Source organism: Serratia sp. NFX21, from assembly GCF_048517035.1.
GTDB classification, from domain to species: Bacteria; Pseudomonadota; Gammaproteobacteria; order Enterobacterales; family Enterobacteriaceae; genus Serratia; species Serratia quinivorans.
This window is the reverse complement of record NZ_CP183196.1, coordinates 4,464,040-4,519,086: the sequence shown is the minus strand read 5'-3', so window position 1 is coordinate 4,519,086 and position 55,047 is coordinate 4,464,040. Positions and strand designations below refer to the sequence as shown.

The window sequence follows — 55,047 nt, the reverse complement described above, 5'->3', positions numbered from 1 at the left end:
ACCACATCAGTGTTCATCGATGGCCTCCGTTGCGGTGGGTTGGAACAGGGTGGCAATACAGCCGGCGCTGATGCCGGCTAAAATGGCGACGGGAATGGAAAACAGCACCACGCCAAGCAGCGCGCCAGCCAGTGCGGCGACGATGGTCAGGCTTTGTGGACGCCTGAAGGCGGCCAGCAGGAAGCTGAGGAACAGCGCCGGCAGCATAAAGGACAACGAGGCCTCAATCACCGGGTATTGCTCCAGCGGCCCGTTACCGAACAGCGCTCCGATGGCGGTGCCCGCTACCCACGACAGCCAGGAGCACAGTGAAATGCCGAGCATCCAGTTCTCGCTCCAGCTGCGGTTATTGCGCATCAGTTTGGCGGTAGCGGCGGCGAACACTTCGTCGGTCAGGCCGAAGGCCCAGAGTGCGGTTTTACCGGCCGACATGCGTGAGACGATGCGGTGGCGCAGAGCGGGGCCATACAGCAGATGCCGTATATCCATGGCCATCACGGTCAGCGCGGAAACCCACAGCGACATGCCGGCGCTCAGCAGGGCGGTGATCACGAACTGGCTGGCGCCTGCATAGATAATGCAGGAAAAGAAGATGCTCTCCAGTGGGGAGAACCCCAGCTTAACGGCGCTCAGGCCAAAGGCAAAGGCCACCGGCACATAGCCGATGACGATCGGTAAACTGTCGACGATGCCGTGGGTGAAGGTAGAACTGACGGCTGGGGGATTGAGGTTTTCTGCAGCTTGGCTTTGCATTTTTATTAGTGTCGCAGGATATAGAGATCAATAGTTCATCTGCAGAACATTACCAGAGAGTGAGTAATGTTTATACCCTGCGGCGCTAATAAATTCCCGATATGACTATTCGCTTGCTAATCAGATTGTCGCCGGTCCTTGCGGATCGTGGTGCTTGCCGCGCCACCAGGTCAGCAGGTTGAGCAGGCACAAAACGCCCCCGGCCACGGCAACGCCGGTCCAACCCGCATGTTGATAGGCCGAGGCAGACAGCAGTGAGCCGAGTGCACCCCCGATGAAATAGCTGGTCATGTAGCCGGCGGTCAGGCGGTTGCGCGCTTCCGGCATAATGCGGTAAATCACGCTCTGGTTAGTGACGTGTACGGCCTGCACGGCCAGGTCGAGGATCAGGATACCGGCGATCAACGCCCACAGGGATTGTTTAGCGAAAGCGATGGGTATCCAGGACAGCAGCAGCAGGACCAGGCCCACGCTGGTGGTTAAACCGGCCTTACCCTGATCCGCCAAATGCCCGGCGCGTGAAGCCGCCAATGCGCCGGCAGCGCCGACCAGGCCAAACAGACCAATCACCCCTTCGGAATAACCAAACGGTGGAGCCGCCAGTAAAAAGGCCATCGAAGTCCACAGCACGCTGAAGTTGGCGAACGACAGCGCCCCGAGTATCGCGCGGGTACGCAGCAGCGGGGTCCCGCAAAACAGGGTGAAGATCGATTTCAGCAACTGCGGGTAATTCAGCCCCGAATGCTGCTTGTAACGCGGCAGTGCGCGCCACAGGATCAATGCCATCAGGATCATCAGCACGCTGGCGACCCAGTAGATGGTGCGCCAGCCGCCGAGTGACGCCAGCGCTCCGGCTACGGTGCGCGCCAACAGAATGCCGAGCAGCAGGCCGCTCATGATAATGCCGACGGTTTTGCCGCGTTTTTCCGGATGGGCCAGGGTGGCCGCCAGTGGCACCAGAATTTGCGCCACCACCGAGAACAGCCCGGTGAGCGCGGTCCCGAGGATCATCATCGGCAAGGTCGTGGAACTGGCGGTGATCAGCATGCCGCCCGCCGCCAGCAGCGTCATAAAGACGATCAGGCCGCGGCGTTCAAACATATCGCCGAGTGGCACCAGCAACAGCAGGCCAACGGCGTAGCCCAACTGGGCGGCAGTGACGATAAAGCCGGCCTGATTGACCGATAAATCGAAGTTCTGGGCGATGGTTTCCAGCAGCGGCTGGGCATAATAGTTACTGGCGACCGCCAGACCGGTGGCGATGGCGATCAGCACGATCAGCGCCGGGCTGAGACCCGGCTGTGAATGTTGTTGGCTCATAAGATATTAATCACAGGGAAAAGTTAGCCGAAGTATCGGGCACGACAGCCGGCGAATCCAATGTATAATTTTCATTTGATCAATCTCATTTTGCGATAGATGCCATGAACCTGAAACAGATACGCTTTGCGTTGGCGGTAGCCGAAGAGCAGAGCTTTACCCGGGCGGCGCAGCGCTGCCATACGGTGCAGTCTGCCCTTAGCCACCAGATCGCCAAACTGGAAGAGGAGCTGGGCTGTACATTGTTCGAACGCACCTCGCGGCGGGTCAGGCTGACCACCGCCGGGCAGGCGTTTATTCAACCGGCGCAACGGCTGCTGGCGGCGAAACAGGCGCTGGTGGAAGAGGTGGTTGCCGCCAGCGGCACGGTATCCGGCACCCTGACCATCGGCACTATTTCAACCATAAACGCGATTGATCTGACCGAAAAACTGGGCAACTTTCATCGCCATTATCCGGCGGTGAATATCCGGCTGTACGTGGGCATGAGCGAAGCATTGCTGGAAGACGTCCGCCAACAAAAGACGGACGTGGCGTTTGTCGGTCTCTGGCCGGGGGATATTGATATGCTGCCGGTGTCGCATCGGCAGCTAACCGATGAGCCGCTGGTTGCGCTGGTGGCGACGCAGCATCCGCTGGCCAGTCGTCAACGGGTCAATCTGCAAACCCTGTCAGAAGTGCCGCTGGTGGACTTTTACAGCGGGACCGGTGCCCGGCGGCAGACCGACCGTGCGTTTCAGGCGGCAGGTATCAAGCGGCATGTCAGTTTTGAAATTGACCATATCGAATGGCTGGAAAATCTGGTGCGGCGTGGGTTGGCGGCAGGCATTGTGCCCATTTCGACGGCGCAGCGTTTGAGTTCGCTGGTGTCGATCCCGATCGAGGATGGTCCGCGGCGACAGGTGTACTGCGTATGGCCGCAGCCGCTGTCCAGAACCGCCGAGCGGTTTTTGCAGTTTAGTGGGATAGCTATTGCTGAATGAATAGAACGGGGCGCAGTGGTGAACTGCGCCCCGGTGTTATTACTTCTTCGCGGCTTCGGCGGCGGTTTTCACCCAACCGTCAAAGGTGGCCTGATGCGCCTTGATCCAGCCATTAACGTGGCCCTGGATATCGGCTTCTGACGCCTGACCTTCATGCATCCGCAGGTTCTGCGCATTCACGTCGCTAATCGGCAGTTTCATGATGGCAAACAGCTTTGCGGCTGCCGGGTTGGCTTCGGCCCATTTCTTGTTGGCGGCGATGCGCATGGTGTTCACCGGGAACCCATAGTTGGCACCGTTTGGCAGTTTGGTATCCATATCTTTCATTTCGCCCGGCATGGCGGAAAACGGCACCTGCAACCAGACGACGTCACGACCCGGTACCAGCACGTCGCTCACCCAGTATGGCGTCCAGGTGTAATACAGCACCGGTTTGCCTTCCTTGTAGCGAGTAATGGTATCGGCAATCATCGCCGCGTAGTTGCCCTGGTTGTGCTCGACGGTCTTATCCAGGCCGTAGGCCTTGATGTGGTGGTTAATCGCCGCCTCACAGCCCCAGCCCGGCGTACAACCGGTCAGGTCGGCCTTGCCGTCACCGTTGGTGTCAAACAACTTGGCGATCTTCGGGTCTTTCAACTGCTCAACGTTGGTGATGTGGTATTTATCGGCGGTTTTTTTGTCGATCAGATAACCCTGCGCCGCGCCGTTGACATAAACCCCTTCACGGTAAAACTTGGCGTCACCGCCGGCGGCCTTGTACTGATCGGCGTGCAGCGGATCCCAGTTCACCGCCAGGAAGGTTGCGTCGCCAGAGGCGATAGAAGTGTAGGCGACGTTATAGTCCACTTCACGGGTGTCCTTGACGTCATAGCCCAACTTTTCCAGCGCCTTGCTGACCAGCAGCGTCTGGAAGGTTTCTTCAGATATGGTGCTTTGCACCGGCTGAACGCTAATGCCTTTACCCGGCAAGTCCGCGGCGGAAACCGCCTGTGAGCTAATCAATGTGGTGAGGGCAACCGCCCAGATTCCTGTAGTGCGCATAGTGAAATACCTTTTTTATGTTATGAAGCCGGGATTTCCGGCACGTCGGGATTATTTCGCTGCCGCCGCAGCGGTGCTGACCCAGCCGTCAAAAGTGGCCTGGTGGGCTTTAATCCAGCCGTCTACGTGGCGTTGTATATCGTCGGCGCTGTTCTCGCCCTTGTGCATCCGCAGGTTCTGCGCATTTACGTCCGCCAACGGCAGCTTCATGATGGCGAACAGCTTGGCCGCCGCCGGGTTGGCCTGCGCCCATTGCTTGTTGGCGACGATATGCTCGTTATTGACGAAGAAGCCGTAATTTTTGCCGTTCGACAACGCGGTATCCTTGTCTTTCAACGAACCCGGACTGGCGGAGAACGGCACGGTCAACCAGACCACATCGCGGCCGGGCACCAGCTCGTCGCTGACCCAGTACGGCGTCCAGGTGAAGTACAGCACCGGTTTGCCCTGTTTATAGCGGGTCAGGGTGTCGGCGATGATGGCGGAGTAGTTACCCTGGTTCTGAGTAACCGTGTTGCTCAGGCCATAGGTTTTGATATGCGTGTTGATCGCGCTGCCGCACACCCAGCCAGGCTCACAACCGGCCAGATCGGCCTTGCCGTCACCGTCGGCGTCAAACAGCCTGGCCAGCTTGGGATCTTTCAACTGCGAAATATCGCTGATGTGGTATTTATCGGCGGTTTTCTTGTCAATCAGATAACCTTGCGCTGCATTAGTGATATAGGCGCCCTGGCGATAAAACTTTTTGTCGCCGCCGGCGCTTTGGTACATGTCGGTTTGCAGCGGATCCCAGTTCACCGCCATATAGGTGGCGTCACCGGAAGCGATTGAGGTGTAGGCAATGTTGTATTCCACCTCGGCGGTCGGCTGGACGTTATAGCCCAGCTGGGTCAGCGCACGGTTGACCAGCTCGGTCTGAAAGCTTTCTTCGGCGAGGGTGCTTTGCAAGGGTTTAACCGTGACGCCTTTGCCGGGAAGTTCGACGGCGAACGCCTGTGTGCCAAGCAATGAAGTCAGGGCCAAAGCCCAAATTCCTGTCGAGCGCATAGTGGTTCCTTCGATTTTATCGGTGCCCCCGACGCTGGCCGGGGGCAGGGCAATTAAGGCTTTTTGATGAAGGGCCGGGTGACCAGGCCGATGGGGCCGTGTGCGTACCAACGCCCCATGCCTTTACTGCGGCGATCGCGCCCCAGCGACTGGGTGAGACGGTCGAGAATAATCGCCAGGATCACGATACCGACCCCGCCGACGGCGGCCAGCCCCATATCGAGGCGACCGATACCGCGCAGCACCATCTGGCCCAGACCGCCGACGGCGATCATCGAGGCGATCACCACCATCGACAGTGCCAGCATCAGCGTTTGGTTTACCCCGGCCATAATGGTCGGCATCGCCAATGGCAACTGCACTTTAAACAGCAGTTGGCGCGGGCTGGCACCAAAGGATTCAGCGGCTTCAATCAGATCTTCCGGCACCTGCTTAATGCCCAGAATGGTCAACCGCACGATGGGCGGCAGGGCGAAGATAATGGTAACCACCACCCCCGGCACGTTACCGATACCGAACAGCATGACGATCGGCACCAGATAGACGAAGGCCGGCGTGGTTTGCATGGCGTCCAATAACGGCCGTATGACCTTGCCGGCGTGCTTGCTGCGCGCCAGCCAGATGCCGAGCGGTAAGCCGATGACGATACAGAAGAACAGGGCGGTCAATACCAGCGCCAGCGTCACCATGGCCTGCGACCAGGCACCAATAGCGCCGATGGCTATCAGCGAGACCAGAGTGGCTGCACCCATACCGAGGCTGGAGAGCTGCCAGGCAATCAGCGAGAACAGCAAAATGGCGATCGGTGCCGGCATGCCCAGCAGCAGTTGTTGAAAACCGCTGAGGATAAAGTCGACCGGTACGCGGATCCCCTGGAACAGCGGGCGAAAGTGCAGCACCAGCCAATCAATGCCGTGGGTGACCCAGGAGTCAAACGGCACCCAGGTCTTGTGGAACGGATCGAGCAGGTTGAAATGCTCCGGCTGGGCCGGTGCGCTATTCAGCCAGTCGGCGCCCTGAGCGGCCTGACTGGCGGCGTCATGGCTTGCCGGTGGCGGCGCGCTCGACCAGGCATCGCCGGCGGGAGCCGCTGAATTTGCAGCGTCAGTGGCCGGTGCGGCACTGGCACCGGCGTCGGCAGGCGCAGTGGCCCATGGATCCTGTGTAGTATCACTCATTCGTTGGGCCCTCTTTATCCAGGGCCTGCAGCAGCATGGCCTTGGAAATAATTCCGATATAGTTGTTTTCTTCGCAGACCACAGGTACCGCGCAAGGTGCCAGAGCGACCAATGAAATCAGTTCGCTTAGCGGCATGTCGGCCGGTACCGGGGCGGGAGCTTCCAGCAGGGCGTCATCCAGCGTCAGATTGGCCGCCAGCGCCTGCTTGAGTGAATCTACCGACACCACGCCGATAAATTTCTTTCCGCGTTCAACAACATAACCATAATCGCGGTCTTCATCCCGCAGCAGCTGTAACGCTGAGCGCGGACCAAAACCGGGGGTTTTACGAATAAGCGCGACCGGACGACGCTTGGCGATATCCTTGGCGCTGAAAACATGGCTGACATCTACGCCACGGAAGAAGGTGCGTACATAATCGTTGGCCGGATTATTTAATATTTCCTCCGGCGTACCGACCTGAATCACCTCACCGCCCTGCATAATGGCAATACGATCGCCAATACGCATCGCTTCGTCCAAATCATGGGAAATAAAGACGATGGTACGCTGATGTTGGGCCTGTAATTTGACCAGTTCATCCTGCATTTCGGTACGGATTAATGGATCAAGTGCTGAGAAGGCTTCATCCATCAATAATATATCCGGATTATTAGCCATGGCACGGGCTAATCCCACGCGCTGACGCATCCCACCTGAAAGTTCATCGGGATAAGAATGAGCATAATTCTCCAGTCCGACCTGACGCAGGGCCTCGAGGGCTTTTTCCTGACGTTCCTGCGGCGGAATACCGGCTAATTCCATACCGAATGCGGTGTTATTCAACACATTCATATGTGGCATTAAAGCGAATGATTGAAACACCATGCTGATCTTATTTCGACGTACGGTGCGCAGTGCGCTGTCGGATATTTTCGATATATCTTCACCGTCAATCAGCACCTGGCCGCGGGTGGGTTCTATCAGACGATTGAGAAGGCGTACCAGGGTGGATTTTCCTGAACCGGAAAGCCCCATGATGACGAATATCTCGCCTTCTTCAATGGCCAGAGAGGCGTCTTTTACGCCTAGTGATAACCCGGTTTTTTCAAGCAGTTGATCTTTTGTCAGACCTTTCTCAATCAGTTTGAATGCGCGATCCGGATGTTCGCCAAATATCTTATACAGGTTCTTTACTTCGAGTTTAATTGCCATGCAATTTGCTGTTTCCTCTGATGAATTATCAAACGATAAAAAATGTCCCAATAGAAAATAATAGTCGCCTATACCCTAACACAGTGAATATCTGAGACAACCCTCAATGTCCGATGAATGGGATATTAGCGATTTACATCAACATTTCGATTGGCTATGGTAGTGGGGTGGATATTCAATTATTTGAATCTGATATTCGCCTTAAACTCTTGGTTTTAGGTAAAAATAATCCTGCTGCAATAATCTTGTTATTTCCCCGTTCGGCACTGAATTCAGACAATAAAAAACCCGACCATAGGCCGGGTAAAAGTCATCAGTATTTCATTAATTTCAACGACAGGTGCCGATATCGAGGGGATATCGTCGCAGTCATATTATCCGCTTAATATGACAGCCAGATGTCAGATTAAGCCTTGCGATACAGGCGGCGTGGATGACCGATATTGCCGTACATCATCTCTACGCGCACGAACTGGGTAGCGACGCAATATTCCAGATAGCGCCGGGCGGTGGTTTTGCTGATACCCACCTGTTTGACCACGTCTTCCACCGCGTGCGCCGCCTCCGGCTGTTCGATAAACAGCGCCTGCACCAACTCCAGCGTATTGGTTTCAATGCCCTTGGCACTGGGTTCGCTGGAGAACTGTTTGGATTGCAGGTTATACAGCGCGTCGACGTTGCTTTGGTCGATCACCTTAAAGGTGCGCTGGGTTTGAACAAACTGCATAAAACGCTCCAGCGAGTTGCGCAGCCGCTTGTAGGACACCGGTTTGATGATGTAGTCGAAGGCACCGTTGCGGATCGCCTGGCTGCAGGTGTTCATATCGCTGGCGGCGGTAATGAAGATCACCGAACAGCCGGGGTTTTTCACCGCAGCTTCTTCCATCAGTTCGATGCCCTGGCCGTCCGGCAAAAAGTTATCCAGCAGGATCAACCGCGGCTGGTGGGCGTTGACCTTGGCTCTGGCCTCGGCCAGCGTGGCGGCATAAGCCACCACCCGCAGAGCAAAGTTTTGCTCGATAAACTCGGCGTGCAGCGTGGCCAACTGCGGCTCATCTTCCACGATCAAAACGTCCAGTGCTTCTGGTTGCATCATTCGGGTGCTCGAAACGGGTTATAAGGTTTTAGGGATAAATAAAGAAAAAATGGCCCCGTGCGGCTCGTTGTCCGACACTTCTATACTGCCATGCGCCTGCGCTACGTGGCTGGCGACCAAATGCAGGCCGATGCCGTGGTCACCTTTATCTTCTTTGGTGGTGACGCCTTGCTCGAACAGCGTATCGCGCACCTCGGGCGCAATGCCGATACCGCGATCGGCCACTTCAATCACCAGCTCATTGCTGATATCGCTAATATAGAGTTCTACCGCCTCGTGTGGCTCGGCGCAATGCAGCGTAGCGTCTACCGCATTATCCAGCAAATTGCCGATGATCGACATCAGTTCGGTTTCATTCAGCGCCGCCGGAATTTGCCGTAGCTGGCAGGCGGGATCGAAGCGCAGCTCAACGCCTTTTTCCCTGGCGCTGGAGTACTTGCCCAACAGCAAACCACAGAGTGCCGCCGAGCTGAAACGCTGCGAAATAAAGTCGAGAATTTCTTGCGCGCCTTCCGATTGAGCCTCCACATAGCGGATCGCCTCGTCGTAGCGCTGCATATGCAACAGCCCGGCCAGGGTGGCAGTCCAGTTAAGCTGCTCATGGCGCATGATGCGCAGGTTGTCAGCGTAGCGTTTGACCTGACTGAGCTGGCTGCTCAGGGTATTGATATCGTTCTTGTCGCGGAAGCTGATCACCCAGCCCTGCAGCTCTTGCTCCTGCATAATACGCACCCGGCTGGCGATAACCCGCACGTGGTTAAAGCGACAAACCTCGTCGTGAGTGTCGTGCCCCAACTGGGAAGCGCCGAAGAAGTCCGGCTGTGACTGGATAATCTCGCCGATATTGCGGCCCATCAGCGCGGCGGCAGGCTGGCGCAGCTCCAGCAGTTCACGCGCCGCGTGGTTGATGGTGATGATCCGCAGTTGCGGGTCGACGGCGATGACGCCTTCATAGATGGCCTCCAGCAAGGCTTTTTGCTGACGCACCAGTAGCGCAATTTCTTTGGGTTCCAGCCAGAACATCTGGCGTTTTAAATTCTTCGACAACAGCCAGGAAAAAACAAACAGGGCGATTAATAACAACACAATGGATCCGACGATTTGCGTCAGGGTTCTGGCATTCAGATTGTCGATATGGGATTTCAGATAGCCGACCGAAACAATGCCGATGACGTTATTATGCTCATCCATAATTGGCGCTTTACTGCGCAATGAAATGCCGATGCCACCTTTGCGGATGGAAATAATACTTTTCCCTTCCAAAACCTCTTTATTATCGCCCCCGACCATTGGGGTACCGACACGGTTGGTATATTCAGAATGGTAAAGATGCCGGGTTTGTTTATCGCCGATCACGATATAGCTGGCATCGCTGCTGGCGCGTATTTTTTTCATCAGCTCGGCGATTTTTACCGGGTCGTTTTTTTCCACCGCGCTGACCAGCGAGGGGATCAGGGCAATCTCTCTTGCCTGCACCTGCGCTCGCGCGCCGAGATCGCGGTGCAACTGGGCATCGAGCTGATAGTAGGTATAGGCGCCAATAAAGCTCAGCAGCAGGCAGGAGAAAGCGACCAGGCACAGGAATAGCTTGATTTGAAATGAGAGTTTTATGCGCATGGTCTGGGAGGCACCCTGAGAAATCCTGAGCGCTTACCCTATCATGAGTCGGGGTTCATGTAATATTGCGCCGGATCAACTTGTGATCGCCGCCACGGGTTTATTCTTGGCGGGTCGCTGCATTCATGACTGCAATAAAATTGATAACTTTTAAAGTTAAAATAACATTAACACCATTAAAACCACTCTGTATTTTACATAACCTCAATTAACACCATAGAAACCATAACCACCATTAAAAACCCTTTTTTATTTTGAACAAAATCACAGCAGATAATCCGTGCGTTTCTCTATGATGGCTGAACAAACTAATAAGAGGCCAGATTATGAGCACAACAGATGATTCTTACCTCGTCGCCAAAGATAAAGCCGCTGAAATACCGTTGCGTGAAAAATGGTGGCACATACTGGATAACTACAAAGTAGGGATTATTCCGTTGCCGTTCTTTGTTCTGGCCGGCGTACTTATTTTACTTGATTGCCTGGAAGGGAAATTACCCAGCGATATCGTAGTGATGGTCGCAACGCTGGCCTTCTTTGGCTTTGCCTGCGGTGAGTTCGGTAAACGCCTGCCGCTGATCGGCAAAATGGGTGCCGCGGCGATCTGCGCCACCTTTATTCCTTCCGCACTGGTGCATTACGGCCTGCTGCCGGATGTGGTGGTGGAGTCGACCACCAAATTCTATAAGTCGACCAATATTCTGTACCTGTATATCTGCTGCATTATCGTCGGCAGCATTATGAGTATGAATCGTCAGGTGCTGATCCAGGGCTTCCTGCGCATCTTCGTACCGATGCTGTGCGGAGAGATTGCCGGCATGCTGGTGGGCATGGCCGTTGGTATGGCTCTTGGGCTGGAACCCTTCCAGATCTTCTTCTTCCTGATCTTGCCAATCATGGCCGGGGGCGTCGGTGAGGGCGCGATCCCGCTGTCGATGGGCTACGCGGCAATTTTGCATATGGAGCAGGGGGTGGCGTTAGGTCGTATTTTGCCGATCGTGATGCTCGGCAGTCTGACCGCCATTGTGCTTGCCGGCTTGCTGAATCAACTCGGTAAACGCTACCCGCACCTGACCGGTGAGGGCAGCCTGATGCCGAGCAAGCAGGGTGACAGCGAAATGAGCGCGGTGGATAAAATCAGCGGCAAGGTGGATGTCAGCACCATTGCCTGTGGCGCGCTGCTGGCCATCCTGCTGTACATGGTCGGGATGCTGCTGCACCGCATGATTGGCCTGCCTGCACCGGTTGGCATGCTGTTTGCGGCGGTAGCGGTGAAGCTGGCACACGGTGTTTCCCCACGCATTCAGGAAGGTTCGCAGGTGGTGTATAAGTTCTTCCGCACGGCGGTGACCTACCCAATCCTGTTTGCCGTTGGCGTAGCCATCACCCCATGGCAGGAACTGGTTAACGCCTTCACTCTCCAAAACCTGGTGGTGATTGTCAGCACCGTTTCCACCCTGGTGGCGACCGGTTTCTTCGTCGGCAAAAAAATTGGCATGCACCCGATCGACGTGGCGATTGTCTCCTGCTGCCAGAGCGGGCAGGGCGGTACCGGTGATGTGGCCATCCTGACTGCCGGTAACCGTATGTCGCTGATGCCGTTTGCCCAGATCGCCACCCGTATCGGCGGTGCGATCAACGTCTCACTCTCTTTGTTAGTCCTGGCCAAATTCTTCGTATAACAAAAAAAACTCAGTTTTCTTTGCCTTTCCCCGCCCCCGCGGGGATTTTTTTTGCCTGTGTAATCGCTCTTGCGGGCAGGCTCTGGGTTTTGCGTCAATACTTAGCGCTGCCAAATTTACAATAAGGAGTCGTTATGTTCTGGAAACGTTACCTGCTGGGGGCGGCGCTGGCCGTCATGTCGCTGCAAACTCTGGCCGCTGCGCCACAGGTGAAAACCCCCGCGCCGGGCTTTTATCGCATCATGCTGGGCAGCTATGAGGTCACCGCCTTGTCCGATGGTGTGCTCCGTTTGCCGGTGGAAAAACTGCTGCTTAACAGCTCGCCAAAGCAGATTGAAAACGCCCTGGCCGAGCGCCATCAGAAACTGCCGGTGGTCACCTCGGTCAATGCCTATCTGATCAACACCGGCAGTAAGCTGATCCTGATTGATACTGGCGCCGGCAAGTTGCTGGGGGACGGGTTGGGCAAGCTGGTGGCCAACCTGAAGGCCGCCGGCTATCAGCCGCAGCAGGTGGACGAAATTTATCTGACCCATCTGCATCCGGATCATCTCGGCGGCCTGTCGCAAAACGGCAGGGCGATATTCCCGAATGCGGTGGTGCGCGCCAGTCAGCAGGATGCCGATTTTTGGCTGAGCGAGAGCCGATTGAAGCAGGCGAAAAGCGAAGACAGAGCTTCGTTTGAAAGAGCAATGGCGGCGATCAAACCTTATCAGGCTGCCGGACATTTTAAATCTTTCGCCAGTGACGGTGAGTTGTCGCCAGGCATCAGTGCGTTCGCGACTCACGGCCATACGCCGGGGCACAGTATTTATCTGGTCGAGAGCGAAGGTAAAAAGCTGCTGGTGATTGGCGATCTGATCCATGTGGCGGCAGTGCAGCTTCCCGATCCGCGCGTTGCCATAAGTTTCGACAGCGATGCCAAAGCGGCGGTGGCTCAGCGCCTGCGAGTCTTTGGTGATAGCGCCCGGCAGAGTGTGCTGGTGGGCGCTGCGCATCTGTCATTCCCGGGATTGGGTTATCTCAATCAGCAGGGTGAAGGCTACAACTGGGTCCCGCTGGACTACGGCACAATGTAAGCCATTGACCGCCCTTATGGGCGGTTTTTTAGTGGTTGCCTGCGGCGAACACCTTGCTGAACCAGTCGATAAATACCCGTACCCGGGGTGAAAGTTGGCGGCTGCGGGGATACAACAGCGATACCGGCATTGGCGTGGAAGGGAATTGTGGTAACAGCGGCAGCAGACTGCCGCTGGCCAAATCGTCGCGCAGGTGATAGCGCGGCACCTGAATAATCCCCAACCCCATACGAGCCGCAGCCACCAGGCTTTCCGCCGCGCTGACCGACACCGTACAGGGCAATATTAGCTGCTGCGGCCGGCCTGCGACGTTAAACTCCAATGGCATTATGCTGCCGCTGGCCGAGGAGCGAAAACCCACCATGCGGTGCCCTTCAAGTTCATCGATGCCAAGCGGCGTGCCGAAGCGTTGCAGATAGTCCGGTGCCGCGCAGGTCACTTCTTCCAGCTCACCCAGCCGACGCGCCACCATATCGCTGTCTTTCAGTTTACCTACGCGGATCACGCAGTCGATGCCTTCCCGCACCGGATCCACCAGCCGATCGCCTTCGCTCATAAACAATTCGATATCCGGGTATTGCGCCAGAAAGTCGGGCAACCCCGGCAGCAGAAAGTGGCGGGCCAGCGTGCCATGCACATCAATGCGCAACAACCCACGCGGTTTTGCACCGGCAAAGGCCATCTCGGCATCTTCGATATCCGCCAGAATAGTCAGGCAGCGCTGATAGTAAGCCTCGCCATCCAGCGTTGGGCTGACGTGGCGAGTGGTGCGCTGCAGCAGCCGCACCTGCAACCTGGCCTCCAGTTGTTTGATGGCATCGGTCACCGTCGAACGTGGCAGAGCCAGATCCTGTGCGGCCTGGGTAAAGCTGCGTTGTTCCACCACGCGGGTGAACAGACGCATGGCATCAATTCTGTCCATGTGATTGTTCGCTTTATTCGAATAGTGATAACGAAGATTAGGGGATTATCCGCCATTGCGAAAGGTGCATGATGACCTCACGCCAGCAAGTCTGCCGGCGCAGCGCCGACGAGGAGAGATCAGATGAACACCACCACCCAACAAGTTGCCATCGTAACCGGCGCATCACGCGGCATCGGTGCCGCCATCGCCGAACGGCTGGCCGCCGACGGTATGACCGTGATCGTCAATTATTCAGGTAATCAGGCTTTGGCCGATCAACTGGTGCGCAAAATCGAGCAAAATGGCGGCCGCGCGCTGAGCGCCAAAGCGGACGTCAGCGATGCCGCAGCGGTGGCAAAAATGTTTGACCACGCCGAACAGGCCTTCGGCGGCGTGGATATTTTGGTCAACAACGCCGGGGTAATTGCACTGGCCCCGGTGGCGGAAATGAGCGATGCCGATGCCGATCGGCTGATCGACATCAACCTGAAGGGCACCTTCAATACCCTGCGTGAAGCGGCGAAACGTCTGCGCGACAATGGCCGCATCATCAACTTTTCCTCCAGCGTGGTCGGGTTGTTACAGCCGAGCTACGGCATGTACGCCGCCAGTAAGGCCGCCGTTGAGGCGCTGACCAGCGTGCTGGCGAAAGAGCTGCGCGGGCGTAATATCACCGTCAATGCGATAGCGCCAGGCCCGACCGCCACCGGATTGTTTCTGGACGGTAAAACGCCGGAGCTTGTCGAACGTCTGGCGAAAATGGCACCGCTGGAGCGTCTGGGCCAGCCGCAGGATATCGCCGCGGCGGTATCATTCCTGGCCGGTGCCGACGGTGCCTGGATCAACGGCCAAACCCTGCGTGCCAACGGTGGCATTATCTGATGCTTGCGGCCGGTTTTTCCGCGGCGGGATCGGGTATCCTGTGGCAGAAAATCCACCGCGAGGAAGCGTTTAATGGTAGGCCGCAGTAGAAGAAGGAAAACGGGCAGTCAGATCGATGATGGCGTCCGTTCGCCCTGCAATAATGTTTGCCAGATCGACACCGAAAAATCGTGGTGCCGTGGCTGTTGGCGCACGCTGGATGAAATCGCCGCCTGGTCGAGCGCCGATGACGATGAAAAGCGGGCCATCTGGCAACGCATCCGGCAGCGTGCCGTGATCTCTGAATGAATATATTGAGGATGTAAGAGAGGGACTTACTATGCCAATAATTACTGTTTTGATACCTGAAAGGCTTGAAGGTCGAATAATAGCGGCAGCAAAACAAAGTGGTATAACTTCTAACAGTTTTATTTTACAGGCAATTACCGAGAAAATTCAGAGAAGAGAACTGCGCCGCAATTTTGAGGATGAGGCAGAAAATCGTTATGCCAATGTAGTGGCAACGGGAAAAACGCTTTCCTGGGGCGATATGCGAGGTTTTCTCGAAAGTAATGTGCAGCTAGCAAAAGAATGAATTGTAGGGGCGCTGCATGCTGCGCCCGTTCACCGGTTATCGTTATAAGGCGAAGTTATTCGCCCCTGCTATTAACCTCAAAAATCCCAGTCGTCATCCTCGGTATTGACCGCTTTACCAATCACGTAAGACGAGCCGGAGCCGGAGAAGAAGTCGTGGTTCTCATCGGCGTTCGGCGACAGCGCAGACAGAATCGCCGGATTGACCTCCGCCATCGACGGTGGGAACAGCGCTTCGTACCCCAGATTCATCAGCGCCTTGTTGGCGTTATAATGCAGGAAGGTTTTCACGTCCTCGGTCCAACCCACCCCGTCGTACAGCTCTTCGGTGTACCGCACCTCGTTGTCATACAGATCCTGCAGCAGATCGAAGGCGAAGTTTTTCACCTGTTGCCGGCGGGCGGCATCGACCTTCTCCAACCCTTTCTGGAATTTATAGCCAATGTAATAGCCGTGTACCGCCTCGTCGCGGATGATCAGCCGGATCAGATCGGCGGTGTTGGTTAGTTTGGCACGGCTCGACCAGTACATCGGCAGGTAAAAGCCCGAATAGAACAGGAACGACTCGAGGAACACGCTGGCGACCTTCTTCATCAGCGGATCGTCAGTGCGGTAGTGGGCCAAAATGATGCTGGCCTTTTTCTGCAGCGCACGGTTTTCCTCGCTCCAGCGGTAGGCGTCGTCGACGTCCGGCGTTTGGCACAGCGTGGAGAAAATCGAGCTGTAGGAGCGGGCGTGTACCGCCTCCATAAAGCTGATATTGGAGTACACCGCCTCCTCGTGCGGCGTAATGGCATCGGCGATCAGCGCGGGTGCTCCGACGGTATTTTGAATGGTATCGAGCAGCGTCAGGCCGGTGAACACCCGGATGGTCAGTTGCTGTTCCTTCGGCGTCAGCGTGGCCCACGAGGGAATATCGTTCGACAGCGGTACCTTCTCCGGCAGCCAGAAGTTGGAGGTCAGACGGTTCCACACCTCCAGATCCTTGTCGTCTTCGATGATGTTCCAGTTGACTGCGCGCACCAGCTGCGCCGGTTTAATGCTATTCATAATTTGCCTCACAGTGCACAGGACACGCAGCCCTGCACCTCGGTGCCTTCCAACGCCATCTGGCGCAGGCGGATGTAATAAATGGTTTTGATGCCTTTACGCCAGGCGTAAATCTGCGCGCGGTTGATGTCGCGCGTAGTGGCGGTATCGCGGAAGAACAACGTCAGCGACAATCCCTGATCGACGTGCTGGCTGGCGGCGGCATAGGTATCAATGATCTTTTCCGGCCCGATGTCATAGGCATCCTGGTAGTACTCCAGGTTGTCGTTGGTCATATAGGGCGCCGGATAATACACGCGACCAATCTTGCCCTCTTTGCGGATCTCGATGCGTGACACAATCGGATGAATGCTGGAGGTCGAATTATTGATGTAAGAAATGGAGCCGGTTGGTGGCACCGCCTGCAGGTTCTGGTTGTACAGCCCGTGCATCATCACCGACTGGCGCAGCGCCAGCCACTCTTCACGGCCTGGAATGGCGATATTGGCGTCGGCAAACAGTGTGCGAACTCGCTCGGTCTGTGGCAGCCAATCCCGCTCGGTGTATTTGCTGAAATACTCACCGGAGGCGTAGGTGGAATCCTCAAAGCCGCCGAAGGCGCTGCCGCGTTCAATCGCCAACTGGTTAGAGGCGCGAATGGCGTGGTAAGCGACGGCATAGAAATAGATATTGGTGAAGTCGATACCTTCTGCAGAGCCATAGAAGATGCGTTCGCGTGCCAGATAGCCGTGCAGGTTCATCTGGCCCAGACCGATGGCGTGCGAGCTGCGATTGCCTTCGGCGATCGACGGCACCGAACGAATGTCGCTCATATCTGCCACCGCAGTCAGCGCACGGATCGCGGTGTCGACGGCTTTGCCGAAGTCCGGCGCATCCATGGTTTTGGCGATGTTTAGCGAGCCGAGGTTGCAGGAGATATCCTTGCCCACCTGGTCATAGCTCAGGTCATCGTGGTAAGTGCTGGCGCGGTTAACCTGCAAAATCTCCGAGCACAGGTTACTCATATTGATGCGTCCGGCGATCGGGTTCTCACGATTGACGGTATCTTCAAACATCATGTACGGGTAACCAGATTCGAACTGGATCTCCGCCAGCACCTGGAAAAACTCGCGCGCATTGATGCGTGATTTGCGGATGCGCTTGTCATCCACCATTTCGCGATATTTCTCGCTGACGCTGATTTCCGAGAAGGGCACGCCATACACCTGCTCGACGTCATACGGCGAGAACAGGTACATCTCTTCATTATTTTTCGCCAGTTCGAAGGTGATATCCGGGATCACCACCCCCAGCGACAGGGTTTTGATGCGGATCTTCTCGTCGGCGTTTTCGCGTTTGGTATCGAGAAAACGCAGGATATCCGGGTGGTGGGCATTGAGATAGACCGCTCCGGCCCCCTGGCGTGCGCCCAGTTGGTTGGCGTAAGAGAAGGCGTCTTCCAGCATTTTCATGATCGGAATAACGCCGGAGGATTGGTTCTCAATGCGTTTGATCGGCGCACCGACTTCACGGATGTTGGTCAGCAAAAATGCCACGCCGCCGCCGCGTTTCGACAGTTGCAGCGCAGAATTCACCGCCCGGCCAATCGACTCCATGTTGTCTTCAATGCGCAGCAGGAAGCAGGAAACCAGTTCGCCGCGCTGCTGTTTGCCGCAGTTGAGGAAGGTTGGCGTCGCCGGCTGGAAGCGACCGGAGATCATTTCTTCTACCAAATCCTGCGCCAGTGCGGTATCACCCGCTGCCAGCGTCATGGCGACCATGCACACCCGGTCCTCGTAGCGTTCCAGATAGCGTTTGCCGTCAAAGGTTTTCAGCGTGTAGCTGGTGTAGTACTTAAAGGCCCCGAGAAAGGTCTCGAAGCGGAATTTTTTCGCGTAGGCCTGCTGGAATAGCTGCTTGATAAAGGCGAAGTCGTATTGCGCCAGTACGCTTTGCTCGTAATAGCCTTCTTCCACCAGATAACGCAGCTTCTCTTCCAGGTTGTGGAAGAACACGGTGTTTTGATTCACGTGCTGCAGGAAGTATTGTCGTGCCGCCAGTCGATCCTTATCAAACTGGATGCGGCCTTCGGCATCATAAAGATTGAGCATCGCGTTGAGCGAATGATAATCCAGCGCGCTGGTGGTGGGCCTGGTCAGTTCTGTCGTTGCCAAAATGCGGTTACTCCCTGTCGAACGTTTGCAACGTCTTGTGTGGTGCCGAGCAGTTCAAAACGGTAAAGAAAAGGCACCTGGCATTTTTTGGCGATGATGTCGCCGGCAATGCCGTACGCTGCACCGAAATTGGTATTCCCGGCGGCGATGACGCCGCGCAGGAAGGCGCGATTCTGTGGATCGTTGAGAAAGCGGATCACCTGGATCGGCACGGCTCCCACGGCGCTGCCGCCGCCATAGCTGGGCACGATCAAAATATAGGGTGTTTCCATCAACAGTTTGCTGCGGGCACCGGCGATCGGTATGCGCATCGCCGGCAAGCCCAACTTTTCAACGAACCTGTGGGTGTTCTCCGAGCTGCTGGAGAAATAGACCAGCGGGTTCATGGTCGGCCTCAAGGCACCAGGGCGTGAGCCAGTGCGCCAATTTTGTCCGGGCGGAAACCGGACCAGTGATCGTCACCGGCGATAATCACCGGAACCTGCTGATAGCCAAGGGATTTGACATGGCTCAGCGCCTGTTGATCCTGGGTGAGGTCGATCACCTGATAACCAATCCCTTGTTTATCGAATGCGCGATAGGTGGCATTGCACTGGACACAGTCCGGTTTACTGTAAATAATAATGCTCATGATTCGCATTTACCTTTTTAGCTGAAGGAAAGGCGGAAAGGTCAGATAACGGAGCATTGAACGGCGTTTCTGACGGCGTTACCGACCGCGACATATTCCCTGCGGTTGATGGCTTAAATACTATATGTAGATGTTTGTTTTATCAACCACGCTATATATGGTGTTTTGTTGGGTTTTTCGCGCAGAGCGCAGCGGGGCTGGAACAGCGGTGGGTAAATTTTTTTTGCAGAGGGTTATTGACGGAAAACCCCTCTCGTCGCGAGAGGGGAAGTGCGGTTTTATCACTGACGCATGCTGATGGCCAGGCGGTTAAAGGCATTCATGATGCTGATGGCGAAGGTCAAATCGGCAATTTCCACGTCGCTGAAGTGCGCCTGCAGTGCTTCAAACGCGCTGTCCGGTGCGCCAGTCGTGGCGATCAGCGTGACGGACTCTGCCCATTCCAGTGCTGCACGCTCGCGCTCACTGAATTCATGGCTGACGCGCCAGCCTGCCAACTGGTCCAGTTTGGCGTTATTGACGCCGCTTTCGCGTAGCGTTTTGCCGTGCATATCCAGGCAGAAGGCACAGCCGTTGATCTGCGAAACACGCATGAACATCAGTTCAATTGTCGTTTTGTCCAGCGCGCCTTTCTCCAGTGCCATCAGGGCGCTCACCATGCTTTTGTACGGTGCGGGGGAGAGTGCGGAATAGTTCAAACGTTGCTTAATCATGGTCAACCTCGGTGTGCGAATAACAGGAACATGACGCTACTTTAGCGGTGATATGGACTATACTATAGGGCCATAAAATGATTATTTAACCGGGCCATAATGCACTGTATCAATCAGACCAGCAGTATTGGGCATATGTGTGTGCGACGTTGCTTGAGTGAGCATCTCCCTCTCCTTTGGGAGAGGGCCGGGGTGAGGGGCTTTTGCATCAGTGTGCTTCCCCTCACCCTAACCCTCTCCCAAGGGAGAGGGGACTATTTAGCCTTGATTTGTAGCATTAAGACGTGATGCGTCCGTTTCTTTCCTCCCTAACGCTGGACAGTCGGCTTGCCGACCCGCTGTACCGGCAGATTTATCTGCGAATTAAAGATGCCATTGCGCAGGGAACTCTGCAGGCGGGCAGTCGGCTGCCTTCGGTTCGTGGACTGGCGAGCGATCTGGGAGTAGCGCGCGCGACGGTAGAAAGTGCCTACGCTCAGCTGATTGCCGAAGGTTTTCTGCAAAGTCGGGGGCAGGCGGGAACCTATGTTTCCCCGCAGTTGCAAAACCTGCCGGTGCGTGCGGCGCTGGCGGTGGAGCCTTTGCCAACGGTGACGGCGAATGCGCTGCATCCGAACGGCGCCACACAGCCGTTTCAACTGGGGCTACCGGCGTTGGATGCCTTTCCTCGCGCACTGTGGCAGCGGATTGTCGGCCGCCAGTTGCGCACCAGCCCACTGGCTGCTCTGGCCCATCCTTCAACTCAGGGATTGCCTGAGCTACGTGCGGCGATCGTCAATTATTTACAGCTTTCGCGCGGCATCAGTTGCCGACCGGAACAGGTGTTTATCTGCGCAGGGTATCAGGCGCTGCTGGATCTGGTGATCGGTACCCTGCTCAAGCCGGACGATCAGGTATGGCTGGAGGATCCGGGCTATCCGGTGACGCTGCCGCTGTTTCAAGCCGCCGGCATGCGGCCGGTGGCGGTGCCGGTTGATGAACAGGGCATGAACATTGCCAGCGGTATGGCCAGGGCGCCTCAGGCACGGATGGCGGTGCTGACGCCGACTCACCAAAGTCCATTGGGGGTTTCGCTTAGCCTGGCGCGGCGCATGGCATTGCTGGAGTGGGCGCAACAGCAGGCGGCATGGGTGATTGAAGATGACTACGACAGTGAGGTTCGTTACCACGGCAGGCCGTTGCCACCGCTGAAAAGTCTCGATCGTCAGGGGCGGGTGCTTTACGCCGGAACCTTCAGCAAAACGCTGTTCCCGGCATTGCGCATGGCGTATTTAGTGGTACCGGCAGGGCAGGTGGAAGCCTTTGGGCGCAGCAGTCGGCTGCGCGGCTGCGGTTGCCCGCCGTTGTTACAGGCCAGCGTGGCGGACTTTATAGAACAGGGGCATTTCTATCGCCATTTGAAACGGATGCGGCCAATCTACCGCCAGCGCAGAGCGTGGCTGGCGCAAGCGCTGGAACAACAGTTGGCGGAGTATTTGACGGTGGCGTCGCAGGACGGCGGCATTCAGCTATTGGCTCGTTTTAAACAGGATAGAGAGGATCGGCGCTTGGCGCAGGACGCCTGGCAGTGCGGTCTGTCGGTGCAGGCGCTCTCGGACTGGCGAATCACAGAGCCTACAGGTACTGGTTTGCTGATGGGGTTTGCCAACTTTACTCAGCAGACCGAGACGGAGCGTGCGGTGGCCAGATTGGCTGAGTTGTTCAAAGGCAGAAATTAAACGGCCCACGGTTTCCCGTGGGCCAGACGCACATCTGTTTTATCTTTATGACTGCAAGGGGTGTTAACGCCGGGCCAGCAGTACGCCAAGGACGATGCCGACAGCGGCCCCGATCCCAACGCCCTGCCAAGGTTTGTCGCGCACGTAGCTGTCGGCTTGTCCGACGACATCGCGGGCGTGCTGTGTCAAATTGCTGGAGCCATTGAAGCGCGCACGGGCATCGCGTAAAACGCCTTTTGCCTTGCTGTGCAGCTCTTTCAGTTCCTCCTTGGTCTTGTCACCGGATTCGCGTAGCACCTCATCCAGCGTATCCGCCAGCAGGGTGACGTCTTGATCGATGTCGCGTTCTACTTTTTCTGATCTCTTAAACATTCGATTCTCCGTTTCGACACATGTCTTTTAAGTGTAGACCATTATTTAAAATGTGTTGGCGATCACGGAAAAAAACGGCCTGTCCGATGGTCATACTGTCGCTGTACATTTGGTTACTCGGCGAAACCAATCACTCACGGAAGCGGCTCATCGATTCCTCTAGTATCTGCTTCAACGGCCCAACGGGGCTTACTGAAAAAACACTCTGAGGAATTAAAGATGAAAAAAGTATTAGCCCTGATCGTTGCTGCTACCATGGGTCTGTCTTCTGTTGCCTTCGCTGCCGATGCAGTAGCTCCAGCGGCTGCGGCTCCAGCTGCAACCACTACCGCTGCACCAGCCGCTGCTGCTACCAAGGCACCAGCTAAAGCCACTCACCATAAGAAAGCGCACAAGAAAGCCCCAGCTCAGAAAGCTCAGGCCGCTAAAAAGCACCACAGAGCGACCAAGAAAGCCCCAGCACAGAAAGCCCAGGCCGCCAAAAAGCACCACAAAGCGACCAAAGCCGCTCCAGCACAGAAAGCCCAGGCCGCTAAAAAGCACCACAAAGCGACCAAGCCAGCTGCAGCTCAAAAAGCCCAGGCTGCTAAAAAACACCACAAAGCCACCAAAAAAGCAGCTCCAGCCGCTAAATAAGTGAAGTCTGCGGGTACCGCAGCATCCAGACAGTATTTAAACACCCGGTTTTACCGGGTGTTTTCTTTTGAGGGCTAGCTCATGATGATCAATCGTTATTTATTCGAAGTGATTTTCAGCGCCGTCACCCTGTGTGGGTTAATTGTCGCCTGGGAGCTGTTCCTGGCCGACGGTTTTCTCTGATTACTGCGCCAGCGTGGTTTCATGCAGGTGCCGCCAACCCAGCCCGGTTTGGGTCTGTTCGAACACCACGGTGGAGTTGCGTAGCGTTGCCGCCTGTCCCGGCAACATTTGCTTTTCACGGTAGCTGACCACCGCACCGGTCGGCCATTCGGCCACCAACGTCATCTCTTCTATAGTGATTTCCAGCCCCGGTTTAGCGGCGCGATGCGCGTGGAAAAAGGCGCTCAGTGCGGCGAAATCCAGCCGACTGCCGTTTAGCGCGATCATGCTGAATGCCGGGTCAAAACGTGCCAATAAGGCCTGTTCTTCCCCTGCACCTTTCTCCAGCCAGTTTTCAATGGCGACATGAGCGTCGATCACTTCGGTAAAATAGCGGTTCATCAGTTTTCCTGTTGAGTATTGAGATGGCGCACGATGGCGCGGTTAGCGATGCGCAGACACAGCAGCAGTGGGATCAGCGTGCTGGCGGCGGCCAGGTAAAAACAGCTTTGGTAAGCGACGGCGGGGGAAAAATGTTCAAGCAGCAGATTCAGCAGCAGGCTGAGCAGGGCGACCCCCAGGCAAAAACTGAGCTGTCGATTGATATTCCACAGTGCGCTGGCATCCGCCAGTTGCTCATCGGCAATCTGCAGGAAAGCGCTGCTTTGCGCGGTGCTGCTGCACAGGCTGCCGCCAAAGCCCATCAGGGCGAAGGCCGCCAGCTGCAACCCATGATCCCCGGCATGGGTAATTTGCGACAGCGCCAGAATGCCCAACCCCTGCAGCAGGCAACCGGCGATAAACAGCGGTCGTGGGCCAAGGTGGTTAAACTTCTTGCCGGTCAGCGTGATGGCCAAAAACGAGGCCAGCGACCAGGGCAGCATCAGGCTGCCGACCTGTGCGGCGTGCATGCCCAATTGATTTTGCAGATATAGCATGGCGACCAGGCTGACGCCGATAAACAGGCCGGGAATGCATTGATAAATCATCATTGAAGTGCGCAGCAACGGATCCTGCATCAGCCGCAAATTCAGCAGCGGTTGGGCAATGCGCAGGCTGCGTCGCAGGTAATAGGCCAGCATCAGTGCCCCGGCAGCCAATAACACCATGCCCTGCGTCAGGCCATCGGCTTCACCCAGCCGGGTCAGACCCAGCAGGATTAGCGTCAGCGCAGCGCAGGCGCTGAGCAACCCATTGAGATCGAGCGGCCTGCGCTGCGGATCGGCCGCCTGCGGGCGTAACCACAGCGCGGCCAGCAGCAACGCCAGCGCGGCCAGCGGTAGGTTGGCGAAGAACACCCAACGCCAGTCAAGACTGTCGACAATCAACCCGCCCAGCGCCGGTGACAGCGCCGGTGCCAGCAGGCCGACCAGCATAATGGCGGCGGAAAGCCCGGCGCGTTCGTGGCTGCGATACAGTTGATAGGTCAGCGTTTGGCCGATAGGGATCAGCAAACCGCCGCCCATACCTTGCAGTACCCGCCAACCAATCAACTCGCCAATGGAGCTGGCGTAGCCCGCCGCGGTTGTCGCCAGCATAAACAGCGTCAGCGACAACAAAAACACCCGTCGTCCGCCGATGCGCTGTGCCAGCCAGGCGCTGAGCGGGATCACCAGCGTCAGGCCGAGAATATAACCGTTACCGACCCAGGCCAGTTCACCGACCGAAGCCTGCAGCGCATGGCCGATCGACGGATAAGCGACATTGGCGATAAACATGTTGATCAGATCGACAAAAAATCCGAGCAGATAGACGATTGCGACTTTGATGCGATAGGGCATGAGGCCTCCGGTTGAAGGCCCGCAGTGTAGCGGGTGGGAAACTGCGGATAAATCGGCTACGAACGATTACACTGTCAAAATAATTTTGACAATAACGGACAACACTATGCTTAACCTGCAGCGTTTGGCGATCTTTGTGGCGGTGGTGGATGCGGGCAGCTTCACCGCCGCAGCGGTGGCTTTGGGGCAAACCAAGGCGGTGGTCAGTTTCAATGTCAAACAGTTGGAAAGTGAGTTGGGCGTCTCGTTGCTGGTGCGCAGCACCCGGCGGTTGGCGTTGACCGATGCCGGTGAACGCTTTTATCAACGCTGTCTGCGGCTACTGCAAGACGCGGAGAATGTGCTGGATGACGTGCGCCGCGATCACCACGGCCTGAGCGGGGTATTGCGTATCACCACCACGCCGGAGTACGGCGCACAGGTGGTGGTACCGGCGCTGGCGGCATTTTCCCAGTTGCATCCGCGCTTGCGCATTCAGCACGTTTCTTCTTCTTATCATGCCGATTTGATTTCGGAGCGCTTCGACGTGGCGATCCGGCTGGGGCAACTGGCGGACTCCAGTCATCACGCAGCGCGGCTCGACAGCTTTGCCATCCTGCCGGTCGCCTCACCGGCGTATTTGGCCCGTCATCCTGTTGGCTCGCTGGCGCAACTGGCGCAGGCGCAGTGGATTGCCCACAGCCGACTAAGTTCACCCTTAAACTGGCAGGTGATTACCCCAGAACGGCAGGCGGTGCTGTTCAAGGTTGAAGACGCCGCCACACTGATGGGGGACAGCGCCGCCGCACTGCTGGCGTTTGCCCTGCACGGTGCCGGGGTGGCATTGCTGCCAGAATGGCTGGTGCGACCCGCCATTGCCGAAGGCAAGCTGTGCCCGCTGCTGGCAGACCATCAATTCCCGATACAAAGCATTTATGCACTGTATCCAAACACGCGTCACGTACCGGAAAAGGTGCGGGCGTTTATTGATTTTCTGCGGGCGCGGGTAGCCACGGGCGAATAAACGTCATTATGGCTGCCACTGTCTTCTGGTGTACCCATTCACGCTGCGTATTGGAGGAAGCGCATAACACCGCTGCGTCTTTCTCCTCTGCGGCCAGAATTTGACGGCCATTCGGCTGACAAAGCGGAATAAAATCGAAATGGTTACCGTTCGACAGCCGTAGTGCATCAATCGGTTGTTGCCCTGCGTCTTTGGCCAGCGCGGCACCGCCAAGGCCGGGTATCCGGTTATCTGGTTCGAAATGTTGAGGTTCGATGACCAATAAAGGGGCATTGAGCCGACGCAGGCTGGCAGGCAACAGATAAGGCACCATGCCGGGATCGAGGGCAACGGCAAAGCGGATGCGCGGGTCGGTATAATCCGCATCAAATTGCCGGGCGGAAAGCGCAGCCAAATCAACCTTGGCCTGGGTATAAAACTGGCAGTTGGGTGACTGTGGGGCCTGTCGGCAGCCGCTGATGAAATCGGCCAGCCGGACTCGTCCGCCGATGGCGGCAATGGCACTGTAACCGCCCTTGGAGTGGCCGATAACGCCAATCATCTGGCGATTAATGACTTTATCCCACTGGGGATCGGCGGTGATGGCGCTGATCAAGGCGGAAATATCTTCGGTCTGTAACCACAATGCGGCGGAGAGTGCCGGGACAGAGTTGCCGGTGGTGCTGCCGGGGTGATTGGCCGCCACCACGATCACTCCCTGTTGGACTAATGCCGCCGCCAGCCAGCCCTGACTGCTGTTATTACCGCCGCTGCCATGGCTGATAACGATCAGCGGGAAACGTCCACTGGCCACAACGGCATCCGGTTGGCTGTTGATACCGGTAAAGACCGGATTCGCCCCGATGGCCCTTTGTTGAGCGGTCTCGGTAGTGGGGTAGTAAATTCGGCTGTTCAACGAACGTGAACCGGCCTGGAAGACTTGATCGTGGGTGGCGACCTGATAAGGGGTAGCGCTGGCAACGCCGCACAGCAGTATCCACAACAACAACAACGCTCTGTTCATTTTCACTCCTCAAGATGTTGACCTTGCGAGGGTGGCATTGGCGGCGCTATCCGGCGACCTCGATCGCGATCCGGGTCGTTAAATGATTGTTTTGACAGTACACTGCCGGTTCTGTGTGAACACAACAAGATGCCGATAATGCCACTTATTCCGCTTACTTTTCTGTTTGGTTTGCTGTGCCTGGGGCTGTTGTACCGCTTGGGACGACCGCGGGCGCAGCTTTGGGTTTTCCAGCTATTGCTGCTGTTATGCGCCTGGCAAAGTCTGCTGGTGGGTGTCCGCTACGGCTATGGCGTGACGCAACTCAACCGGTTGCAACCGTTCGGCGCGGTGGCGATCCCTGCGTTGACCTATCTGGCCTTTCTGGTCAGTACCCAGGGTCGGCTTCGCTGGCGTGAGCTTGGGCACCTGACGCCGCTGGGCCTGACGCTGTTAGCCAGTCTGGTCGCGCCTTTTTGGCTGGATACCTTGATTGTTAGCGTTTATCTGGGTTACGGCCTGGCACTGCTGTACGCGTTGCGGCGCGGTGAGAATGGCTTACAGCAGGTGGCGCTGGCGGAAAGTTGGCTCAGTTACCGGTTGTGGCGCGGTCTGGGCATGCTGTTGATAGCCATAGCGTTGGCCGAACTGGTGATTGCACTCGATTTCTCACTGTTCGATGGCCGGCACGCTGCTGTGCTGGCGACCCTCGTTAACGTGCTGGTGGCCTTGAGCCTTTATCTGGTGCTGTCCCGTAGCCGTCCCCTGGACAACCCGGTGGAGCCGCTGCCGGAGCCGACGCCGGAGGCCACCGAGGACGAAGAGCAACTGGCCGAGTGGTTTGACCGGGTACAACAGCGGCTGCGGCAGGATGATCTTTATCTGGAGCCTGAGCTGAACCTGGCCCGATTGGCGCGCAAAGTGGGCTTGCCGGCGCGTCGGGTGTCACAAGCCATCAATCGGCATGCGGGCATGAATGTGTCGCAATATGTGAATCAGCTGCGTGTCCACCAGGCGGCGCAATGGCTGCTTGCCAGTGATGATCCGGTGACCGATATCATGCAGGCGGCAGGTTTTACCACCAAGTCGAACTTTAACCGTGAATTTTTGCGTATTTATAGTGTTAATCCGAGCGAATGGCGCAGGCAACAAACGCGTAGTTAAATAATAATTCGTTATAACTCTCACATTTATCATCGGATCCCATCGGGGTATGCTGAGCACTGTTGCTTACCCCGTTCGATGCGAGCCACCTTCGATGACCGCAATCAGTTCCAAAGAAAACCATCTCCAACTGAATAAACGTATTTTGTCGGTCGTGATGTTCACCTTCGTTTGTTACCTGACCATCGGTCTGCCGTTGGCGGTGCTGCCTGGGTTTGTGCATAACGATCTGGGCTATAACTCGGTACTGGCCGGTTTGATTATCAGCGCCCAGTATTTCGCTACCTTGTTTAGCCGCCCGCATGCTGGACGCTATGCCGATCAGCTCGGCCCGAAAAAGGTGGTGCTGTTCGGCCTGGCCTGCTGCGGTGCAAGCGGCCTGTTTTACGCTGCGGCTTTTTGGTTCAGCGGCCTGCCGTTGCTGAGTTTAATCCTGCTATGCGTCGGCCGGGTGTTTCTTGGCGTCGGCGAAAGCTTTGCCAGCACCGGTTCCACGCTGTGGGGCATTGGTCTGGTGGGGCCGCTGCATACCGCCCGGGTGATCTCGTGGAATGGGGTAGCGACATACGGTGCCATGGCGGCCGGAGCGCCACTGGGCGTTTATCTCAACCAGCATTGGGGATTGGCCGGGGTGGCGGCGCTGATCGTGCTGGCGGTCGCGATTTCGTTGTGGCTGGCGAGCGGTAAGCCCAATGTGACGATCGCCGCCGGTCAGCGTATTGCCTTTAGCGCCGTGTTTGGCCGCATCTGGGCTTACGGCCTGGGGCTGGCGATGGGGACCGTGGGTTTTGGCGTGATCGCCACTTTCATTACCCTCTACTATGCTGATAAGGGCTGGAGCGGGGCCGCGTTCTCACTGACGCTGTTCAGCGTTGCCTTTGTCGGTATCCGCCTGATATTTAGCCAGACGATTAATCGCCACGGCGGCTTGAAAGTTACGCTGGTGTCGTTCCTGATCGAGATTATCGGGTTGTTGATGATTTGGCAGGCCGGCGATCCGCTGATGGTGCAGGCCGGGGCTTTGTTGGCCGGTGCCGCTTTCTCGCTGGTGTTCCCGGCGCTGGGCGTGGAGGCGGTGAAACAGGTGCCGCAGCAGAATCAGGGTACCGCGCTGGGCACCTACTCGGCGTTTCTCGATCTGGCGCTGGGGATCACCGGGCCGTTGGCCGGTTTGCTGATGAGCCGCATGGGCGTGCCATCAATCTATCTGGCGGCGGCGCTGATAGTGTTTCTGGGCGTGCTGTTGACGCTGCGCTTGCTGCTGCAAAACCGGAAAAATCTATAGTTAAGGATTATTCCTAAACCCACATCCATACCGAAAAATTTATTGTTTCATCTCATGATTACGGTAAGGTCGCTCAGCGGTCCAGAACGAGAGGAGAAATCGATGTATTTACGGCCGGATGAAGTGGCTAGAGTGTTGGAGAATACTGGCTTTGAGCGTGATTATGTCACCGACCAGTCTTATGGTTACCGCAAGGGTGAGCACTACGTTTATGTGAATCGTGAGGCGCGGATGGGCAGAACCGCGTTGGTGATCCACCCGGCGCTGAAAGAGAAAAGCGTGCATTTTGCCACGCCGACCTCGCCGGTGCGCATCAGCAATCAGTACCTTGAGTTTCCCCTGGATTTAAGCAGCGATGCCCCGAGTGCGCGTTACGGCATTCCCCACGGTTTCAGCTCGCGTGATGCGCTTTCGCGCTATATCTACAGCATGTTCCAGTAATGCCTCCCCCGCCAGCGGGGGACACAATTTTACCAATTCGCAATCGCTTCCTGATTAAAACGCTCATTGTAAGCGCGGCGAAACTGCGCCAGTTCGAAAGCGTCGATATCCAGATCGGCAAAGTAAAACAGCGCGGCCTCGGTGTGTTCGGCATGCAGCTCCGGCGACAGCCCGGCGCGTATCAGCGTTTCCCGCCACAGAGCTATCTGGTGGTCATCCGCCTGTTTGATAAAGGTCAGATAGATAAACAGCAAATAGGCCGCCTGGTGCATCTCTTCGGTGTAACCGTTGTTCAGCACGCGGATAAACGTCTGGCTATTGCGGCTGCCCATCTCCTGAATCATGGATTCAATCAGCATCGGTTTTACTTTCAGCAGGTGGGCCAGAGAGTCGATGGCTTTGCGAGTATCGGAAGTCAGAATGCGGTAACCAATAATAAATACAACGATCAGGGCAGCGATGATGATCCAGGTCATTTATGATTTATTACACTCTCATTGCGCCAGTATTTGGCAGGAGGCGCTGCGTGACAGCGCCCGGTGTCAACGCTGTTCGCCGCTGAAATTGTCGGCTGCCCGCTGTTGATGACGCAGGTGGTGGTTGAAGGTGGCTGCATCCTTGGCCAGCGCGTCCAGATGGGCGCCCAGCATTTTGATTTGCTTCACTAACGCGTGCTGCTCCGGCACTGAACTGGCGGTGCTCAGCTTGCGCACCAGCTGCTCATTTTGCATACGCAATGCGACTTCACGCTGTTTAGCCTCTTCCAGCAACTGCTGCAGTGCCTGATAGCTGTGCTGCCATTCACGGTGCTGCTTTTCGAAGCTGGCCTGCAACTCGCTCATGGCATTTTGAAACTGGGTTTCCAGCTCGCGCATTTTCATGGGATCGATCCTTTGCGGCACTCAATAATGGTTTAGCAGTATAACGAAAACTGCACAGAACCTCACCCGTTGACGACAATTGCGGAAAATTCCCGGCTTGCAACCGCGGCAAGCCGTCTTACAATCAGGTTCATCCCCGGCATTAAAGGCCAAGTCTGAGAGTGGCAGAAAGATGAGCAACCAGGACAAAGACTTTTTTGAACAGGCGATGGCGGATGTCATCCCGTTATCCAGCGCCCCCGAGACCCTGTACCTTAAACCGCAGGAGACGATGGATAAAAGTGCGCGGCGTGAGGCGCAGGCACTGCGGCAGGAAAACTTTCTCAGTACCGGCTTTCTCGAACTGATCCCTTGCGAAGTCCCGCTGGAATACAAAGGCGAGGGCATTCAGCAGGGGGTACTGGACAAACTGAGCCATGGCCGCTATCCGCCGCAGGCCAGCCTGAACCTGCTGAAACAATCGGTGGAGGCTGCGCGGCAGGCGCTGTTTCGCTTTATTTTGCAGGCAGAAAAGCAAAACCTGCGTTCGCTGCTGATTGTCCACGGCCGTGGTCGGGAAGAAGAGAGCCATGCCAATATCATTCGCAGCTATCTCGCCAAATGGCTGGCACCGTTTGAACAGGTGCAGGCTTTTTGCCGGGCGCTGCCGCGTGACGGCGGTGAAGGTGCCTGCTATGTCACGCTGCGCAAATCGGCGCAGGCCAGGGCGGATAATTTCGAGCGCCACGCCAAGCGCAGCCGTTAGGGGATTGTGGAACAGCAGCAGCCGGCAGCGTTGCCGCCGGCTGGAATAGGCTATTTATTAAAGAATTTATGGTCCAGCGAATAACGCCCGGCACCGGTGACCGCCAGCAACAGCAGCCCGCCGATAATGCTGATATTTTTAAAGAAGTTTATTTCGTTGCCCATCATTTCCATGCCGGTCATTTTCCAGAACGGGTGACCGATAAAAGCGGTGCCCAGGACATAGACGGCAAAAATAACCGCAATAGGCCGGGTAAATAATCCGAGAATAAGCGCGATGCCAAAAAAGAACTCAACCACCACGGCGATAATCGCCGCCAAATAGGGCATTGGCGTGCCATAACCTTCCATTGCGCTAACGGTTGCACCAAAACCGATCAATTTCATCCAACCAAAAATGATAAACAGGATCATCAATAAGATTCGGGATAGCAGAATAACGCCGTCTTTTGAGCCTTCACCCATTTTGAACTCCTCAGCCACTGTCAAAATTATGTTGTGTTACTGATTAAATAGTAGACTAATATCAGCGTTGTTCTAGCGTTCACCCACAGTTATGCACTTTTAAAATGGGATAAATTTATGGATCTTGAAATTCTGGCAGACGAGAAACGTTTTTATATAAACGATCGGCAGGGAAAAATGATCGCCGAGATATCCTTTGTACCGAGCGGAGACAAATTAACCATTATCGATCACACCTGGGTGGATGAGGTATTGAAAGGTCAGGGCGTCGGTAAAAAACTGGTGGCGCTGGTGGTGGCGAAAATGCGGGCGGAAAACCGTAAAATTATTCCGCTGTGCCCGTTCGCCAAACATGAGTTTGACACCACGCCGGAATATCAGGATATCCGTGCCTGAAGGCTGGGCCATAGGTGACTTTGGGGGAGGCAGCCTCCCCAATATTGGATATGTTAAGGATTTACTGTGGCAGGGGATAACTACGCGGGTTTATGGGCGGCCAGAATAAAAATCATCGGGCGTTCTTTCTCTTCGTCCAGCGCGGGGTTTTCTGCGATTTGCTGTGCCGAAGGGCCCCATTCATTGAGATAACTCACGACAAAACCTTGCTGCACCAGCAGATTAAGGTAACTGCCGAGCATGCGATGCTGCTTGATCACTCCTTCCGCCAACCAGTTTGAAATGCGTTGACCTTCCTGCTGATAACCGTTGACCGGCCAGGATTTTTGCCCGTTTTCGTCCATCAGCCAGCCCTGCTGTTTTGGGGCGGTGTAAATCGGGTGTTCGGCGGTGAAAATAAACTGCCCACCCGGCACCAGCGCCTGATAAACCGTGGCGAACAGCCGGGCCAGATCTTTGATGTAGTGCAGCGTTAGTGAGCTGTAAGCCAGATCAAAAGACTGCGATGGCAGTTGAAGCTGTTCCAGATCCTGTTGGCGGTATTCAATACCGCTATCCTCGGTCATCGTCCGTGCCTTATCGAGCATTTTCTCCGACAGATCTAAGCCCAAAGCGCTGGCGGCGCCCTGTTCACGTGCGCTGCGGCAGAACCAGCCATAACCACAGCCAAGATCGACCACTTTTTTACCCTGCAAGTCCGGCAGGATGCTACGGATGCTTTGCCATTCCGGTGCACCATCCAGCCCGTGTACCGAGCGGCTGAGCTGGGCATAACCGTCGAAAAACGCCTGATTGTCATAAATATTCTGTGTCATAACGACTCCTGTTGGGGTAAACCGCTGCCGGATATTCGGGCAGTGCTACCATATTATCCGCACATCCAACTGATTCCCATAATAAAGGTAGTGATAACCCGTGTAGGCTGTCGCATAATCGTCGACCGGAAAAAGCATGAAAACTAACCTCAGGAACGGATATGAAGATGATTTCGGTGCGTCAGTTACCCGAGTTTAAATCTCAGGCGATTCGCTACTTCCAACAACATTGGGCCACGGAAGAGACCCTGATGATGTATGAGGATGCCATCACCCGATGCATTGGCGCGGTCAATCCGTTGCCGCAGTGGTATTTGTTAATGGATAACGAACAAATTCTGGGCTGTGCTGGGCTGATCACCAATGACTTTATTAGCCGTGGTGAACTTTATCCCTGGCTGTGTGCGCTGTATGTGGAGCCGCAGCACCGCGGGCGCGGTTATGGCTCACAACTGATTAATCATGTGGCGGAGGAGACGCGCAAGTTCGGCTTCCCGCAGTTGCATTTGTGCACCGATCTGGAAGGCTACTACGAGAAACAGGGGTTTGCCTTCAATGGGCTGGGCTATCACCCCTGGGGTGAGGCTTCGCGAGTGTATACGCGGACATTGTGAAAAGCCCGACATCTGCTGTGGACTGTTGTCTGAGTGCGATTACAGCCGGCGGCGATGATTATTCTCGCCGAAGAGATGCCCATCCCCCCACGAGCGGTTCAGCGCGCTGGAAAATGCCGGGTGGGATGCGCCATCGCCGAAGGGACGCACATCCCGCTCACGTTGGAACTGGGGCTGATGCACGGAGGACAAGCGCACCGGTCCGGGGGCCAGATGACGTTCGGATTGCAATCCGCTGCTGCGCTGGGGCAGGGCATGCTCGACATGACGTTCCGGCTGGCGTGTCGTGGTACGCACTGGGCCTGCGTAACGCTCGGCATTGCGATGCGGGTCGAAGGTCGGTGAACGGAGACCTTGATGATCCAGCGGCGTGGCATGCCGTGGGGTAAAGTTGCTGCGCGCCGGTGCGAAGTGCGGTTCGCTGAAGGGCGCGCGTGGCCCATATCCGTTGTGATGCCAATCGTTATTGCTGATAAAGGTCCGGTTGTTATATACCACTACCGGGCTGCCGCCCCAGTGCACACCCCAGTTATTATCGAACATCGACCCGACCATGACCCCGGCGGTAAAGCTGATCAACCCGGTAGCCACCATGTCACTGGTGCTGTAAGCCGGTGGTGGCGCATAGCCCGGATAGTAGGCCACTGGCGGATTGCCATAAACGGCGGTGCCGTAGCTGGGCACATATACCACGCTTGGCTGAGCCGGTTTGATGACGATGGTTTGGGTCGGTGCAGCCACGGTTTTATTGACCGCAGTCGCAGGCGTGCTTGCCGCGTTATTAGCGGTAACGATAACTTGCTGTTGTGCGTTGCTTTTCAACGCACCACTGTTGCTGGCGCGTTGACGCAGTAGCTGAACGGCGTTCATCACGTCGCTCGGATCCTGGCTATAAGCGCTGCCCAGAGCCTGAGTCCAACCCGGATTCTGTGCCATTTGCTGCAGCACGTCGGGGAAGGTCACCATGGCTTTTACCGCCGGCGCCCAGGGCTGCGCGTTAACTGCCTGCGTCAGTGCGCTGCCGGTCAGGCTTTTGTTTTGCAGCAGCCAGGCATTGGCGGCGGTAACCTGATCGGGCGTGGTGCTGGCTGCCAGGACCTGCGCGAGCAAATTATCCGGGAACAGGGCGATCGGACCGAGCAGTGAGTACAACTGCTGAGTGCTTGCGGTACTCTGTGGTAGGCCGCCATTTTGCACCAGTGGTACCGGCGCGGTGGCAGATGACGAAGACGGCGGTGCAGGGCGGTCTTGCGCTCGGTCGCAACCACTCAGCGCCAGCAGCGCCATCAGAACCCAGGGTGATTTTTTCATGTTGAACATGCGATGCTCCTCTTGTTGAGCCGAGGATCTCTTGAGCCATTCAGGGGGAAGCGCCGACCTGGCTGCGGCGTTTAACGCCATTCCCCGCTCAGTTTCTCGGATGCCCCAGAATCCCATGTTCACTCATTGGGCGATATTTAAACCGGGTCCGGAATCGGACCGCACTGTCAGAAGCGGTAGGTCACGCCGGTCCATAGCATGCCGCTGCCGCTTTTATCCACCATCGGGCTGTCGGTGATGCTGTTTGCCAGGTGGGTATAGCGCCCGGTGATAAAGGTCGTCCATTGCGGGGTGAGCTGGTAGCTGGCTGACAGTTCCAGATAGGGCGACCAGGACGAACCGGCCTTATAAGCAGAGAGTCCGCTGCGCGCCGACTCATCGGAAGAAACGCCATAGTAGTAATCATTGGTTTTGCCGTTGCTGTAGGTGACGCCAACGCCGGGCCGAAATTGCCAATCACCGCGTTCGATCGGGTACAGATAGGCGACGTCGCCGGTAAAGCCGTTGCTGTTGTTCAGCATATCGGTCGCCAGCTCGGTGCGGAGGGTGCCCCAACTGGCCTGGTGGCGATAGCCGATACCGCCCATCATGGTGGCGTGGCGGTTGTTCAACTGCTTCATGGCGTCGTTGTCGCTGTCGGAGGCCTTGAAATGCAATGGAGAATAGTAGGCGTTCAGGCTGAGCTGATTCTGCTGGTCCTTCCACAGATAGGCTCCGGCGCTAAGCCCCTGCACGAAGAAACGGTCACTGTCATAACCGATCACCGGCAGTGGCATTACCCGGTCCTGTTCCCCCTGATAAGGGCTGGGGCTGACCAACACCGACGCACCCAGTGTCCACGGGCTTTGCGCCCAGGCGGGATGGCTTAAGCAACCCGCGCTCAGCAGGATCCAGGTTAATTTCTGTTTTTTAATCATCATGAGGCCTTTTAAAAAAGTGCGGGCCAAAGCGGCCCGCCAGGGTTAATCGGGTTATTTACGGCCGAAGCGACGTTGGACGACAACGAAGAATACCGGGACCAGGAATATCGCCAGCAGGGTGGCGCTGATCATGCCGAACATGACGCCGGTGCCGACTGCGTTCTGCGCGCCGGAACCGGCACCGCTGCTGAGAACCAGCGGCAGCACGCCAAGGATAAAGGCCAGCGAGGTCATCAGAATCGGACGCAGGCGCATGCGGGTGGCTTCAAGGGTGGCGGCAATCAGCGGTTTGCCCTCTTTCTCCATCAGATCCTTGGCGAATTCGACGATAAGAATGGCGTTTTTGGCTGACAGGCCAATGGTGGTCAGCAGGCCGACCTGGAAGTAAACGTCGTTATTGAGGCCGCGTAAGGTGGCCCCCAACAGTGCACCGACCACGCCGAGCGGCACCACCAGCATTACGGCAAACGGGATGGACCAGCTTTCATACAGCGCCGCCAGGCACAGGAACACCACCACCAGCGAGATGGCGTACAGCGCGGGAGCCTGGTTGCCGGAAAGTCGTTCCTGATAAGACATGCCGGTCCAGTCATAGCCGATGCCCTTCGGCAGTTTGGCCGCCAGTTTTTCCATCAGCATCATCGCCTGGCCTGAACTGCGCCCCGGGGCCGGTTCACCCAGAATTTCCATCGAAGGCAGACCGTTGTAACGCTCCAGGCGTGGTGAGCCGTATTCCCAGTGCGCGCTGGCAAAGGCGGAGAACGGTACCATCTGGCCGCGGTTACCCTTCACGTACCATTGGTTGAGATCGTCCGGCAGCATGCGGTACGGCGCATCGGCCTGCACATAGACCTTTTTCACCCGACCGCGATCGATAAAGTCATTAACGTAGGTGCCGCCCCAGGCGGTAGACAGCGTCTGGTTGATGTCGTCAACCGAAACCCCCAGCGCCTCGGCCTTGGCCTGATCGACATCGACCTTGAACTGCGGTGTGTCCTCCAGGCCATTTGGGCGGATCTTGGTCGCCACGTTGGGGTATTTACCGGCCATAAACAGCAGCTGGTTACGTGCCTTGGTTAATGCGGCATGGCCGAGACCGCCGTTGTCGATCAGCTCGAAGTCAAAGCCGGTAGCGGTGCCGAGATCGGTAATCGCCGGCAGGTTAAAGGCAAAGGCGATACCTTGTTTGATCGTGTGGGCAAAGGCCATATTGGCGCGCTTGATGATCGCCTCAACCTTGTTTTTCTCCCCCGGACGTTGGCTCCAGTCCTTCAGGCTGACAAACGCCAACCCGTTATTCTGGCCGTTGCCGTTAAAGCCGAACCCGGCAACGGTGAAGACCGAATTGACGTTAGCCTTCTCCTTGTTCAGGTAGTAGTGGGTTACCTGGCCCAATACGGCCTCGGTGCGTTGCTGGGTGGCGCCGGCCGGCAGTTGGATCATGTTCATGAATACTCCCTGATCCTCGTCGGGCAGGAAGGCGGTGGGCAAGCGGATGAACAGCAGCGCCATACCAATCATAATCAGCAGGTAGATCAGCAGCATACGACCGGTATGGTTGAGGATATTGCCGATGCTGCCCTGATAATGTTGGGTGCTGCGGTCGAACAGGCGGTTAAACCAGGCGAAGAAGCCGGTTTTGGGCGCATGCACACCGGGTTTCAACAGCGTGACGCACAGTGCCGGAGTCAGGATCATCGCCACCAGTACCGACAGCACCATGGCGGAAACGATGGTGACTGAAAACTGGCGATAGATGGCGCCGGTTGAGCCACCGAAGAACGCCATGGGAATAAATACCGCCGACAGCACCATGGCGATGCCTACCAGTGCGCCCTGGATTTGCGCCATCGATTTGCGTGTGGCCTCTTTGGGCGGTAACCCTTCCTCCGTCATGACCCGCTCGACGTTCTCTACCACCACGATGGCATCATCCACCAACAGGCCTATCGCCAGCACCATGCCGAACATCGTCAGGGTGTTTATCGAGAAGCCAAAGGCCGCCAGAATGGCAAAGGTCCCCAGCAACACCACCGGCACCGCAATGGTCGGGATCAGCGTGGCACGGAGATTTTGCAGGAACAGATACATCACCAGGAACACCAGGATGATGGCTTCGATCAGCGTTTTCACCACTTCACCGATCGAGATTTTAACGAACGGCGTGGTGTCATACGGATATACCACGTGCATCCCGGCCGGGAAATAAGGTTCCAGACGACCAATTTCAGCCTTCACCGCGTTGGCGGTATCCAGCGCGTTGGCGCCGGTGGCTAATTTAATCCCCAGCCCGGCAGCCGGTTTGCCGTTGTATTCGGCGCTGGTGGTGTAGTTTTCGCTGCCCAGCGCAATGCGAGCAACGTCACGCAGATGCACCTGAGAACCATCCTGATTGACGCGCAGCAGGATATTGCCGAACTGCTGCGGCGAACTAAGGCGGGTTTGGGCAATGATCGATGCGTTGAGCTGCTGCCCCGGTACCGCCGGCAGGGCGCCGAGCTGGCCACCGGCAATCTGGTTGTTCTGCGCCTTGATGGCACGCACCACGTCTTCGCTGGTCAGTTGGTAATTATCCAGCTTGTTGGGATCCAGCCAGATGCGCATAGCGTATTGCGCGCCGAATAACTGTACCTGACCGACGCCGCTGGTACGGCTGATCGGGTCTTTGATATTGGCGACCGCATAGTCCGCCAGATCGGCCTGCGTCATGGCACTGCTGTCGGAAGTGAAGGCGGCCACCATCAGGAAACTGCTGGAGGCCTTCTGCACGTTAATCCCCTGATCCTGCACGGTCTGCGGCAGCAGCGGCATCGCCAGTTGCAGCTTGTTTTGCACCTGTACCTGAGCAATGTCCGGATCGGTACCGGTGGCAAAGGTCAGGGTGACCGTGGCGTTACCGGCGGCGTCACTGTTGGACGACATGTACATCAGGCCGTCCAGGCCATTCATATTCTGCTCAATCACCTGGGTGACCGTATCCTGCACCGTCTTGGCGTCGGCCCCCGGATAGGTGGCGCTGATACTGACCGCCGGCGGCGCGATGGTCGGATACTGCGCGATCGGCAGCTTCATGATGGACAGGGCACCGGCCATCATGACGATGATGGCGATGACCCAGGCAAATATCGGGCGGTTGATAAAGAAATTAGACATGCCTTGGCGCCCCTTAACCGTGATAGACGTCAGACAAGGCCTGAGCGGTGTCCGGCGTCTCTTCCGTTGCCCGTACCTGCATGCCCGGCTTCAGGCGCATCAGGCCGCTGACGATCACTCTGTCGCCAGCACGTAACCCCGACGTCACCAACCATTTGTCGCCAATCGCCTGACTGGCGTTCACCTGGCGCAACTGCGCCTGGTTGTGGGCGTCGACAATCAGCGCAGTGGCTTCGCCGCGCGGGTTGCGAGTGATACCTTGCTGCGGCACCAATAGCGCGTTTTTCTGCTGCCCCTGGTCAATCTCGGCGCGGACATACATGCCGGGCAGCAGGCTATGCTGCGGATTAGGGATGATGGCGCGCAGGGTAATGGAACCGGTGCTTTGGTCAACGGTGACGTCGGAGAATTCCAGGGTGCCAGTCGGCTGATAACGCTGGCCGTTATTCAGGATCAGGTTGACCGGCACTTTGCCGCCGTTGTGGGTAATGGTACCGGAGGCGATAGCCTGTTTAAGCTTGAGGAAATCGTCGCTGGACTGGGTGACATCGACATACATCGGGTCCAATTGTTGCACCGTCGCCAGCGCGCTGTTCTGGCTGGAGGTCACCAGCGCACCTTCGGTGACGCTGGATTTGCCGATGCGCCCGGAGATTGGCGCAATAACCTTGGTGTACTGCAGGTTGATGCGTGCGCTTTCCAGCGCTGCGCGGGCAGCAATGACGTCGGCATCGGCCTGCCTGGCCTGGGCCACGCTGGTGTCGAACTCCTGCGGGCTGACGTAGTTTTTGGCCCGCAGCGGTTGCTCACGCTTTACGGTCAGATGCGCTATTTCGCTGCTGGCCTGGGCCTTTTTCAGATCGCCCAGCGCGCTGTCGCAGGCGGCCTGATAGCTGGCCGGGTCGATCTGATACAGCGATTGGCCAGCCTGCACGTCACTGCCTTCGACAAACTGGCGCTTGAGGATAATACCGCTGACCTGGGGCCGGACTTCCGCCGTGCGGTAAGCATTGGTGCGACCCGGCAGTTCTGTTTTTATTGCCAGTGGCTGAGAGCGCAAGGTGACTACACCGACCGGATGCGGCGGAAGCTGCGTGGCCTTAGGGTTTTTATCTTTACAACCGGTAAGCAGCAGACCGCCGCACAGCAGTAAGCTGCCGGTTAAGCATAATGCGTTTTTGTTCATGATTATCCCGTTGGCCAGAGGGTATCGCAATGCGGTCTGGCGGCTGATTAAATACAGAAAGAGACTGATTGCGGTGTATTTTACGGAATAATCACAGCGGAAAGAGTCCGAATTCGGACTGGATAATGATGGGCATAGGATTTTATTACTCTATTATTGCCACTGTGTGTAAGCAATAAGAAAGCAAGAAAGACAATATCAGTAGTGTCCGTTGCCGCTGGCATCCCCAGCGGCCTTTTTTAATAACGCTGAGGCAAATTAAACACCTGAGTCAGGTGGCCTTTCTCCATGGCGATATAACCGCCGGTCTTCAAGTCACTCAAACATTTTAATATGGTGCTGCGCGCCAGTGTGGTGCGTTCCTGAATATACCTCAATGCCGAATAGTCGAGCCTTGTGCTTTCTGGTGCATTGATCAATTCCAATAGCTTACCGCGGATGGCGTCATAAGCATGGTTATTCAGCAAGTGCAGGTCACGCAGGCTGGCGAAATGCAGTTGATAAGCCAAAATGCGAGAAACGTCGGCCCATAACATGGGGTGCTGGTCGAGCTTTTGCAGCACCTTGCTGCCTGCCACCACATGGATCTCACAGTCTTTTTCCAGATGCAGATAGGTTTGTCCCACCGGGTGCAGCAGCTCCGCCAGGCCAATGATATGGGGGGCGTAGATGGTGGTCATCAGCAAATCGTCCGACTGACGATGCAGGTTGACCGCACCCTGCAATAGCAGGAATACCTGAGGGTTTTTACCGCTGAACTGGCGTGAGCGTCTGGCGGTCACTTCGACGGCCTCGGGTTTCAGCTCCGCCATCAGACGAGCAATGATGTCGCTTGGCTTATGCGGAATGATTTTTTGCAGCGCATCGTTGAAGTGGTCGTTGCCTGGAGCACTCCCGGCTGCATGCGGCTTGTCTGTCACCTTGATTCCCCGTTAATCAGCGCGTTAGCTTGTAGTCTATGCGTGTTGTACCGGCTGAGTATAGGGGAGGCTGCTTAATTCGGGGAGTTAAACGTTCTTTATCCTGGGCGTAACCCACTGCCGGGGGAATAACTGGCAGTGGGTATAGCTGGGAATGGGGTTACTTGATCATTTTTTGCAGTTTGGTTTTCTGCTCTGGCGTCAGGGTTTGCATTACGTCAAACAAGTAGCGGTAACGGATATATTCCGCCTGTTGTTGATAAATGCCCATTTCAGCAATGCGTTTTTTTACCGTTGGCTCGTCCCACTGAGAGGAGCCAAGCACTTTCAGAATGGCGCCGTTGTCGACCTTATCCGTTTTGATGCTGTCGAGCTGCAGTTGCGCCTTATCGCGAATAACATGTATTTCCTGACGCTGTGTTTGGCTCAGATCCAATACACCGGCCAGACGACTGGCGCTTTGCAAGCCTTCGGCGGCAAAAACAGAACCGGCGGAAAATAAACACATGCCGGCGATCAGCATTTTTATTCTTTTTTTCATTATCTACTCCTTATATTTGTCTCATGGCGATATTACGCATTAATTTAAATTCAGTGTGGTTATGAATGTTTCAGAATATATTAAAATTGAAGGTTTTTATTTTATTTCATAAGGTTGTGCCCAGAGTCCGAAATTGGACTCTGGGTTTATTTAAATAATATGCCGGGAGTGGTAGCCGTATGCGTTAATGGATGCTGGTGGTTAGACCAATCGATGTTCGTGCAGCTTAATGGTATTCATGATGCTGTCCATCATCACCTGCACCCGGTGGGGTAACACGCCACGTTGGCGGTAAATAAGATACGCCTGCATATCGATGCAGCGTTCGCGCTCAATGCAGGGCAGCAGTGAACCGGACTCCAGCGCCGAGGCCACCGAGTAGTAAGGGGCATAAACAATGCCCAGCCCCTGCTTGGCTAACTCAATCGCCGGCAGAATATTGTCGCAGATGCTGGTGCCGTTGACCGCTACATCGACCAACTGCCCCAGCGAGTTGTAACAGCTCCAGGTATTACGGCTGCCGCCCAATACCCGCAGGGTGATACAGCGATGCTGCGTCAATTCAGTCGGCTCCACGAGCGGAGAGTTGGCGATATAATCCGGCGATGCAAACAGCCCCACCCGGAAGCGGGTCAGTGGTCGGGCGATCAGGCTTTCATTCTGTGGTTGGAAGAAACTGATCAGCAGATCGCTGTCACTGTCGAAAACCGCGCCATATTTTTTCTCACGTTCATCCGGATTGCGGGTCACCAGGTCGACGATCAGTTCGGGTGACTCGCGCAGCAACGGCGGCAGTAGATAACGGGTCAGGAATGAATGGATGCCGATCGGTGCACCAAGCGTCACCATGCCGTTCAGGCTTTGTTTATAGGTGCCGGACATATCGAGCAGGTCGTTATGCTCATCCAATAGCTGAGCGGCGCGGCGTAAAAACTGTTCACCAAACTCGGTCAAAGACAGCGTTCGTGGGCTGCGTAGAAATATCTCCAGGCCAAGTCGCCGTTCCAGCGCCGTCAGGGTGCGCGACACATTGGATTGCGGCATATCCAGCAGCTGTGCCGCCTTGCTGACGCTGGCGGTTTCGGCGATGGTGCGAACAATCCTGAGTTCGTCGATCCTGAAGTCTTTTGCTTTCACGCGGTGAGCCATTCTGAGTTTGTATATCAAAAATGATATACATTTTTGCCGTTATTGTCATATGACTTATCACTGACCGGCGGGTATTCTTTTGGTCAATTATTTGCTATGCATTAAAATTGACATGGAAGATTATAATGAAAAAAACCTGCGCGATAATTTTACCCGTGGCGTTAACATTGACCGCTTGCTCATCATCGGTCACTGAAAAAGAGAAATTCTCGACGTTTCTGCCTGATTATAATGATATTACCAAGAGCCAATCGGCCTCCGGTAAGGACGTATTATATTGGAAGGATAAGAACGTTGATTTTTCCAAGTATAAATATCTGGTTTACCAGCCGATGATCTATTTCCCACGGCCAAAGCCTAGCGAGATGGTGAGCCAGCAGGCGCTTGATAATATTCTCAGTTACACCAACAGGCAGTTCAAGCAAGCTATGGGGTCGCATTTTACCCTGGAGGATGTTCCGCGTGAAAACACGCTGATTTTCCGTGGGGCTATCACGGCGATCGACACGCAGAAGAAGGGGCTACAGGTGTATGAGGTACTGCCGATTACGCTGCTGGTTGCCGCAACGCAAAGCGTAACCGGCCACCGCACCATGGAAAGCGCCGTTTATATGGAAGGTGAATTTATCGACGCTTCAACCAACCAGCCGGTAATCAAAGTGGTGAGGAAGGCGTCCGGAGAGAATCTGAATAATGAAAAGTCGCAGTTAAAAGTAGCCGATGTGAAAAATGCCATAGATACCATTGCCAATGATATTAAAGAATATAAGACGTCATAGACGTCGGTAATTAGTTTGCCTTATTAACCAGGGTTTCGCATGTTTCTAGATTACTTCGCTTTAGGCGTATTGATCGCCGTGTTTTTAATTCTGTTTTACGGCGTGATCATTATCCACGATATTCCTTATCTGCTGGCCAAGAAACGCCAGCACCCGCATCAGGATGCCATCCATGTGGCAGGCTGGGTCAGCCTGTTTACTCTGCATGCCATTTGGCCACTGTTATGGATTTGGGCGACCTTATACCGGCCGGAACGGGGCTGGGGAATGAGCGACAAAGCTGAGCAATCTGATGTGTTGCAGGCACGAATTAATCGGCTCGAAAGTGAATTGCAGCGCATGCAGACGCAGGTTGCCGCTCAAAGCTCGTCGTCCAATAAAGGTTAAGCAAACAGTATGGATCTCTTAATTATTCTCAGCTACGTTGCGCTGAGCTACGGCGTATTCAAACTGTTCCGTATTCCGGTCAATAAATGGACGGTGCCGACGGCGGTGCTTGGCGGTATTTTCATTGTGGGTGCCTTAATCCTGGGCATGAATTACAACCATCCTTATACCTACCGGGCGCAGAAGATCGCGATATCCGTGCCGATCGTCCCGCAGGTCTCGGGGATGATTGTTGAAGTCACCGATAAAACCAACGTGTTACTGCGCAAAGGGGAAGTTCTGTTTCGTCTTGATGATACCCGCTACCGCGCCCGACTCAACAAACTGCAGGCGGAGCTTGCCGGCGCGCAGGCGGATGTACGTGGGCGCCAGGCGACATTGAATGAGTCTGCCGCTAATATTCAGCGGGTGAATGCCGAGTATGAGCGAGCACGCAAGGATTATCAGCGCTATGCCAAAGGCGCGACCATGGCGGTCAACCCTTTTTCTGAGCAAGACATCAGCCATGCGCAGCAACAATACCAGGCGCAATCCGCCGCGCTGCAGGCCGCCAGGGCCCAGCATCAGCAGGCGAAGGAGCAGCTTTCGGGTCACTACAACGGTGAAGATGCCCATATCGCCAGCCTGAAGTCACAAATTGCAGAGGCCACCTATAACCTGGAACAAACCACTATTCGCGCACCCAGCGACGGTTATGTTACCCAGGTATTGGCCAGACCGGGCACCACCGCAGTGCGTTTGCCTTTCAAGCCGGTGATGATTTTTATTCCGCAGCAAAAACGGCAAGTGGTGGCGGTATTCCGGCAAAACTCGATCCTGCGTTTAACCGAGGGCGATAAAGCCGAGGTGGTATTTAACGGCTTGCCGGGCAAAATCTATGGCGGCTCGGTGACGCGGGTGTTGCCGGTGGTACCGGACGGCAGCTACCAGGCCAGCGGGGCATTGCAGGGGTTAAATGTTGGCGCCCAACAGGAAGGGGTTTACGTGATGATTGATCTGGCCCCCAGCAGGGAACTCGACAAACTGCCCGATGGCGTGACGGCGCAGACTGCAGTGTATACCGAGCACTTTGAGCATCTTTCCATTATGCGTAAAGTCCTGCTGCGCATGACCAGCTGGATGCACTATCTGTATTTGGATCACTAGTGGCGAGAGGTTTGTGCCGTTGATTCTAAAGCCCGTAATTTAGGTTACGGGTTTTAGAGGAACTTGGCCGAGGTTTGGTTGATGGTACTTTACTCGTTAAGTAAAGTACTTAAGGTATGACGAGATATCGGCACTAATCCCACCTGAAGCCCAAAGGGCTTGAATACTTTATTTATAATGTCGGAGGTATAGTTACCTCTGTCATTTTCAATTTCCGACAATGTCTTTCTCGATACCGAAACCAGAGTGGCATAATTTTCCTGTTTTAATCCCAGTACGTCGACTCTCAATGTCTTTAAAGCTTGCCCCTGAGTGATCTCTCCCAAGAGAAGTAATTTTATGATGTTATGCCGGGCAGAATTCCGTTCAATCGCACTCATCGATTTAGAGGTGCCAGAGGCTCTTTGGCGGCCTCTCTCTTTTTCTGAATTCACTTCATTTTTCACATCGCTGATGCTGCTGTTTTCTTTATAATTAGCTTTGTTTTTTTCACGCAGTCGATTAATGGTCTCTCTCGCTGAATCACTCATCTTTTCTGGCGTTTTCATAGCAAACCCCATTTCTTCAACTTCTCTGGTATATAGTCAAAACCGATCGATGGCATCTCAATGATTTGTAGGGGAACGCCTCTGTTTTGTAATCTTTCCTTAAGCCCAACCAATTGTTTCGCTGTGGTTTTTAATGCATGCATAAGTTCGTTTTCAGGCACCAGGTCGGCGAGTGCAGCCGTAATGGCTTCATAGTTGTATTCTCCGCCAACTTCTAATTTTTGTGCCCATTTGGTTGTTCTTGGTATGCCCTCTGGATCTGCTTTCATTGGGGCGAAGTCATAAATTGGGGCTAGCTGAATACTGAAGGAGTCTTTGATAAATGAGGTGTTCCGGCCGTGATTGTCACTATTGCCAAAGATAATGTTAAGCAAATCTCTTCGTACCCACTCAATCACAAATTCCCGCACGTCAAAATCAAACCCATGCTCTGTCACCATATTGCTTTGGGTGATTTTTTCAATCAGTGTCCTTATTGTTATCTCTTGATCCAGGGTTGTACCGGCCGTTTTTTTCAGCATAGAGTAAACCGATTCCATACCGAAGCGCTTCACCTTGTCGGCAGTTTCAAAACAAATATCAAACCTTGGCAACCAGATTGAAGGATAGGTTATTCCCTCCTCAAGCCGCATGTGTTGGGTTGATATTGTGTTAAACCCCATGGCTTCCAGCTCATGGTAATAATGAAATTCAGCTCTGACGATGTTGCAATCAATTTCAGTTTTTTGACCGCGCGGATATTTTACCAAATAGGGTATATCCCGGTTGGTCAGGTCATTTTGGAAGGTATCAATCCAAATCCGCTCATCATGGCTGTATCGCAATAATAACTTTGGTGCTTCTCCGCCCGCACCTGTCGCCCCACCTGCGGCGGCACCACGTTGTTGAGCGTAATCGAGAAAGTCGCCGGCTCTGTTTTTGACATCCTCAATGCTAAAAAACAGTCTGTCGGCCAGAGGATTAGCCTCGGCTAAGGATTCTTTGATGCGCAAATTCCCGACGGGTGACATGGTGCCATACTTGAGCAGCACAAAGTCCTGCTGGCCAGGGGTAAGCTCATCAATATCGAGATACTTTAACCAATAACGGCGGCTTGACCCGTTGGGCACGATGTCGTCCAGAAATTTCATCCAGCCGCGTGGGCCTTCGTCCTCAAAGAACAGGGAGACAGGATGGTTGATTGAGACGGCGTGGTTATCATCCCGATCTAAATAATCTATCGCAAAGTCGGTGTGATAGTGCAATTCGGTGATTTTGTATGATTGTTGCTCGGCATCAGGGAAAGCAATATTGGCGACATCAATCCACTGATTGTTGAGGAACGCTTGCAGGGTTAAAGTTTCCATATCCGCCTCCCGGTAGATAATGAGTCACTAATTACTCATTAAACACGATTTTTCTGTTTAATGTAACTTTTTATACTCACAATTGCCGATTGAGTATAATAATGTAACTTTAAATACTCATTAAATTGAAGGGAGTGCTGTGTTCTGGTATCCGAAGAAAGTGGTTGTCCGCGCAGGGGCTTTCTTGAAGCCTCACTGAGCGGGTTGGCGGATTCGATTTCTGTTTGTCTTGCTACTGCCGGGTTTCCAAAATTTGGGGCGCCTCAAAAACAATAATGCTTTAGAAAGTGCCTGGAAGATTCGGATTTAATAAGTTGGCTTCAGACTTCATGGGACAAATTGAGGGCACAAAAAAGCCCGCAACGTGAATTGCGGGCTTTTTCGTTATTGTCACTGGATCTATCTGGTATCACCGGTGACCTATTTGGTGGAGCTGGGGGGATTTGAACCCCCGTCCGGAATTACTACACCGTCGGCACTACATGCTTAGTCCAATCTTCACATTCGCCGGTCAGCTGCGGATGGACACGCCACTAACAAACTAGCCTGATTGGGTTTAACGCTTCAGCCCCAGGCAGGACATCCACGCGATCTCTTTTGGGTTTGACCTCTCTTGATCCCCGTCCTAAGAGCGGAGGCTAGGGAGAGAGGGAATCTTCAGTTTCTTAGGCTGATTAAGCTGCTAAAGCAGCAGATTCGAATTGCGAGTCGTTTGCAATTATTTTTTTTGCGGCTTTTAACGAGGCAAACCGCCCCTCGGCATGCTCCTAAGGCCTCACAATCCCGTCGAATCCAGAATCAGCCCCAAGTTACGTCGCGCAGTATAACAGAAGTTTATCCCGTTAAGCCAGAGGCTTATCGGTTGGCGTGCTTCATGATACGGGATTTCGCCGTCTGCCATTCACGATCTTTGATGTCATCGCGCTTATCGTGTTCTTTCTTACCTTTAGCTACGCCGATTTTGATCTTGGCCCAGGCATTTTTCCAATACATGGACAAGGCAACCACGGTGTAACCGTCACGATTTACACGGCCGAGCAGTGAGTCCAGCTCACGCTTTTTCAGCAGGAGTTTACGGGTACGTGTCGGATCGCAGACCACATGAGAAGAAGCTACGTTGAGCGGTGAGACAGTGGCGCCAAACAGGTAGGCTTCACCATCGCGAAAAGTCACGTAGCTGTCACTGATGTTGGCTTTGCCGGCACGCAGCGATTTGACTTCCCACCCTTGCAGAGACAGGCCCGCTTCGAATTCTTCCTCAATGGCGTATTCGAAACGCGCACGCTTGTTTTGCGCAATGGTGGCAGAGCCGGGTTTGTGTGCTTTTTTCTTTGTCATAGTGTGTTCATTATACTGGATGCGTCAGCGAAAGAAATCCTTTCCCGCTCAGCACCTGCGCAATTTTTCGCATTTTTGGCCTCTGTGTTGCATAGCAGATTTTTTGTTTGCCGATAGATAAATGGTATGATTTGTATGTTTTGTGTCTCACAGGAAATGATATGCCCCAGATCAGTCGATCTGCGTTAGTGCCATTCAGCGCCGAGCAGATGTATCAGTTGGTTAACGATGTTCATTCTTATCCCGATTTTCTGCCAGGTTGTACCGGTAGCCGGGTGATTAACGCGTCCAACAATGAAATGACCGCTGCAGTAGATGTTGCCAAAGCCGGTATCAGTAAAACTTTTACCACGCGCAACACGCTGCTGGATAACCAAAGCATCAATATGCAACTGGTTGATGGTCCGTTCCGCTCCTTGATGGGGGGCTGGCACTTTACGCCGCTCAGCCCGGAAGCCTGCAAGGTTGAGCTGCACCTTGATTTTGAATTTACCAACAAATTGATCGAGTTGGCGTTCGGCAAGGTGTTTAAAGAGCTGGCGGGTAACATGGTGCAGGCATTCACCCAGCGGGCGAAAGAGGTCTACAGTGTCTGAGATACGGGTCGAGGTGGTTTACGCCTTACCGGAGCGTCAGTATCTGCGCAATGTCACACTGGCGGAGGGCAGCAGCGTTGAGCAGGCGATTGTAGCCTCCGGCCTGCTGGAACTGCGTGGTGATATTGACCTGCAAAGTAACAAGGTGGGCATCTATAGCCGACCGGCCAAGTTGGCTGATGTGCTCAGCGATGGCGACCGGGTGGAAATTTATCGCCCACTGATTGCCGACCCCAAAGAGCTGCGCCGCCAACGGGCAGAGAAGGCAAAAAAATAAGGCGCTAAGAGCGCCTTATTTTTTATCAGAATTTTATCTTCCGAGTTGCAGCCTGGTACTGTCATGAAGAACTTGACGCGTCCCTCACGGGCCGGACGATAGTTCCTGCGCGGATTACTTGGTCAGCGCCGGCTTGTTCTGAATATCGGTCAAGACACCCGCGCTATTAAAGGTCAGCGTCAGGGTTTGCTGGGTGATATTTTCATGACCAGGTTGCTGACGGAACACATAGAACCACGTCTGAGTACCGAACGGGTCCTGCAGCATTGGGGTGCCCAATGTATAAGCGACCTGTTGCTGGGTCATACCTTTTTGAATTTTAGCTACGTCGGTGGACGTCAGGTAGTTCCCTTGGTTGATGTCAGGCCGGTAAACCACCTTCTCAAAAGTAGAACAGCCTGCAGTCAGCATCACAAGAACCACAGCGGCGGCAGTCAGCGTTTTACAGCGCATAGTAATCACATTCCTTTAGGGCATAGGATGCCGATGATAATAGACCTTGCAGCAGTTGGAAACCTTTACAGGGCCCCAATATGACCTCAGGAAAGTAAAAAAGTTGAGCTTTTCTATGCAGCAAGCAGTTCTTTCGCGTTTGCCAGGGTATTTCGAGTGACTTCACTGCCGCCCAAAAGGCGCGCCAACTCTTGCAAACGAGCGCGTTTATCCAGTGGTGACATCTGTGTTTCGGTTTCTGTGCCGTCGGTCTGTTTGCTGACGAACAGATGCTGATGACCACAACCGGCTACCTGCGGCAAGTGAGTGACGCACATAACCTGGGTAGATTCCCCCAACTGGCGCAGCAGGCGGCCGACAATGGCGGCGGTTGGGCCGCTGATGCCTACGTCCACTTCGTCGAAAATCAGCGCCGGTGTTTCCATCTTGCGGGCGGTAATCACCTGGATTGCCAGCGCGATGCGCGACAGTTCGCCGCCAGAGGCCACTTTCGCCAGCGCCTGCAGTGGTTGGCCCGGGTTGGTGGAAACGCAGAACTCGGTGCGGGTCGCGCCTTCAGCACTCAAATATTGCGGCTCGAAGCGCACGTCGATATTGAATTTACCGTGCGGCATGGAGAGTGCCTGCATGCTGTCGGTAATCAACGTGGTCAGCTCAGAGGCATAATGCTGACGTTTCTGATGCAGTTGCTCTGCCAACAACAGCGCTTGCTGATGATGCAACGTGACCGCCTCGGCCAGGTGTTCGTGGTCGTTTTCTTGCTGTGACAGCAGCTGTTGTTCATCCAGCATTTGCTGGTGCAATTGCGGCAGCTCTTCTGGCGCGACGTGGTGTTTACGCGCCAGGTTGATTTGCCGCGACAGGCGCTGTTCCAGTTCTTGCAGGCGGTTGGGATCCAGATCCATACGATCGGCGTAGTGGCGCAGTTCATCGCTGGCTTCACTGATTTGGATTGACGCCTCTTCCAGCATATCCAGCAGGCCACTGAGTTTTTCATCCATGCCGACCAGCTCAAGCAGCAGGTGTTTGGCGTTGTAGAGCTGACTCAGCATATTATTTTCTTCGTTATCGGCCAGTAATTGCAGGGTTTGCTGGCTGATGGTCAGCAACTGGCCGCTGTTGGCCAGGCGTTTGAATTCGGTGTCGATTTGTTCAAACTCACCGGCCTGCGGCGCAAACTCGTTCAGCTCTTTCAATTGGTATTGCAGCAGTTGTTTGCGTGCGTCGCGCTCGATGGACTGTTGCTGATGATGAGCCAGTTCGCGGCAGCTTTGGTGCCAGCGCTGGTAAGCTTGCTGCATTTGCGTCAGCAGGGCGGGTTCATCGGCGTAGGCGTCGAGCAGTTGTTTTTGGTGCTCAGGCTTGAGTAACAACTGGTGGGCATGCTGGCCATGGATCTGAATCAGGCGCTGGCCGAGTTCGCGCAGTTGCGAAAGCGGGACGGCGGTGCCATTGATAAAGCCACGGGAACGGCCATCTGCGTTGATCACCCGGCGCAGCAGGCACTCATTGCTGTCGTCCAGCTGGTTCTGCTCGAGCCATTGTCGTGCAGAAGGCGTGTCCGCCAGTGAGAAACGGGCACAGATATCGGCACGGGCGGCTCCCAATCGGACGACGTTACCGTCGGCGCGATTACCGAGGCACAGCCCCAACGCGTCGATGGCAATCGATTTGCCGGCGCCGGTTTCACCGGTAATCGCCGTCATACCCGGTTGAAAATCAATTTCCAACTCACGAACGATAGCAAAATTGCTGATGGTCAATTGCGCCAGCATGGGAACCTTCCTGTGTATAAACACATAACTGTAGTTTCATACAGTATAGACTGGTTTTATATACAGTAAAGAGGCTGGCGCAGTTTTTAGAATAATTTTTTTGACCAACCCAGCTTGGTGCTTAACGTATTGAAATAGCTGTAGTCCTTTGGATGAATAAGATTCAAATGGAAATCACTACGGCGTATCAATACCTCTTCACCTTCCTGGATAGGCAACGCGATTTGGCTGTCGCAGCTGATCTCCAGATCGCTACCAATCTGCGAAAACTTCAGCCGGATAGTGCTGTTGCCGTTGATCACCAACGGGCGGGCTGAAAGGGTGTGCGGGAACATCGGCACCAGCGCGATGGCTTCCAGCGACGGCGTCAGGATCGGCCCGCCGGCAGAGAGCGAATAGGCGGTCGAACCGGTCGGGGTGGCGATGATCAGGCCGTCAGAGCGCTGTGAGAAGGCGAAGCGATCGTCGATATACACTTCGAACTCAATCATGTGCGCCACTTTACCGGGGTGCAACACCACTTCGTTGATAGCGGTGCTGATGCGGCACTGCTGGTTTTCCTTATGTACGATGGTTTCCAGCAGGAAGCGCTGTTCATCGATATATTCGCCTTCCAGCACGTCGGCCAATTGCTGCAATGCGTTGTCGGGATCAAGATCGGTCAGGAAACCGAGATTTCCGCGGTTAACACCGATCACTTTAATATCGTAACGTGCCAGCACGCGCGCTGCGCCCAGCATATTGCCGTCGCCGCCGACCACCACGGCCAAATCGGCCTTTTGGCCAATCTCTGCCAGGCTGCCGGTGACGGCGTCTTTCAGCCCCAAATCCTGGGCTATCTGCCGTTCAACCATCACTGAATAGCCTCGGGCGACCAGCCAGTGAAATAACATCTCATGCGTTGCCAGCGCCGAAGGGTGACGCGGGTGGCCAACAATGCCAATACAGGCGAATTTTTTATTCATTGTTGTGATTTTCCTCACCGGGACCAGTTTATGCCCCACATTGTGACCGGTTGACTTGAAACCCCGGTTTTGATCCCCATAATAAGCCAAGTTGCGAGATTAATGCTAAAACGCGGAGATATTCATGAGTAGTAAAGAACAGAAGACGCCAAACGAGCAAGTCTCGGAAGAAATGGAACAGCAGGAAGTCTTGCCGGAAGCGGCTGAGGGCGTCGATCTGCGGGATGAGCGCATTGCTGAGCTGGAAGCTCAACTGGCCGAAGCCCAGCAGCATGAACGCGACAGCCTGCTGCGCGCCAAAGCGGAAATGGAAAACGTCCGCCGCCGCACCGAGCTGGATATTGAAAAAGCGCACAAGTTTGCTCTGGAGAAATTCTCCGGTGACCTGCTGCCGGTGTTGGATAACCTGGAGCGTGCGTTGGAACTGGCGGATAAAAACAATCCGGAGCTGACGGCGATGATCGAAGGTATCGAGCTGACGCTGAAGTCCCTGCAGGACGTAGTGCATAAGTACGGTATCGAAATCGTTGGCGACACTAACGTGCCGTTCAACCCGGAAGTACACCAGGCAATGAGCCTGATGGAATCAGCCGATCACCAGCCAAATCACGTAATGATGGTGATGCAAAAAGGCTATACGCTGAATGGCCGCCTGCTGCGCCCGGCGATGGTCGCGGTTTCCAAAGCCAAGGCTTAAGCGAATTAAGTAAAGAAAAGGCACCTTCGGGTGCCTTTTTTACGTCTGAATCAGTTCTGCGGCAGTTGCGGCAGCCAGTCGATAGGTTGCAACCCCTGTTGCACCAGCAGCTGGTTGGCCTGCGAGAAGTGGCGGCAGCCGAGGAAACCCCGGTGGGCGGAAAGCGGTGAAGGGTGCGGCGCTTTCAGCACGTGGTGGCGGTTGCTGTCGATAAAATTGCCTTTCTTCTGGGCGTGAGCGCCCCACAGCAGAAACACCACGCCTTCGCGGTTTTCATTCAGCGCGGCAATCACCTTATCGGTAAAGGTTTCCCAGCCCAGTTTGGCGTGTGAATGCGCCTGGCCACCTTCCACCGTCAACACCGTGTTAAGCAGCAGCACGCCTTGTTCCGCCCAACTTTGCAGACAGCCGTGGCTAGGGCGTTCAAAACCCGGGATATCCGTCGCCAGCTCTTTATACATATTCACCAGCGAAGGAGGTGCAGGCACGCCGGGCAGCACCGAGAAAGACAGGCCATGGGCCTGATTCGGGCCGTGGTACGGATCCTGACCGAGGATCACCACCTTCACGTCTGCCAGTTCGGTATAGCGAAAGGCGTTGAACACGTCTTTTTGCGGTGGGTAAATGGTCTTACCGGCCTGACGTTCAGCGGCAACAAAGGCAAGCGTTTCATGAAAATAGGGCTGCTCTTTCTCCTTGCCGATGACATCATGCCAGGTGAGGGAGGTGGACATAAACGCTCTCCTTTGTTTTCGTTAACAATTCACTGGGCATAGCTTACCGTTTAGCTTCACTCAGTGAAACCCGCTTTTATCCTGGCGTCTTTTCGTTTTATGCAAATATTGTTGAAAATTTACAAAAATAATTGCGAGGTGTCTTGCGGGGAAAATTGACATAAAACATAAACTTGCCCCCTTGTGCTGTGCGGGTACCCCGTAAAAATTGACTTTAATCAAAGAATTGCCTCGGCCAGACTGGTATACAGAACAACAAGACAACAATGGTTTTACCAAATGGCCGAAACCAACATTGGGTTTTTTCGAAGTAGAATTTTTCGCCCTTGTACGGAGGCAACAACATGATTACTGGTATTCAAATCACTAAAGCGAACGACCAGGCGCTGGTGAACTCTTTCTGGCTGCTGGACGATGAAAAATCCGAAGCTCGCTGTGTTTGCGCGAAAGCCAACTACGCGGAAGATCAGGTCGTTCCGGTCAGCGAACTGGGCCAGATCGAGTACCGTGAAGTGCCGCTGGAAATGCAATCTACCGTGCGCGTTGAAGGGGGGCAGCACCTGAACGTGAACGTACTGCGCCGCGAAACGCTGGAAGATGCGGTTAAGCATCCGGAAAAATACCCGCAATTAACCATTCGCGTGTCCGGTTATGCGGTGCGTTTTAACTCGCTGACGCCAGAACAGCAACGCGACGTGATTACACGTACTTTTACAGAAAGCCTGTAATTGTTTGCGTGATTAATAAGGGAGCTTCGGCTCCCTTTTTCATTGCTGAGCCCGCCAAAAAGTGAATCCTGATCACATTCCTTGCAAAGATAATCACTCGCATTACAGAACTGCTCCGACCTGCCGATAGCTACAGCAGCACTCATTTGGGTGCGGCATAGATAAGTCTATCGACAAGGAGTCGGCATGAGTATGTCTTTGAGTTTTACCTCTGCGGTCAGCCCTGCGGCCATTCAACCCCCGGTGGCCCGTGCGGTACCGCAACCCCTGAATTCGCCACAGCCGATTGAGCCCCCAGCGGCTAAAGCCCCTGCGGCCACGCTTTCCCCAAACAGTCTGAATGCCCAGAATCTGCTTAATACGCTGGTGAGCGATATTTCGGCCGCTGCGCCGGTGGCTGCCAGTCAGGGCGTGACGCGTGGGCAACAGTCACAGCAAGGGGACTATACGCTGGCGTTACTGGCCAAGGACGTTTACAACACCGCCAGTCAGGGCGTTGGCGGTTTCACCCGCTTGAACGACAGTGCCTTGCTCGGCGCAGGCATTGACCCCGCCAGCCTGCATGACTCGGCATCGGGTTTCCAGGCCGGGATCTACAGCGATAATCAGCAGTATGTCTTGGCCTTTGCCGGCACCAATGATATGCGTGACTGGTTGAGCAATGTGCGTCAGGCGACCGGCTATGATGATGTGCAGTACAATCAGGCGGTCGCGGTTGCCAAAAGCGCCAAAG

General features: G+C 55.0%; 59 protein-coding genes, 1 other RNA gene and 1 pseudogene (2 of these 61 cut by a window edge). 23 read left to right on the top strand and 38 right to left on the bottom strand.

Going from position 1 to position 55,047, the window contains the following annotated elements:
• From ygaH to ACNT1W_RS21130, 3 genes are all read right to left on the bottom strand, one after another.
• A protein-coding gene (ygaH, locus tag ACNT1W_RS21140; RefSeq protein ID WP_012146446.1) for an L-valine transporter subunit YgaH crosses the window boundary here: on the bottom strand, window positions 1–17 show its beginning. It extends 337 nt beyond the left edge of the window; only the first 17 of its 354 coding nucleotides appear in the window; its start codon is at window positions 15–17; its stop codon lies beyond the left edge, outside the window.
• Window positions 7–753 (bottom strand): AzlC family ABC transporter permease, encoded by a 747-nt coding sequence (locus ACNT1W_RS21135; RefSeq protein WP_419246112.1) that lies wholly within the window; start codon window positions 751–753, stop codon window positions 7–9. The genes ygaH and ACNT1W_RS21135 overlap by 11 nt, the downstream gene beginning before the upstream one ends.
• 120 nt (window positions 754–873) lie before the next feature.
• Entirely contained in the window at window positions 874–2,073 is a 1,200-nt protein-coding gene (locus tag ACNT1W_RS21130; protein WP_012146444.1) for an MFS transporter, read from the bottom strand.
• A 104-nt stretch (window positions 2,074–2,177) separates the two neighbouring features.
• Between ACNT1W_RS21130 and ACNT1W_RS21125 the strand changes: the two genes are divergently transcribed.
• Window positions 2,178–3,056, top strand: coding sequence for a LysR family transcriptional regulator (locus ACNT1W_RS21125; RefSeq protein WP_012146443.1), 879 nt, complete (start codon window positions 2,178–2,180; stop codon window positions 3,054–3,056).
• A gap of 39 nt (window positions 3,057–3,095) precedes the next feature.
• Here ACNT1W_RS21125 and proX (ACNT1W_RS21120) read toward each other — a convergent pair whose 3' ends face one another.
• From proX (ACNT1W_RS21120) to ACNT1W_RS21095, 6 genes are all read right to left on the bottom strand, one after another.
• Complete coding sequence (proX, locus tag ACNT1W_RS21120; RefSeq protein WP_012146442.1) at window positions 3,096–4,097, bottom strand: glycine betaine/L-proline ABC transporter substrate-binding protein ProX; 1,002 nt, start codon at window positions 4,095–4,097, stop codon at window positions 3,096–3,098.
• Window positions 4,098–4,148: 51 nt separating this feature from the next.
• On the bottom strand, window positions 4,149–5,144 hold the full coding sequence (gene proX, locus ACNT1W_RS21115) for a glycine betaine/L-proline ABC transporter substrate-binding protein ProX (RefSeq protein WP_419246111.1): 996 nt from the start codon (window positions 5,142–5,144) through the stop codon (window positions 4,149–4,151).
• A gap of 53 nt (window positions 5,145–5,197) precedes the next feature.
• Window positions 5,198–6,322 carry a glycine betaine/L-proline ABC transporter permease ProW gene (gene proW / locus ACNT1W_RS21110; protein WP_218218391.1) on the bottom strand — a complete coding sequence of 375 codons (1,125 nt, stop codon included), beginning with the start codon at window positions 6,320–6,322 and terminating at the stop codon, window positions 5,198–5,200.
• Complete coding sequence (gene proV / locus ACNT1W_RS21105) at window positions 6,315–7,517, bottom strand: glycine betaine/L-proline ABC transporter ATP-binding protein ProV (protein ID WP_012146439.1); 1,203 nt, start codon at window positions 7,515–7,517, stop codon at window positions 6,315–6,317. Before proV ends, proW begins: the two co-directional genes overlap by 8 nt.
• A 406-nt stretch (window positions 7,518–7,923) precedes the next feature.
• Window positions 7,924–8,610, bottom strand: a complete 687-nt coding sequence (locus ACNT1W_RS21100; protein WP_115183947.1) for a response regulator — start codon at window positions 8,608–8,610, stop codon at window positions 7,924–7,926.
• Window positions 8,611–8,631: 21 nt separating this feature from the next.
• Window positions 8,632–10,230, bottom strand: a complete 1,599-nt coding sequence (locus ACNT1W_RS21095) for an ATP-binding protein (protein WP_017893768.1) — start codon at window positions 10,228–10,230, stop codon at window positions 8,632–8,634.
• Window positions 10,231–10,556: 326 nt separating this feature from the next.
• On the opposite strand from ACNT1W_RS21095, the gene ACNT1W_RS21090 reads away from it, so the two are divergent.
• Window positions 10,557–11,912 (top strand): 2-hydroxycarboxylate transporter family protein, encoded by a 1,356-nt coding sequence (locus ACNT1W_RS21090; protein WP_017893767.1) that lies wholly within the window; start codon window positions 10,557–10,559, stop codon window positions 11,910–11,912.
• A 134-nt stretch (window positions 11,913–12,046) separates the two neighbouring features.
• Window positions 12,047–12,991 (top strand): MBL fold metallo-hydrolase, encoded by a 945-nt coding sequence (locus tag ACNT1W_RS21085; RefSeq protein ID WP_419246110.1) that lies wholly within the window; start codon window positions 12,047–12,049, stop codon window positions 12,989–12,991.
• A gap of 28 nt (window positions 12,992–13,019) precedes the next feature.
• Here the strand turns inward: ACNT1W_RS21085 and ACNT1W_RS21080 are convergent, their stop codons facing one another.
• The gene (locus ACNT1W_RS21080; protein WP_012146434.1) at window positions 13,020–13,913 is read right to left on the bottom strand and encodes a LysR family transcriptional regulator; all 894 of its coding nucleotides are present in this window, start codon (window positions 13,911–13,913) and stop codon (window positions 13,020–13,022) included.
• Window positions 13,914–14,036: 123 nt separating this feature from the next.
• On the opposite strand from ACNT1W_RS21080, the gene ACNT1W_RS21075 reads away from it, so the two are divergent.
• From ACNT1W_RS21075 to ACNT1W_RS21065, 3 genes are all read left to right on the top strand, one after another.
• The gene (locus ACNT1W_RS21075; protein ID WP_017893764.1) at window positions 14,037–14,777 is read left to right on the top strand and encodes an SDR family oxidoreductase; all 741 of its coding nucleotides are present in this window, start codon (window positions 14,037–14,039) and stop codon (window positions 14,775–14,777) included.
• Between the two features lie 72 nt (window positions 14,778–14,849).
• Entirely contained in the window at window positions 14,850–15,065 is a 216-nt protein-coding gene (locus ACNT1W_RS21070) for a DUF1289 domain-containing protein (RefSeq protein WP_012146432.1), read from the top strand.
• A gap of 31 nt (window positions 15,066–15,096) precedes the next feature.
• Window positions 15,097–15,351, top strand: coding sequence for a CopG family transcriptional regulator (locus ACNT1W_RS21065; protein WP_115183951.1), 255 nt, complete (start codon window positions 15,097–15,099; stop codon window positions 15,349–15,351).
• Between the two features lie 77 nt (window positions 15,352–15,428).
• On the opposite strand, the gene nrdF is transcribed toward ACNT1W_RS21065, so the two are convergent.
• The 5 genes from nrdF to ACNT1W_RS21040 form a co-directional block, all read right to left on the bottom strand.
• Window positions 15,429–16,400, bottom strand: a complete 972-nt coding sequence (gene nrdF / locus ACNT1W_RS21060) for a class 1b ribonucleoside-diphosphate reductase subunit beta (protein WP_419246109.1) — start codon at window positions 16,398–16,400, stop codon at window positions 15,429–15,431.
• Window positions 16,401–16,408: 8 nt separating this feature from the next.
• The gene (gene nrdE, locus ACNT1W_RS21055; protein ID WP_419246108.1) at window positions 16,409–18,553 is read right to left on the bottom strand and encodes a class 1b ribonucleoside-diphosphate reductase subunit alpha; all 2,145 of its coding nucleotides are present in this window, start codon (window positions 18,551–18,553) and stop codon (window positions 16,409–16,411) included.
• Window positions 18,535–18,939: a class Ib ribonucleoside-diphosphate reductase assembly flavoprotein NrdI gene (gene nrdI / locus ACNT1W_RS21050; protein WP_017893761.1), complete on the bottom strand. Its 405-nt coding sequence runs from the start codon at window positions 18,937–18,939 to the stop codon at window positions 18,535–18,537. The genes nrdE and nrdI overlap by 19 nt, the downstream gene beginning before the upstream one ends.
• 8 nt (window positions 18,940–18,947) lie before the next feature.
• Window positions 18,948–19,184 (bottom strand): glutaredoxin-like protein NrdH, encoded by a 237-nt coding sequence (gene nrdH, locus ACNT1W_RS21045; RefSeq protein WP_012146427.1) that lies wholly within the window; start codon window positions 19,182–19,184, stop codon window positions 18,948–18,950.
• 281 nt (window positions 19,185–19,465) lie between these two features.
• A complete protein-coding gene (locus tag ACNT1W_RS21040; protein ID WP_261131297.1) occupies window positions 19,466–19,897 on the bottom strand; it encodes a carboxymuconolactone decarboxylase family protein in 432 nt (143 codons plus the stop codon).
• A gap of 284 nt (window positions 19,898–20,181) precedes the next feature.
• Between ACNT1W_RS21040 and ACNT1W_RS21035 the strand changes: the two genes are divergently transcribed.
• Window positions 20,182–21,615: a PLP-dependent aminotransferase family protein gene (locus ACNT1W_RS21035; RefSeq protein ID WP_419246107.1), complete on the top strand. Its 1,434-nt coding sequence runs from the start codon at window positions 20,182–20,184 to the stop codon at window positions 21,613–21,615.
• 63 nt (window positions 21,616–21,678) lie between these two features.
• Here the strand turns inward: ACNT1W_RS21035 and ACNT1W_RS21030 are convergent, their stop codons facing one another.
• Window positions 21,679–21,987 (bottom strand): DUF883 family protein, encoded by a 309-nt coding sequence (locus ACNT1W_RS21030; protein WP_012146424.1) that lies wholly within the window; start codon window positions 21,985–21,987, stop codon window positions 21,679–21,681.
• Between the two features lie 219 nt (window positions 21,988–22,206).
• On the opposite strand from ACNT1W_RS21030, the gene asr reads away from it, so the two are divergent.
• Window positions 22,207–22,623, top strand: a complete 417-nt coding sequence (gene asr, locus ACNT1W_RS21025) for an acid resistance repetitive basic protein Asr (RefSeq protein ID WP_419246106.1) — start codon at window positions 22,207–22,209, stop codon at window positions 22,621–22,623.
• Between the two features lie 183 nt (window positions 22,624–22,806).
• Here asr and ACNT1W_RS21020 read toward each other — a convergent pair whose 3' ends face one another.
• Both ACNT1W_RS21020 and ACNT1W_RS21015 read right to left on the bottom strand, forming a co-directional pair.
• Complete coding sequence (locus tag ACNT1W_RS21020; RefSeq protein WP_017893759.1) at window positions 22,807–23,187, bottom strand: hypothetical protein; 381 nt, start codon at window positions 23,185–23,187, stop codon at window positions 22,807–22,809.
• Window positions 23,187–24,566, bottom strand: a complete 1,380-nt coding sequence (locus tag ACNT1W_RS21015; protein WP_419246105.1) for an MFS transporter — start codon at window positions 24,564–24,566, stop codon at window positions 23,187–23,189. The genes ACNT1W_RS21020 and ACNT1W_RS21015 overlap by 1 nt, the downstream gene beginning before the upstream one ends.
• A gap of 106 nt (window positions 24,567–24,672) precedes the next feature.
• Here ACNT1W_RS21015 and ACNT1W_RS21010 point away from each other — a divergent pair, with 106 nt between their 5' ends.
• Entirely contained in the window at window positions 24,673–25,569 is an 897-nt protein-coding gene (locus tag ACNT1W_RS21010) for a LysR family transcriptional regulator (protein ID WP_261422465.1), read from the top strand.
• Here ACNT1W_RS21010 and ACNT1W_RS21005 read toward each other — a convergent pair.
• On the bottom strand, window positions 25,529–26,572 hold the full coding sequence (locus ACNT1W_RS21005) for an alpha/beta hydrolase family protein (RefSeq protein WP_419246104.1): 1,044 nt from the start codon (window positions 26,570–26,572) through the stop codon (window positions 25,529–25,531). The genes ACNT1W_RS21010 and ACNT1W_RS21005 overlap by 41 nt on opposite strands.
• Window positions 26,573–26,701: 129 nt before the next feature.
• Between ACNT1W_RS21005 and ACNT1W_RS21000 the strand changes: the two genes are divergently transcribed.
• The 3 genes from ACNT1W_RS21000 to ACNT1W_RS20990 all read left to right on the top strand — a co-directional run bounded on the left by ACNT1W_RS21000 (window position 26,702) and on the right by ACNT1W_RS20990 (window position 29,441).
• Entirely contained in the window at window positions 26,702–27,715 is a 1,014-nt protein-coding gene (locus tag ACNT1W_RS21000; RefSeq protein WP_419246103.1) for a helix-turn-helix domain-containing protein, read from the top strand.
• A 94-nt stretch (window positions 27,716–27,809) separates the two neighbouring features.
• On the top strand, window positions 27,810–29,000 hold the full coding sequence (locus tag ACNT1W_RS20995) for an MFS transporter (protein WP_419246102.1): 1,191 nt from the start codon (window positions 27,810–27,812) through the stop codon (window positions 28,998–29,000).
• 102 nt (window positions 29,001–29,102) lie between these two features.
• The gene (locus ACNT1W_RS20990; RefSeq protein WP_012146416.1) at window positions 29,103–29,441 is read left to right on the top strand and encodes a DUF2002 family protein; all 339 of its coding nucleotides are present in this window, start codon (window positions 29,103–29,105) and stop codon (window positions 29,439–29,441) included.
• Window positions 29,442–29,470: 29 nt separating this feature from the next.
• Here ACNT1W_RS20990 and ACNT1W_RS20985 read toward each other — a convergent pair whose 3' ends face one another.
• Complete coding sequence (locus ACNT1W_RS20985) at window positions 29,471–29,917, bottom strand: DUF1198 family protein (protein WP_012146415.1); 447 nt, start codon at window positions 29,915–29,917, stop codon at window positions 29,471–29,473.
• Between the two features lie 66 nt (window positions 29,918–29,983).
• Window positions 29,984–30,322: an MbeD/MobD family mobilization/exclusion protein gene (locus ACNT1W_RS20980; RefSeq protein WP_012146414.1), complete on the bottom strand. Its 339-nt coding sequence runs from the start codon at window positions 30,320–30,322 to the stop codon at window positions 29,984–29,986.
• Between the two features lie 172 nt (window positions 30,323–30,494).
• On the opposite strand from ACNT1W_RS20980, the gene smrA reads away from it, so the two are divergent.
• On the top strand, window positions 30,495–31,067 hold the full coding sequence (smrA, locus tag ACNT1W_RS20975) for a DNA endonuclease SmrA (RefSeq protein ID WP_419246101.1): 573 nt from the start codon (window positions 30,495–30,497) through the stop codon (window positions 31,065–31,067).
• Window positions 31,068–31,117: 50 nt separating this feature from the next.
• Here the strand turns inward: smrA and ACNT1W_RS20970 are convergent, their stop codons facing one another.
• Entirely contained in the window at window positions 31,118–31,531 is a 414-nt protein-coding gene (locus ACNT1W_RS20970) for a DoxX family protein (RefSeq protein ID WP_012146412.1), read from the bottom strand.
• Window positions 31,532–31,648: 117 nt separating this feature from the next.
• Between ACNT1W_RS20970 and ACNT1W_RS20965 the strand changes: the two genes are divergently transcribed.
• The gene (locus tag ACNT1W_RS20965; RefSeq protein WP_012146411.1) at window positions 31,649–31,927 is read left to right on the top strand and encodes a GNAT family N-acetyltransferase; all 279 of its coding nucleotides are present in this window, start codon (window positions 31,649–31,651) and stop codon (window positions 31,925–31,927) included.
• Window positions 31,928–32,007: 80 nt separating this feature from the next.
• Here the strand turns inward: ACNT1W_RS20965 and ACNT1W_RS20960 are convergent, their stop codons facing one another.
• Window positions 32,008–32,742 (bottom strand): class I SAM-dependent methyltransferase, encoded by a 735-nt coding sequence (locus ACNT1W_RS20960; protein ID WP_419246100.1) that lies wholly within the window; start codon window positions 32,740–32,742, stop codon window positions 32,008–32,010.
• A 161-nt stretch (window positions 32,743–32,903) separates the two neighbouring features.
• Between ACNT1W_RS20960 and ACNT1W_RS20955 the strand changes: the two genes are divergently transcribed.
• Entirely contained in the window at window positions 32,904–33,356 is a 453-nt protein-coding gene (locus tag ACNT1W_RS20955) for a GNAT family N-acetyltransferase (RefSeq protein WP_115183963.1), read from the top strand.
• Between the two features lie 39 nt (window positions 33,357–33,395).
• Here ACNT1W_RS20955 and ACNT1W_RS20950 read toward each other — a convergent pair whose 3' ends face one another.
• From ACNT1W_RS20950 to ACNT1W_RS20920, 7 genes are all read right to left on the bottom strand, one after another.
• Window positions 33,396–34,676, bottom strand: a complete 1,281-nt coding sequence (locus ACNT1W_RS20950; protein ID WP_419246099.1) for a DUF3300 domain-containing protein — start codon at window positions 34,674–34,676, stop codon at window positions 33,396–33,398.
• A gap of 167 nt (window positions 34,677–34,843) precedes the next feature.
• The gene (locus tag ACNT1W_RS20945; RefSeq protein ID WP_115184925.1) at window positions 34,844–35,596 is read right to left on the bottom strand and encodes a MipA/OmpV family protein; all 753 of its coding nucleotides are present in this window, start codon (window positions 35,594–35,596) and stop codon (window positions 34,844–34,846) included.
• Between the two features lie 51 nt (window positions 35,597–35,647).
• Window positions 35,648–38,749 (bottom strand): efflux RND transporter permease subunit, encoded by a 3,102-nt coding sequence (locus ACNT1W_RS20940; protein WP_419246098.1) that lies wholly within the window; start codon window positions 38,747–38,749, stop codon window positions 35,648–35,650.
• Between the two features lie 13 nt (window positions 38,750–38,762).
• Window positions 38,763–39,935 carry an efflux RND transporter periplasmic adaptor subunit gene (locus ACNT1W_RS20935; RefSeq protein WP_135345001.1) on the bottom strand — a complete coding sequence of 391 codons (1,173 nt, stop codon included), beginning with the start codon at window positions 39,933–39,935 and terminating at the stop codon, window positions 38,763–38,765.
• A 239-nt stretch (window positions 39,936–40,174) separates the two neighbouring features.
• Window positions 40,175–40,855, bottom strand: a complete 681-nt coding sequence (locus ACNT1W_RS20930) for a helix-turn-helix domain-containing protein (protein ID WP_012146404.1) — start codon at window positions 40,853–40,855, stop codon at window positions 40,175–40,177.
• Window positions 40,856–41,015: 160 nt separating this feature from the next.
• A complete protein-coding gene (locus ACNT1W_RS20925) occupies window positions 41,016–41,396 on the bottom strand; it encodes a Spy/CpxP family protein refolding chaperone (RefSeq protein WP_012146403.1) in 381 nt (126 codons plus the stop codon).
• A 201-nt stretch (window positions 41,397–41,597) separates the two neighbouring features.
• Window positions 41,598–42,533, bottom strand: a complete 936-nt coding sequence (locus tag ACNT1W_RS20920) for a LysR family transcriptional regulator (RefSeq protein WP_026142501.1) — start codon at window positions 42,531–42,533, stop codon at window positions 41,598–41,600.
• 137 nt (window positions 42,534–42,670) lie between these two features.
• Between ACNT1W_RS20920 and ACNT1W_RS20915 the strand changes: the two genes are divergently transcribed.
• The 3 genes from ACNT1W_RS20915 to ACNT1W_RS20905 are packed head-to-tail and all read left to right on the top strand — an operon-like array spanning window position 42,671 to window position 44,857.
• Entirely contained in the window at window positions 42,671–43,324 is a 654-nt protein-coding gene (locus tag ACNT1W_RS20915) for a DUF3313 domain-containing protein (RefSeq protein ID WP_135345003.1), read from the top strand.
• 39 nt (window positions 43,325–43,363) lie between these two features.
• Window positions 43,364–43,711 (top strand): DUF3302 domain-containing protein, encoded by a 348-nt coding sequence (locus ACNT1W_RS20910; protein ID WP_261408501.1) that lies wholly within the window; start codon window positions 43,364–43,366, stop codon window positions 43,709–43,711.
• A gap of 9 nt (window positions 43,712–43,720) precedes the next feature.
• Window positions 43,721–44,857: an HlyD family secretion protein gene (locus tag ACNT1W_RS20905; protein ID WP_419246097.1), complete on the top strand. Its 1,137-nt coding sequence runs from the start codon at window positions 43,721–43,723 to the stop codon at window positions 44,855–44,857.
• Window positions 44,858–44,946: 89 nt separating this feature from the next.
• Here ACNT1W_RS20905 and ACNT1W_RS20900 read toward each other — a convergent pair whose 3' ends face one another.
• The 4 genes from ACNT1W_RS20900 to smpB form a co-directional block, all read right to left on the bottom strand.
• Entirely contained in the window at window positions 44,947–45,405 is a 459-nt protein-coding gene (locus tag ACNT1W_RS20900; protein ID WP_411226674.1) for a helix-turn-helix transcriptional regulator, read from the bottom strand.
• Window positions 45,402–46,751, bottom strand: a complete 1,350-nt coding sequence (locus tag ACNT1W_RS20895; protein WP_259191104.1) for a type II toxin-antitoxin system HipA family toxin — start codon at window positions 46,749–46,751, stop codon at window positions 45,402–45,404. Before ACNT1W_RS20895 ends, ACNT1W_RS20900 begins: the two co-directional genes overlap by 4 nt.
• Window positions 46,752–47,176: 425 nt before the next feature.
• Window positions 47,177–47,557: a transfer-messenger RNA gene (gene ssrA, locus ACNT1W_RS20890) on the bottom strand.
• Window positions 47,558–47,606: 49 nt separating this feature from the next.
• Window positions 47,607–48,089 carry an SsrA-binding protein SmpB gene (gene smpB / locus ACNT1W_RS20885; RefSeq protein ID WP_012146396.1) on the bottom strand — a complete coding sequence of 161 codons (483 nt, stop codon included), beginning with the start codon at window positions 48,087–48,089 and terminating at the stop codon, window positions 47,607–47,609.
• 161 nt (window positions 48,090–48,250) lie between these two features.
• Between smpB and ACNT1W_RS20880 the strand changes: the two genes are divergently transcribed.
• Both ACNT1W_RS20880 and ACNT1W_RS20875 read left to right on the top strand, forming a co-directional pair.
• Complete coding sequence (locus tag ACNT1W_RS20880) at window positions 48,251–48,685, top strand: type II toxin-antitoxin system RatA family toxin (RefSeq protein ID WP_012146395.1); 435 nt, start codon at window positions 48,251–48,253, stop codon at window positions 48,683–48,685.
• Window positions 48,678–48,962, top strand: coding sequence for an RnfH family protein (locus ACNT1W_RS20875; RefSeq protein ID WP_012146394.1), 285 nt, complete (start codon window positions 48,678–48,680; stop codon window positions 48,960–48,962). Before ACNT1W_RS20880 ends, ACNT1W_RS20875 begins: the two co-directional genes overlap by 8 nt.
• A gap of 114 nt (window positions 48,963–49,076) precedes the next feature.
• Here ACNT1W_RS20875 and bamE read toward each other — a convergent pair whose 3' ends face one another.
• The 3 genes from bamE to nadK form a co-directional block, all read right to left on the bottom strand.
• Window positions 49,077–49,415 carry an outer membrane protein assembly factor BamE gene (gene bamE, locus ACNT1W_RS20870; RefSeq protein WP_012146393.1) on the bottom strand — a complete coding sequence of 113 codons (339 nt, stop codon included), beginning with the start codon at window positions 49,413–49,415 and terminating at the stop codon, window positions 49,077–49,079.
• 113 nt (window positions 49,416–49,528) lie between these two features.
• The gene (gene recN / locus ACNT1W_RS20865; RefSeq protein ID WP_419246096.1) at window positions 49,529–51,190 is read right to left on the bottom strand and encodes a DNA repair protein RecN; all 1,662 of its coding nucleotides are present in this window, start codon (window positions 51,188–51,190) and stop codon (window positions 49,529–49,531) included.
• Between the two features lie 86 nt (window positions 51,191–51,276).
• Entirely contained in the window at window positions 51,277–52,155 is an 879-nt protein-coding gene (gene nadK, locus ACNT1W_RS20860; protein WP_012146391.1) for an NAD(+) kinase, read from the bottom strand.
• A gap of 124 nt (window positions 52,156–52,279) precedes the next feature.
• Between nadK and grpE the strand changes: the two genes are divergently transcribed.
• The gene (grpE, locus tag ACNT1W_RS20855) at window positions 52,280–52,852 is read left to right on the top strand and encodes a nucleotide exchange factor GrpE (protein ID WP_419246095.1); all 573 of its coding nucleotides are present in this window, start codon (window positions 52,280–52,282) and stop codon (window positions 52,850–52,852) included.
• Between the two features lie 50 nt (window positions 52,853–52,902).
• On the opposite strand, the gene ung is transcribed toward grpE, so the two are convergent.
• Window positions 52,903–53,586 carry a uracil-DNA glycosylase gene (gene ung, locus ACNT1W_RS20850; protein WP_112362805.1) on the bottom strand — a complete coding sequence of 228 codons (684 nt, stop codon included), beginning with the start codon at window positions 53,584–53,586 and terminating at the stop codon, window positions 52,903–52,905.
• 344 nt (window positions 53,587–53,930) lie between these two features.
• On the opposite strand from ung, the gene grcA reads away from it, so the two are divergent.
• Both grcA and ACNT1W_RS20840 read left to right on the top strand, forming a co-directional pair.
• Window positions 53,931–54,314 carry an autonomous glycyl radical cofactor GrcA gene (gene grcA / locus ACNT1W_RS20845; protein ID WP_012146388.1) on the top strand — a complete coding sequence of 128 codons (384 nt, stop codon included), beginning with the start codon at window positions 53,931–53,933 and terminating at the stop codon, window positions 54,312–54,314.
• Window positions 54,315–54,500: 186 nt separating this feature from the next.
• Window positions 54,501–55,047 (top strand): annotated as a pseudogene (locus ACNT1W_RS20840) (phospholipase); it runs 415 nt beyond the window's last position.

Coding starts and splice junctions, on each gene's coding strand:
- ACNT1W_RS21095 (WP_017893768.1), bottom strand. CDS start 10,230: ATGCGCATAAAACTCTCATTTCAAATCAAGCTATTCCTGTGCCTGGTC.
- ACNT1W_RS21130 (WP_012146444.1), bottom strand. CDS start 2,073: ATGAGCCAACAACATTCACAGCCGGGTCTCAGCCCGGCGCTGATCGTG.
- nrdF (WP_419246109.1), bottom strand. CDS start 16,400: ATGAATAGCATTAAACCGGCGCAGCTGGTGCGCGCAGTCAACTGGAAC.
- ACNT1W_RS21135 (WP_419246112.1), bottom strand. CDS start 753: ATGCAAAGCCAAGCTGCAGAAAACCTCAATCCCCCAGCCGTCAGTTCT.
- proX (WP_419246111.1), bottom strand. CDS start 5,144: ATGCGCTCGACAGGAATTTGGGCTTTGGCCCTGACTTCATTGCTTGGC.
- ACNT1W_RS20925 (WP_012146403.1), bottom strand. CDS start 41,396: ATGAAAAAAAGAATAAAAATGCTGATCGCCGGCATGTGTTTATTTTCC.
- ung (WP_112362805.1), bottom strand. CDS start 53,586: ATGTCCACCTCCCTCACCTGGCATGATGTCATCGGCAAGGAGAAAGAG.
- ACNT1W_RS21005 (WP_419246104.1), bottom strand. CDS start 26,572: ATGAACAGAGCGTTGTTGTTGTTGTGGATACTGCTGTGCGGCGTTGCC.
- proW (WP_218218391.1), bottom strand. CDS start 6,322: ATGAGTGATACTACACAGGATCCATGGGCCACTGCGCCTGCCGACGCC.
- ACNT1W_RS20895 (WP_259191104.1), bottom strand. CDS start 46,751: ATGGAAACTTTAACCCTGCAAGCGTTCCTCAACAATCAGTGGATTGAT.
- nrdH (WP_012146427.1), bottom strand. CDS start 19,184: ATGAGCATTATTATTTACAGTAAACCGGACTGTGTCCAGTGCAATGCC.
- ACNT1W_RS21125 (WP_012146443.1), top strand. CDS start 2,178: ATGAACCTGAAACAGATACGCTTTGCGTTGGCGGTAGCCGAAGAGCAG.
- smpB (WP_012146396.1), bottom strand. CDS start 48,089: ATGACAAAGAAAAAAGCACACAAACCCGGCTCTGCCACCATTGCGCAA.
- asr (WP_419246106.1), top strand. CDS start 22,207: ATGAAAAAAGTATTAGCCCTGATCGTTGCTGCTACCATGGGTCTGTCT.
- recN (WP_419246096.1), bottom strand. CDS start 51,190: ATGCTGGCGCAATTGACCATCAGCAATTTTGCTATCGTTCGTGAGTTG.
- ACNT1W_RS20905 (WP_419246097.1), top strand. CDS start 43,721: ATGGATCTCTTAATTATTCTCAGCTACGTTGCGCTGAGCTACGGCGTA.
- ACNT1W_RS20980 (WP_012146414.1), bottom strand. CDS start 30,322: ATGAAAATGCGCGAGCTGGAAACCCAGTTTCAAAATGCCATGAGCGAG.
- ACNT1W_RS21090 (WP_017893767.1), top strand. CDS start 10,557: ATGAGCACAACAGATGATTCTTACCTCGTCGCCAAAGATAAAGCCGCT.
- ACNT1W_RS21100 (WP_115183947.1), bottom strand. CDS start 8,610: ATGCAACCAGAAGCACTGGACGTTTTGATCGTGGAAGATGAGCCGCAG.
- ACNT1W_RS21030 (WP_012146424.1), bottom strand. CDS start 21,987: ATGTTTAAGAGATCAGAAAAAGTAGAACGCGACATCGATCAAGACGTC.
- proV (WP_012146439.1), bottom strand. CDS start 7,517: ATGGCAATTAAACTCGAAGTAAAGAACCTGTATAAGATATTTGGCGAA.
- ACNT1W_RS20970 (WP_012146412.1), bottom strand. CDS start 31,531: ATGGGTGAAGGCTCAAAAGACGGCGTTATTCTGCTATCCCGAATCTTA.
- ACNT1W_RS20910 (WP_261408501.1), top strand. CDS start 43,364: ATGTTTCTAGATTACTTCGCTTTAGGCGTATTGATCGCCGTGTTTTTA.
- grpE (WP_419246095.1), top strand. CDS start 52,280: ATGAGTAGTAAAGAACAGAAGACGCCAAACGAGCAAGTCTCGGAAGAA.
- ACNT1W_RS21000 (WP_419246103.1), top strand. CDS start 26,702: ATGCCGATAATGCCACTTATTCCGCTTACTTTTCTGTTTGGTTTGCTG.
- ACNT1W_RS21075 (WP_017893764.1), top strand. CDS start 14,037: ATGAACACCACCACCCAACAAGTTGCCATCGTAACCGGCGCATCACGC.
- ACNT1W_RS20985 (WP_012146415.1), bottom strand. CDS start 29,917: ATGACCTGGATCATCATCGCTGCCCTGATCGTTGTATTTATTATTGGT.
- ACNT1W_RS21040 (WP_261131297.1), bottom strand. CDS start 19,897: ATGATTAAGCAACGTTTGAACTATTCCGCACTCTCCCCCGCACCGTAC.
- ACNT1W_RS20880 (WP_012146395.1), top strand. CDS start 48,251: ATGCCCCAGATCAGTCGATCTGCGTTAGTGCCATTCAGCGCCGAGCAG.
- ACNT1W_RS20990 (WP_012146416.1), top strand. CDS start 29,103: ATGTATTTACGGCCGGATGAAGTGGCTAGAGTGTTGGAGAATACTGGC.
- ACNT1W_RS20965 (WP_012146411.1), top strand. CDS start 31,649: ATGGATCTTGAAATTCTGGCAGACGAGAAACGTTTTTATATAAACGAT.
- ACNT1W_RS20960 (WP_419246100.1), bottom strand. CDS start 32,742: ATGACACAGAATATTTATGACAATCAGGCGTTTTTCGACGGTTATGCC.
- bamE (WP_012146393.1), bottom strand. CDS start 49,415: ATGCGCTGTAAAACGCTGACTGCCGCCGCTGTGGTTCTTGTGATGCTG.
- ACNT1W_RS20950 (WP_419246099.1), bottom strand. CDS start 34,676: ATGTTCAACATGAAAAAATCACCCTGGGTTCTGATGGCGCTGCTGGCG.
- ACNT1W_RS21080 (WP_012146434.1), bottom strand. CDS start 13,913: ATGGACAGAATTGATGCCATGCGTCTGTTCACCCGCGTGGTGGAACAA.
- proX (WP_012146442.1), bottom strand. CDS start 4,097: ATGCGCACTACAGGAATCTGGGCGGTTGCCCTCACCACATTGATTAGC.
- ACNT1W_RS21010 (WP_261422465.1), top strand. CDS start 24,673: ATGCTTAACCTGCAGCGTTTGGCGATCTTTGTGGCGGTGGTGGATGCG.
- ACNT1W_RS21020 (WP_017893759.1), bottom strand. CDS start 23,187: ATGAACCGCTATTTTACCGAAGTGATCGACGCTCATGTCGCCATTGAA.
- ACNT1W_RS20900 (WP_411226674.1), bottom strand. CDS start 45,405: ATGAAAACGCCAGAAAAGATGAGTGATTCAGCGAGAGAGACCATTAAT.
- ACNT1W_RS20945 (WP_115184925.1), bottom strand. CDS start 35,596: ATGATGATTAAAAAACAGAAATTAACCTGGATCCTGCTGAGCGCGGGT.
- ACNT1W_RS20940 (WP_419246098.1), bottom strand. CDS start 38,749: ATGTCTAATTTCTTTATCAACCGCCCGATATTTGCCTGGGTCATCGCC.
- ACNT1W_RS20955 (WP_115183963.1), top strand. CDS start 32,904: ATGAAGATGATTTCGGTGCGTCAGTTACCCGAGTTTAAATCTCAGGCG.
- ACNT1W_RS20915 (WP_135345003.1), top strand. CDS start 42,671: ATGAAAAAAACCTGCGCGATAATTTTACCCGTGGCGTTAACATTGACC.
- nadK (WP_012146391.1), bottom strand. CDS start 52,155: ATGAATAAAAAATTCGCCTGTATTGGCATTGTTGGCCACCCGCGTCAC.
- smrA (WP_419246101.1), top strand. CDS start 30,495: ATGAGCAACCAGGACAAAGACTTTTTTGAACAGGCGATGGCGGATGTC.
- ACNT1W_RS21085 (WP_419246110.1), top strand. CDS start 12,047: ATGTTCTGGAAACGTTACCTGCTGGGGGCGGCGCTGGCCGTCATGTCG.
- grcA (WP_012146388.1), top strand. CDS start 53,931: ATGATTACTGGTATTCAAATCACTAAAGCGAACGACCAGGCGCTGGTG.
- ACNT1W_RS21015 (WP_419246105.1), bottom strand. CDS start 24,566: ATGCCCTATCGCATCAAAGTCGCAATCGTCTATCTGCTCGGATTTTTT.
- nrdI (WP_017893761.1), bottom strand. CDS start 18,939: ATGAACCCGCTGGTCTATTTCTCCAGCAGCTCGGAGAACACCCACAGG.
- ACNT1W_RS20995 (WP_419246102.1), top strand. CDS start 27,810: ATGACCGCAATCAGTTCCAAAGAAAACCATCTCCAACTGAATAAACGT.
- ACNT1W_RS20935 (WP_135345001.1), bottom strand. CDS start 39,935: ATGAACAAAAACGCATTATGCTTAACCGGCAGCTTACTGCTGTGCGGC.
- ACNT1W_RS21065 (WP_115183951.1), top strand. CDS start 15,097: ATGCCAATAATTACTGTTTTGATACCTGAAAGGCTTGAAGGTCGAATA.
- ACNT1W_RS21070 (WP_012146432.1), top strand. CDS start 14,850: ATGGTAGGCCGCAGTAGAAGAAGGAAAACGGGCAGTCAGATCGATGAT.